The 41,766-nt window shown below is 33.6% G+C and carries 37 protein-coding genes and 1 pseudogene (1 of these 38 cut by a window edge); 36 read left to right on the forward strand and 2 right to left on the reverse strand.

From position 1 onward, the window contains the following. The 10 genes from priA to rpe all read left to right on the forward strand — a co-directional run. A protein-coding gene (gene priA / locus ACZM4J_RS03425; protein ID WP_022165804.1) for a replication restart helicase PriA crosses the window boundary here: on the forward strand, positions 1-1,601 show its 3' portion. 628 nt of this gene lie to the left of the window's left edge; the window shows 1,601 of its 2,229 coding nt (coding positions 629-2,229); its start codon lies off the left edge, out of view; the stop codon is at positions 1,599-1,601. Between the two features lie 14 nt (positions 1,602-1,615). Then, positions 1,616-2,107 carry a peptide deformylase gene (gene def / locus ACZM4J_RS03430; protein WP_302689211.1) on the forward strand — a complete coding sequence of 164 codons (492 nt, stop codon included), beginning with the start codon at positions 1,616-1,618 and terminating at the stop codon, positions 2,105-2,107. 92 nt (positions 2,108-2,199) lie between these two features. Further along, positions 2,200-3,120: a methionyl-tRNA formyltransferase gene (fmt, locus tag ACZM4J_RS03435; RefSeq protein WP_489485618.1), complete on the forward strand. Its 921-nt coding sequence runs from the start codon at positions 2,200-2,202 to the stop codon at positions 3,118-3,120. 32 nt (positions 3,121-3,152) lie between these two features. Further along, a complete protein-coding gene (locus ACZM4J_RS03440; protein ID WP_022165807.1) occupies positions 3,153-3,860 on the forward strand; it encodes a zinc metallopeptidase in 708 nt (235 codons plus the stop codon). After that, positions 3,850-5,202: a 16S rRNA (cytosine(967)-C(5))-methyltransferase RsmB gene (gene rsmB, locus ACZM4J_RS03445; protein WP_022165808.1), complete on the forward strand. Its 1,353-nt coding sequence runs from the start codon at positions 3,850-3,852 to the stop codon at positions 5,200-5,202. The genes ACZM4J_RS03440 and rsmB overlap by 11 nt, the downstream gene beginning before the upstream one ends. A gap of 1 nt (position 5,203) precedes the next feature. Then, positions 5,204-6,262 (forward strand): dual-specificity RNA methyltransferase RlmN, encoded by a 1,059-nt coding sequence (gene rlmN / locus ACZM4J_RS03450; protein WP_118436862.1) that lies wholly within the window; start codon positions 5,204-5,206, stop codon positions 6,260-6,262. Next, a complete protein-coding gene (locus ACZM4J_RS03455; protein ID WP_022165810.1) occupies positions 6,255-7,010 on the forward strand; it encodes a Stp1/IreP family PP2C-type Ser/Thr phosphatase in 756 nt (251 codons plus the stop codon). The genes rlmN and ACZM4J_RS03455 overlap by 8 nt, the downstream gene beginning before the upstream one ends. 4 nt (positions 7,011-7,014) lie before the next feature. Then, positions 7,015-9,036, forward strand: a complete 2,022-nt coding sequence (gene pknB / locus ACZM4J_RS03460; protein WP_302689209.1) for a Stk1 family PASTA domain-containing Ser/Thr kinase — start codon at positions 7,015-7,017, stop codon at positions 9,034-9,036. A 198-nt stretch (positions 9,037-9,234) separates the two neighbouring features. Continuing rightward, positions 9,235-10,101 carry a ribosome small subunit-dependent GTPase A gene (gene rsgA, locus ACZM4J_RS03465; RefSeq protein WP_428245269.1) on the forward strand — a complete coding sequence of 289 codons (867 nt, stop codon included), beginning with the start codon at positions 9,235-9,237 and terminating at the stop codon, positions 10,099-10,101. Positions 10,102-10,127: 26 nt separating this feature from the next. After that, positions 10,128-10,787, forward strand: a complete 660-nt coding sequence (rpe, locus tag ACZM4J_RS03470) for a ribulose-phosphate 3-epimerase (protein WP_022166259.1) — start codon at positions 10,128-10,130, stop codon at positions 10,785-10,787. A gap of 248 nt (positions 10,788-11,035) precedes the next feature. On the opposite strand, the gene ychF is transcribed toward rpe, so the two are convergent. Beyond that, positions 11,036-12,133 (reverse strand): redox-regulated ATPase YchF, encoded by a 1,098-nt coding sequence (gene ychF, locus ACZM4J_RS03475; protein WP_022166258.1) that lies wholly within the window; start codon positions 12,131-12,133, stop codon positions 11,036-11,038. A gap of 279 nt (positions 12,134-12,412) precedes the next feature. Here ychF and lgt point away from each other — a divergent pair, with 279 nt between their 5' ends. From lgt to ACZM4J_RS03565, 18 genes are all read left to right on the forward strand, one after another. Then, positions 12,413-13,294, forward strand: coding sequence for a prolipoprotein diacylglyceryl transferase (lgt, locus tag ACZM4J_RS03480; protein WP_117999108.1), 882 nt, complete (start codon positions 12,413-12,415; stop codon positions 13,292-13,294). A 470-nt stretch (positions 13,295-13,764) separates the two neighbouring features. Then, a complete protein-coding gene (gene mraZ / locus ACZM4J_RS03485; RefSeq protein WP_117999107.1) occupies positions 13,765-14,214 on the forward strand; it encodes a division/cell wall cluster transcriptional repressor MraZ in 450 nt (149 codons plus the stop codon). 27 nt (positions 14,215-14,241) lie between these two features. Beyond that, on the forward strand, positions 14,242-15,177 hold the full coding sequence (rsmH, locus tag ACZM4J_RS03490) for a 16S rRNA (cytosine(1402)-N(4))-methyltransferase RsmH (RefSeq protein WP_302689205.1): 936 nt from the start codon (positions 14,242-14,244) through the stop codon (positions 15,175-15,177). Between the two features lie 2 nt (positions 15,178-15,179). Beyond that, on the forward strand, positions 15,180-15,641 hold the full coding sequence (locus ACZM4J_RS03495) for a hypothetical protein (protein ID WP_302689204.1): 462 nt from the start codon (positions 15,180-15,182) through the stop codon (positions 15,639-15,641). A gap of 2 nt (positions 15,642-15,643) precedes the next feature. Further along, positions 15,644-17,512, forward strand: a complete 1,869-nt coding sequence (locus ACZM4J_RS03500) for a peptidoglycan D,D-transpeptidase FtsI family protein (protein WP_022166252.1) — start codon at positions 15,644-15,646, stop codon at positions 17,510-17,512. Between the two features lie 30 nt (positions 17,513-17,542). After that, positions 17,543-19,276 (forward strand): peptidoglycan D,D-transpeptidase FtsI family protein, encoded by a 1,734-nt coding sequence (locus tag ACZM4J_RS03505; RefSeq protein WP_428244605.1) that lies wholly within the window; start codon positions 17,543-17,545, stop codon positions 19,274-19,276. Between the two features lies 1 nt (position 19,277). After that, a complete protein-coding gene (mraY, locus tag ACZM4J_RS03510; protein ID WP_022166249.1) occupies positions 19,278-20,264 on the forward strand; it encodes a phospho-N-acetylmuramoyl-pentapeptide-transferase in 987 nt (328 codons plus the stop codon). A gap of 48 nt (positions 20,265-20,312) precedes the next feature. Further along, the gene (gene murD, locus ACZM4J_RS03515) at positions 20,313-21,671 is read left to right on the forward strand and encodes a UDP-N-acetylmuramoyl-L-alanine--D-glutamate ligase (RefSeq protein WP_489485624.1); all 1,359 of its coding nucleotides are present in this window, start codon (positions 20,313-20,315) and stop codon (positions 21,669-21,671) included. Positions 21,672-21,688: 17 nt separating this feature from the next. Further along, positions 21,689-22,861 carry an FtsW/RodA/SpoVE family cell cycle protein gene (locus tag ACZM4J_RS03520; RefSeq protein WP_022166247.1) on the forward strand — a complete coding sequence of 391 codons (1,173 nt, stop codon included), beginning with the start codon at positions 21,689-21,691 and terminating at the stop codon, positions 22,859-22,861. A 15-nt stretch (positions 22,862-22,876) separates the two neighbouring features. Next, positions 22,877-23,644: a cell division protein FtsQ/DivIB gene (locus tag ACZM4J_RS03525; protein ID WP_022166246.1), complete on the forward strand. Its 768-nt coding sequence runs from the start codon at positions 22,877-22,879 to the stop codon at positions 23,642-23,644. Positions 23,645-23,756: 112 nt separating this feature from the next. Then, complete coding sequence (gene ftsZ / locus ACZM4J_RS03530; RefSeq protein WP_022166245.1) at positions 23,757-24,878, forward strand: cell division protein FtsZ; 1,122 nt, start codon at positions 23,757-23,759, stop codon at positions 24,876-24,878. Positions 24,879-24,989: 111 nt separating this feature from the next. After that, positions 24,990-26,585: a peptide chain release factor 3 gene (locus ACZM4J_RS03535; protein ID WP_022166244.1), complete on the forward strand. Its 1,596-nt coding sequence runs from the start codon at positions 24,990-24,992 to the stop codon at positions 26,583-26,585. A 169-nt stretch (positions 26,586-26,754) separates the two neighbouring features. After that, positions 26,755-27,522: a sigma-E processing peptidase SpoIIGA gene (locus ACZM4J_RS03540; RefSeq protein ID WP_412621939.1), complete on the forward strand. Its 768-nt coding sequence runs from the start codon at positions 26,755-26,757 to the stop codon at positions 27,520-27,522. 44 nt (positions 27,523-27,566) lie between these two features. After that, the gene (gene sigE / locus ACZM4J_RS03545) at positions 27,567-28,271 is read left to right on the forward strand and encodes an RNA polymerase sporulation sigma factor SigE (RefSeq protein WP_117999216.1); all 705 of its coding nucleotides are present in this window, start codon (positions 27,567-27,569) and stop codon (positions 28,269-28,271) included. Positions 28,272-28,403: 132 nt separating this feature from the next. Then, positions 28,404-29,180, forward strand: coding sequence for an RNA polymerase sporulation sigma factor SigG (sigG, locus tag ACZM4J_RS03550; protein ID WP_022166241.1), 777 nt, complete (start codon positions 28,404-28,406; stop codon positions 29,178-29,180). 63 nt (positions 29,181-29,243) lie between these two features. After that, a complete protein-coding gene (locus ACZM4J_RS03555) occupies positions 29,244-29,507 on the forward strand; it encodes a PRC-barrel domain-containing protein (RefSeq protein ID WP_022166240.1) in 264 nt (87 codons plus the stop codon). Positions 29,508-29,654: 147 nt separating this feature from the next. Next, positions 29,655-30,104, forward strand: coding sequence for a transcriptional regulator NrdR (nrdR, locus tag ACZM4J_RS03560; RefSeq protein WP_022166239.1), 450 nt, complete (start codon positions 29,655-29,657; stop codon positions 30,102-30,104). 60 nt (positions 30,105-30,164) lie between these two features. After that, positions 30,165-30,671, forward strand: a complete 507-nt coding sequence (locus tag ACZM4J_RS03565) for a YqeG family HAD IIIA-type phosphatase (RefSeq protein WP_022166238.1) — start codon at positions 30,165-30,167, stop codon at positions 30,669-30,671. A 209-nt stretch (positions 30,672-30,880) separates the two neighbouring features. Here ACZM4J_RS03565 and ACZM4J_RS03570 read toward each other — a convergent pair whose 3' ends face one another. Then, entirely contained in the window at positions 30,881-31,756 is an 876-nt protein-coding gene (locus ACZM4J_RS03570; RefSeq protein ID WP_022166237.1) for a shikimate dehydrogenase, read from the reverse strand. A 129-nt stretch (positions 31,757-31,885) separates the two neighbouring features. On the opposite strand from ACZM4J_RS03570, the gene aroD reads away from it, so the two are divergent. From aroD to ACZM4J_RS03610, 8 genes and pseudogenes are all read left to right on the forward strand, one after another. Further along, positions 31,886-33,133: a type I 3-dehydroquinate dehydratase gene (aroD, locus tag ACZM4J_RS03575; RefSeq protein ID WP_412621943.1), complete on the forward strand. Its 1,248-nt coding sequence runs from the start codon at positions 31,886-31,888 to the stop codon at positions 33,131-33,133. An 82-nt stretch (positions 33,134-33,215) separates the two neighbouring features. Next, positions 33,216-33,773, forward strand: coding sequence for an elongation factor P (gene efp / locus ACZM4J_RS03580; protein ID WP_022166236.1), 558 nt, complete (start codon positions 33,216-33,218; stop codon positions 33,771-33,773). Positions 33,774-34,016: 243 nt separating this feature from the next. Beyond that, positions 34,017-34,976: an NAD(P)-dependent oxidoreductase gene (locus ACZM4J_RS03585; protein ID WP_302689196.1), complete on the forward strand. Its 960-nt coding sequence runs from the start codon at positions 34,017-34,019 to the stop codon at positions 34,974-34,976. A gap of 110 nt (positions 34,977-35,086) precedes the next feature. Continuing rightward, entirely contained in the window at positions 35,087-35,959 is an 873-nt protein-coding gene (locus tag ACZM4J_RS03590) for a hypothetical protein (RefSeq protein WP_022166234.1), read from the forward strand. A gap of 306 nt (positions 35,960-36,265) precedes the next feature. Further along, a complete protein-coding gene (locus ACZM4J_RS03595; protein WP_022166233.1) occupies positions 36,266-36,895 on the forward strand; it encodes a single-stranded DNA-binding protein in 630 nt (209 codons plus the stop codon). A gap of 226 nt (positions 36,896-37,121) precedes the next feature. Then, on the forward strand, positions 37,122-38,807 hold the full coding sequence (locus ACZM4J_RS03600) for a glycosyl hydrolase (protein WP_412335076.1): 1,686 nt from the start codon (positions 37,122-37,124) through the stop codon (positions 38,805-38,807). Positions 38,808-39,163: 356 nt separating this feature from the next. Beyond that, positions 39,164-40,300: a PT domain-containing protein gene (locus ACZM4J_RS03605; RefSeq protein ID WP_489485630.1), complete on the forward strand. Its 1,137-nt coding sequence runs from the start codon at positions 39,164-39,166 to the stop codon at positions 40,298-40,300. 103 nt (positions 40,301-40,403) lie between these two features. Then, a pseudogene (locus ACZM4J_RS03610) lies at positions 40,404-41,766 on the forward strand (hypothetical protein); the annotation flags it as partial.

Here is a 41,766-nt window from a genome sequence, read left to right on the forward strand (position 1 = left end):
GACAGGTTTCAGAAAACATAAAAAAAACTATGGATTTCAGAAATGACAGTAAGCCTAATATTCATTTAATCCATGGAATTACAGGAAGTGGAAAAACAGAAGTATATATAGATTTAATTGACTATACAATCAGTAAAGGAAAAGCGGTAATAGTTTTAATACCGGAGATTGCATTAACATACCAAACTGTAATGAGATTTACAAGAAGGTTTGGTGACAGAGTTTCAATTATTAATTCAAGATTGTCAAAAGGTGAGAGATACGATCAGTTTGAAAGAGCAAAAAACGGTGATGTTGACATAATGATAGGTCCAAGATCAGCTTTGTTTACACCTTTTAAGAATTTAGGTTTAATAATAATTGACGAGGAACATGAAAGCGCCTATAAAAGTGAATCAGTGCCTAAGTATCATGCAACGGAAGTGGCAATAAAAAGAGCAAAAGACGTGGGAGCAACGTTAGTATTAGGATCAGCCACACCTTCTGTAGAATCTTACTATAGGGCAAAAAATGGCGCGTATAAGCTACATGTATTAAACAAAAGAGAGAAAGGTAATTTACCGGAAGTACATGTAGTTGATTTAAGAGAAGAATTAAAGAATGAAAATAAATCTATTTTTAGTATTGAATTACAGAATTTGATAAAAGACAGATTAGAAAAAAAACAACAGACAATGTTGTTTATAAATAGAAGGGGCTATGCAGGATTTGTGTCCTGTAGAGATTGTGGTGAAGCAATAAAGTGTCCCCATTGTGACGTAACGTTAAAACTTCATAGAAACAGAAAGTTAGTTTGCCATTATTGTGGTCATACAGAAAATATGCCTACACTTTGTCCAAAATGTGGTTCTAAATATTTGGGCGGCTTTGGAATAGGAACCCAGCAAATTGAAACTGCCGTAAAGAAAATGTTTCCTCACGCAAGAGTTTTGCGAATGGATGCAGACACAACTTCAAAAAAAGGTGGGCACGACGAAATTTTATCAGCCTTTGCTAACAGAGAAGCTGATATTTTAGTTGGTACACAAATGATTGTAAAAGGTCATGACTTTCCAGGAGTTACCTTAGTAGGTGTAATTGCAGCTGACATGTCATTGTATTCATCAGACTATTGTGCAAATGAAAGAACATTTCAACTTATTTGCCAGGCAGCAGGTAGAGCCGGTAGAGGTGAATTGCCGGGCATTGCCATTGTCCAGACCTATTCACCTGACAATTACAGCATCGAAACAGCAGGCAGACAAAATTATGAAGAATTCTATGAAGAAGAAATTGCTTACAGAAAACTTATGAAGTATCCGCCGGTATCGAACATGGTTTCCATTTTACTTCAGGGAAGAGAACAGAAGCAATTAATAGAAGTTACTAATTATTTAGTGGAAATAATAAAGAATTACAAAGATAAATATTTTAAGGAACTGTTTGTTATTGGACCGGCAGATCCACCTGTAGGAAAAATAAATGACATATACCGAAAAATAATTTACTTAAAAAGTGACAGCAGACAGGGAATTATCCAATTAAAAAATTATTTAGAAGATGTTATAAACAGTTCACAGAAATTCAAAAAAATTAATATACAATTTGATTTTAAAGCGTAGTAAAGGAGATAAAAATGGCTATAAGAAATATTAGAGAATTAGGAGAAGAATGTTTAAGAAAGGTATGCAAGCCTGTAAAAGATGTTAATCTTAGAACAAAGATTTTAATAGGCGACATGTTTGACACAATGTATGAAGCAAATGGTGTTGGACTTGCAGCACCACAGGTTGGAATTCTTAAAAGAATTTTTGTAATTGACTGTGGCGATGAAGAAGGAAACAGTGTGCCATATGTATTCATTAATCCTGAAATTTTAGATAGAGACGGTAGTCAGACAGATTATGAAGGTTGTCTTAGTGTACCGGGAAAATCAGGTAAGGTAACAAGAGCCAACTGGGTAAAAGTCAGAGCTTACAATGAAAAAATGGAAGAATTTGAAATGGAAGCTGAAGGCTTACTTGCAAGATGTATTCTTCATGAAAATGACCATTTAGATGGTGTAATCTATGTAGATAAAGTAGAAGGTCGTTTATACAATAACGAAGAGTTACAAGGTGAAGAATAAGTAATTGCAGAGACAGTTACTTATAACTACAGAGAGAAAAACAGATAATAGTAAGGTACAGTATATAATTGTGCTTATTAATGGAGGAGTATATGAGAGTAGTATTTATGGGAACACCGGATTTTTCAGTTCCGGCTTTAGAAAAAATTGCAGACAAACATGAGGTTGTGGCAGTTGTAACACAGCAGGACAGACCAAAGGGACGTGGACATAAAATGCAGTTTACTCCTGTAAAAGAAAAGGCGGTAGAACTAAATATACCTGTTTATCAGCCTGAAAAAGTCAAGAATCCTGAATTTGTTCAAGTATTAAAAGAATTAAAGCCTGATGTGATTGTAGTAATTGCATTTGGACAGATTCTCTCAAAAGAAATTTTGGATTTACCAAAATACGGTTGCATAAATGTTCATGCATCATTGCTTCCTGAATATAGAGGAGCAGCGCCAATTCAATGGGCTGTAATTGATGGCAAAAAGGAAAGTGGTGTTACAACAATGTACATGGCAGAAGGACTTGATACAGGTGACATAATAGACAAGAAGATTGTGGAATTAGATAAAAAAGAAACAGGTGGCAGTCTTTTTGATAAATTAGCAATTACAGGTGGTAGTCTTATTTTAGAAACATTAGAGAAGTTGGAAAATAATACTGCATTAACTACTCCACAGGATGATGATAAGTCAACTTATGCAGGTAAAATCACAAAAGAATTAGGTCATATAGATTTTACAAAGTCAGCAGAAGAAATCGAGCGACTAATCAGAGGACTTAATCCATGGCCAAGTGCATTTACATATCTTGATGAAAAGGTATTAAAAATATGGGATGCAGATGTTATAGATGAAGAAGTAGCAGAAGAGCCGGGAACAATTATTAGTACAAATAAAACATTAAAAGTTGCCACAGCATATGGCTATTTGGACATTAAGGAATTACAGTTACAGGGGAAGAAAAGAATGGACGTTGTATCCTTTTTAAATGGATATAAAATAAATTCTACGAAATTAGGTTAAACTATATGAAGTTTTAAACAGGAGGTAGTTGTATGCTTTACGGTTTTTATTTTGATCCAACATATATTTTGATTATTATTGGCATGGCTTTATGTCTGGCAGCATCGGCTCATGTTAATTCAACATTTAATAAATATTCAAGAGTGAGAAGCAATTCGGGAATGACAGGTGCTCAGGCAGCACAGAGAATTTTGGAATCACAGGGGATATATGATGTGTCAATCAGACATATTTCAGGTAATCTTACAGATAACTATAACCCATCAACAAAGGTATTAAGTTTGTCAGATGCAACTTACGGAAGCACAAGTGTAGCGGCAATTGGTGTGGCGGCTCATGAGTGTGGTCATGCAATGCAGCACAACAAAGGCTATGCACCAATATCCGTTAGAAATGCGCTAGTACCATTTGCTAACTGGGGTTCAAGATTATCATGGGTTTTAATTATTATAGGTATTATCTTTTATGGACAGGGAACAGGTCAGACAATGATTAATATTGGTATATTTGCCTTTTCTTTAGCCGTTTTATTTCAAATTGTCACATTGCCTGTAGAGTTTAATGCGTCAAACAGAGCCATTAGAGTTTTGGAATCCACAGGTATTTTTGGAACATCAGAATTAAAATGTACCAAAAAGGTACTAGGGGCAGCAGCTTTAACATACGTTGCGGCAGCAGCATCATCGATTTTACAGTTATTAAGATTAATCCTATTGTTTGGAGGACGAGATGACGACTAATGGTAATCCACAGGTCAATTTAAGAAATAGTGTTTTAACTATGCTTTGTAAAGTAGAGGACGGAGCAAAAAGTCATATTGTTTTAAAAGAAACATTAGACAGTTACGATTATTTAGATAAACAGAAAAGAGCATTTGTAACTGTTTTGTTTAAAGGCACAATTGAAAGACAAATAGAGCTTGATTATATTATTAATCAATTTTCAAAAACAAAAGTTTCAAAAATGAAGCAGGTAATTAGAAATATAATCAGACTTTCTGTATATCAGCTTAAATACATGAACAATGTACCTGACTCGGCAGCCTGCAATGAGGCAGTGAAGCTTGTTAATAAAAGAAAAATGTCAGGGCTAAAAGGTTTTGTTAATGGTGTTTTAAGAAACATATCAAGAAGTCTTGATAAAATAGAATATCCAAAAGATAAAAAAGAATATTTGTCTGTGTGTTATTCAATTCCTATGTGGATAATAGAAATGTGGTCCCAGCAGTATGGAATTGAGAGAACAGAACAGATTTTAAATAGTTTGTATGAAACAAATGAATACACAACCATACGAGTAGATTCTAATAAGATGTCACCTAAGCAGGTTATTGTTGAGTTTGAAAAGGAAAATATTTCCGTAAAACAATCAGAACTTTATGGAAATGCTTTGTATATTAAAGGTTACGATTCTCTTGAAAAATTAAAGTTGTTTGAAGATGGCATAATAACTGTACAGGACGAAAGTTCCATATTAGTAGGTCTTGCAAGTGGAGTTAAAGAAAATGATTATGTTATGGATGTTTGTGCGGCTCCAGGCGGGAAGAGTATTCACATAAGCCAGCTTATGAATGGAACAGGAACGGTTCAGGCAAGAGACTTAACAGAGAATAAAGAAAGATTAATTAAAGAAAATATTTCCCGAATGAAAATTAAAAATATAGAAACAAAGGTTTGGGATGGAACAAAAGAGGACAAAGAGGCTATTGGAAAAGCAGATGTTGTTATTGCAGATGTTCCATGCTCAGGACTTGGAATTATTGGAAATAAAAGTGACATAAAGCACAATGTTTCTAAGAAACAGATTTTTCAGTTAGTGGAAATTCAAAGAAAGATATTAGAGCAGGCATGTAAGTATGTTAAAATAGGTGGTAGATTAGTCTACAGTACATGTACTGTAAACAAATACGAAAATAATGAAAATGTAGAATGGATAGAGAAAAATTTACCATTGAGAAGAACTGATTTTGGAGAGCTTTTTCCAAAGAAGTTAGATAATGGGAATGGCATGATTCAAATATTCCCAGGAGATTACAACATGGACGGATTTTTCATATCAGTATTTGAAAAAATAAAGGATTAATATGGACGAAAAGAAGGATATAAAGTCTTTTAATTTGAAAGAATTAAAAGAAGAAATGGAAAAAATCGGTGAAAAGTCTTTTAGGGCGAAACAGATTTATCAGTGGTTGCATAAAGAAAAAGTTACAGATTTTGAAGAAATGACAAACATATCAAAGGCCTTAAGACAAAAATTAAATGACCAGTATGAAATTAGAAATGTAAAAAAGCATGAAGTTCTAATTTCGAAAATTGATGGTACAAGAAAATATCTTTTTGAAATAAAAGGCGGCTCCATAATAGAGAGTGTTCTTATGAGATATCATCATGGTAATTCAGTATGCATATCAACACAGTCAGGTTGCAGAATGGGCTGTAGATTTTGTGCTTCAACTTTAAATGGCTTAGAGCGCAATCTGACAACTTCTGAATTGTTAGGACAGATATATGAAATTGAGAAAGACATTAATGAAAAAGTTTCCAATGTAGTTCTTATGGGAAGCGGGGAACCTATGGACAACTTTGATAATGTAGTTAAATTCATTCAGATGATTTCAGATGAAAATGGAGCTAACATCAGTCAGAGAAACATAACACTTTCAACATGTGGAATTGTACCGAAGATTAATGAGTTGGCAGACATGCATTTTCAAATAACTTTAGCATTATCACTTCATGCATCAAACAACGAAACAAGAAAAAGCTTAATGCCTATTGCATATAAGTATTCTATTGATGAAGTAATAAATGCCTGCAAAAATTATTTTGCCAAAACAGGCAGAAGAATTACTTTTGAATATAGTCTTGTGGCCGGACAGAATGATACTGTGGAAGAAGCCGATGCTTTATGCAGATTAGTAAAAGGAATGAATTGCCATATTAATCTTATACCTGTAAATCCTATAAAAGAACGCGATTATGTTCAATCCGGTAAAAAAGCAGTAGAGCAGTTTAAAAACAGGGTTGAAAAAAATAAGATAAATGTTACTATAAGAAGGGAAATGGGCAGAGATATTAACGGTGCCTGTGGACAGCTTAGAAACGAGGCAATGAAAGGAAGAAAGGAGGAAAGCAATGTCTAGAGAAATAATAAATGCTTTTGGAAAAACAGACGTTGGATTAATGAGAACAATTAATCAGGACAGTATTTTCACATCTATTGAACCAATAGGTAAGCTCCCTAATCTTTTTATTGTTGCTGACGGTATGGGAGGACATAAGGCGGGTGACGTTGCATCCAGGGCTGCAATTGAGAAGTTCGTAAAGTATGCATGTACAACTCATATGTCAGATCCTGCAAATATTTTAGATTCAGGAATTATATCAATTAATAAAGAAATATATGACATGGCAATTTCAAACAAGGATTATAGTGGTATGGGAACTACTTTTGTAGCGTGCTCAATAGTGGATAATCATGTATATATTGCTAATGTTGGGGATAGCAGATTATATTTAATCGGTAGAGATATCAGACAGATTACAAGAGATCATTCTCTTGTTGAAGATATGGTAAGAATGGGAATGATTGACAAGGAGGAAGCAAAAACTCATTACAAAAAGAATGTAATAACAAAAGCTATAGGGGTGGCAGATGACAGAACTGCAACACCTGATATTTTTGAAATAGAAATATCAGACGGTGAGAAGCTTTTGCTATGCTCAGATGGTCTTACAAATATGGTTGAGGACTATGAAATTAAAAAGATAGTAACCAAAAACGAAAGAATCGAGGATGCAGTAAGAGCATTGATTGATCAGGCAAATGAGAATGGTGGAAAGGATAATATATCAGCAATTCTAATACAACCTGTATTGGGCAAGGAGTAAAACTATGTTGGAAAAAGGGAATTTTATAAATAACAGATATGAGATTATTAATCCTGTTGGAGCAGGTGGTATGTCTGATGTCTATAAAGCAAAAGATCATAAATTAAACAGAAATGTTGCTATAAAAGTATTAAAATCAGAATATAGCAAAGATAAGAATTTTGTATCAAAATTCAGAGTAGAGGCACAGTCAGCTGCAAGTCTTATTCACCCTAACATTGTAAATGTATATGATGTAGGTGAAGATGATGGACTATATTACATAGTTATGGAACTTATTGAAGGCATAACTTTAAAAAAATATATTGAGAAAAAGGGCAAGCTTTCTTTTAGAGAGACAATTAGCATAGCAATCCAGATTGCCAACGGAATTGAGTGTGCCCATAACAATCAAATTGTTCATAGGGATATTAAACCACAGAATATTTTAATATCCAGAGAAGGTAAGGTAAAAGTAACAGATTTCGGTATTGCAAGGGCAGCATCTGCCAATACAATTAACGGAAATGCAATGGGATCTGTGCATTATATATCTCCTGAACAGGCAGGCGGACAATATGTTGACGAGAAAAGTGACATATATTCCCTTGGTATTACAATGTTTGAAATGTACACAGGTCGCGTTCCTTTTGACGGAGAATCAACTGTGTCAATTGCTCTTAAGCATATTCAGAGCAATGTGCCAAGTGTACGTGAATATGTACCAACGGTGCCTGTAAGCATTGAGAAGATTATTCTTAAATGTACACAGAACAAAGCTGACAGGAGATATCCAAAGATATCATTACTTATATCAGATTTAAAAAGAGCTTTGGCAGAACCAAATGTTGATTTTGTACAGTTGGACACATCAAACATTGGTGGTTCAACAGTCATGATTACAGATGATGAAATTAACCAAATTAGAAAAGGCTCAAGTGATAATAGAAAAGATACAGTTGAAGATACTTTAGATGACGAAAACGATATTGATAAATTAAATCCTAAAATGGACAGAATTGTGTCTGTTGGTGGAATTATTATTGGAATTATCGCTTTATTAATTGCAACTGTAGTAGCAACATTATTTATTAGTGATAATAATTTTGATTTCGCAAAAAAAGCAGAAACAGTAGAGGTTTCAACTGTTCCATCAGATAAGACTATTGTACCTAATGTTTTAGGTCAGACTTTAGATGATGCAGAACAATTACTTCATAAAAACTACTTAGGATATAAATATGATTCAAATTATGTATATAGCGATATTTATCCTAAAGATACAATTGTTTCACAGTCTATTGATTCAGGAAAAATGGTTGATAGAAACGAAACAGTTACTTTGGTAGTAAGTAAGGGAGCAAAGAAAATTACAGTTCCATCAGGTATTGTAAATTCTTCATTGGAAACAGCCAAAGATACAATCAAAAAAGCAGGTCTTAAAACTGAGGTTGTATATGAATACAGTGACAGAAGTATTGATGTGGTTATTTCATGTTCACCATCAGAAAGAGCATCTGTTTCAAAGAACAGTATTGTTACTTTAAAAGTAAGTAGAGGAAGAACAGTAAGCAATAATCAGAGTGTATACACAGTGCCTAATTTAGTAGGAATGGAACAGGGAAAAGCTCAAGCTAAGATTTCATCATCAGGATTTAGCATTGGTGCTGTTAGAGAAGTTTACGATGAAAAAATTGAAAAAGGAATTGTTATCAGACAGACTCTTAAAGCCGGTACTTCAATCCCATCAGGGGCTACAATAGGTTTAGTAGTAAGTAAAGGACCGGAAAATCCGGAAGAGTACAAGGCAACATATACATTTGCTTTGGAAGATTTAGTTGACTCTGATGGAAATCCTATTACAGAAGGTGTTGTAAGTGTTGCTGTTGACGAAGTTTTACAGAAAGTAGACAAAAAATACTCAGATGTTTCTAAGTGGGATGGAGATTACACAATGGACTTAACCAGCGAAACAAAGGGGAAAGCTACTATTGAGTTGTTCGTAAATGGAAAGAGTGTAAAGAAAGATACAGTTAAATTTAAATAGAAAAGCCCACCCGTAAGGGTGGACTTATCTATGTGAAACTAAAATACACAAACATATAATTTGCTAAGGTGGATATTTATAATATGCACAAGTGATTTGTCAAGGCAGATTATTTATATTAAGTATAGGTGATTCGTCACAGTATATTATTTATTAAATACAAGTGAGGGTGATATTATTAAAAAGCAGGGCAAGATAATAAAAGGAATAGCGGGATTTTATTATGTAATAGCAGAGGAAAATATATACGAGTGTAAGGCAAAAGGCGTTTTCCGAAATAAAAAGATAAAACCGTTAGTAGGCGACAATGTTGAAATTGACATTATTGATGAGGAAAAGAAAAAAGGTAATATAACTTTAATAAAAGAAAGAGAAAATGAATTAATAAGACCGGCTGTTTCTAACATAGATCAGGCTATGATAGTTTTTGCAGTAAAACAACCGGATCCTAATTTGAATCTTCTAGACAGATTTCTTGTAATGATGGAGTATCAGAATATTGAAACTATTATATGCTTCAATAAAAAAGATATTGGCAATGAAGAATATATGGATTATCTGAAAAATATTTATAACCTTGCCGGATACAAAGTAATATTTGCCAGTGCCACAGAAGACGAAGGCGTGCATAAAGTAAAAGAACTCCTGAAGGGAAAGACAACTGTTTTTGCAGGTCCTTCAGGTGTTGGAAAATCTTCAATGCTCAACGCATTGACAAAAGATTACACAATGGAAACAGGAAGTGTAAGTGAAAAAATAGGAAGAGGCCGTCATACAACAAGACATTCTGAAATGTTTGAGATTGACAAGGATACATTTGTGTTTGACACGCCGGGATTTAGTTCACTGTTTGTTCCGGGAATGACAAAAGAAAAGTTAGAGGACTGTTTCCCAGAATTTGGAGAACATCTTAATAATTGTCGTTTTGTAGGTTGCGCTCACAATAACGAGCCAGACTGTGCTATAAAGGATGCTTTAGAGGAAAACAAAATTGCACAGTCAAGATATGATAATTATATTTTAATGTATAATGAATTAAAAGAAATGGAAAAACAGAGATATTAAAATAAGAAATAAATAAGGAGAGAATTATGATTAAATTATCACCATCAATTTTATCAGCAGATTTTGCAAATTTAGGACAGGACGTAAAAAGAATCGATGTAGGTGGCTGCGATTGGATTCATGTGGATGTTATGGATGGAATTTTCGTTCCAAATATTTCTTTTGGTATGCCTGTTATTAAGGCAATCAGAAGTTACACCTCAAAATTTTTTGACGTACACTTGATGATAAAGGAACCAATCAGATATATTAAAGAATTTAAAGCTGCAGGCGCAGATTTGCTTACAATACATGTGGAAGCCTGTGAGAACGTAAAAGAAACTATTGATGAAATCAAAAAACAGGGCATGAAAGTGGGCTTGGCGATAAATCCTGAAACAAAAGCAGAAGAAGTGTTCCCATACATTAATGATGTTGACATGGTTTTAGTAATGACAGTACATCCGGGATTCGGTGGTCAGTCATACATAGATGATTGTACAGACAAGGTAAAAGTAATTAGAGAAAAAGCAAATTTAGAAAATAAAGATTTACTTATACAGGTAGATGGTGGAATTACAACAGCTAATGTTGAAACACCAATTAAAGCAGGTGCCAATGTAATAGTTGCAGGTTCGGCAGTATACAAAGGTGATGTGGAAGGAAATATTAAAAACTTTAAAGAAATCTTTGAAAATGTAAAATAAATATTAGATAAGATAACATGAGTTAGTACAGCGTACTCTATTATAGATGTGCTTTATTGTAGTCTTTTAAGTGGAATAGAAGGTAGTGGCTCATAAAGTTTTTTAGATATGAAAAAGAAAAAATATTACATAAAAAGCGTAAGATTAGAAATGTTAATCTTACGCTTTTTATGTAATGGAGAGAATGTCGCAAACAACATCCTCTATTATATAATAGTAAATTTTCGGAAAATTCTACTACATAATAATTAAACATTAAATCTAAATGTAATAACGTCGCCGTCTTTTACAACATAGTCTTTACCCTGAAGACCAACTAAACCGGCTTCTTTTGCATCTTTCATAGAACCACATTTAATTAAGTCATCGTAGGCAACAACTTCTGCACAAATAAAGCCTCTTTCAAAATCAGTATGGATTTTGCCGGCAGCCTGTGGAGCTTTAGTTCCTTTCTTGATTGTCCAGGCTCTTGTTTCATCTTCGCCTGAAGTAAGGTAACTGATAAGTCCAAGAAGAGAGTAGCTTGCCTGAATTAATTTATCTAATCCTGACTGCTTAATGCCTAAGTCTTCTAAGAACATTTGCTTTTCATCGTCGTCAAGTTCTGCAATTTCCTGTTCGATTTCTGCACTAATAACAAAAACTTCGCAGTTATTGTCTGCTGCAAATTTTCTAACAGCGGCAACATGGTTATTTGAGTTGCCATCATCAGCTAAATCATCTTCTGAAACGTTAGCTGCAAAAATAACAGGCTTAGCTGTTAATAAGTTATATTCCTGAAGCCATGCAAGTTCATCTTCGTCTTCAGTTTCAAATTTAATAGCAAGATTTCCATCTTCAAGGAATTTCTTCATTCTTTGCTGGAAATCAAGTTCTTTTGCAAGTACCTTGTCATTTCTTGCGCCTCTTGTTGTCTTTGCAATTCTTCTTTCTAATATTTCAACATCAGAGAAAATTAATTCAAGATTAATTGTTTCAATATCTCTAATAGGATCAACGCTTCCGTCTACATGGATAACGTTTGTGTCTTCAAAACATCTTACAACATGTACGATAGCATCAACTTCACGAATGTTAGCAAGGAACTGGTTTCCTAAACCTTCACCTTTTGAAGCTCCTTTTACAAGTCCTGCAATATCAACGAATTCGATTACGGCAGGAATAGTTTTTGCTGAGTTGTACATTGCTGTTAATTTATCTAATCTCTCATCCGGAACAGAAACAACACCTACATTTGGATCAATAGTACAAAAAGGGTAGTTTGCTGATTCAGCACCGGCTTTTGTTAAAGAATTAAATAAAGTACTTTTACCTACATTTGGTAAACCAACTATACCTAATTTCATTTTTTGTTCCTCCATTCTTTGGTAATACCAAAGGTAAGTTTATCATATTTTTACAAGTGGGGCAATGCACAATAATAGATATTAATAGTTATGGTAGGGTGGGCAATAATATTTGCTTGGGGTTGAATATATTTCCTGTAACTGATAAGATAAAAAACAGAAAAAGGTGATCTTGCAATACGAAGTTTCTGTTCCCGTATAAGGATTAGTTATTTACCATAAATATGAATCTTATATATGTTGTAATGTGAGATAATTAGCAAAAATAAGGAGAGACACATGGACATTCAATTTCCAAATTTACACATTAATATAGAAAATTTACCTAAGAGTTTTAATTTCTTTGGGGTGGATATCGCTTTTTACGGGTGCATAATTGCCCTGGGTATGATTTTAGGCATTGCACTTGTTTGTTATATAGCAAAGACTTCAGGTCAGGACTATAACGAATACATTGATTTTGCATTATATGCCATTATTTTTAGTGTAATCGGAGCAAGATTATATTATGTAATTTTCAGTTGGGATTATTATGGAAAACATCCAAACGAAATATTAAATATAAGAGAAGGTGGACTTGCAATTTACGGTGGTGTAATAGCAGGGGTACTTGTATGTTTAATATATACAAGGGTGAAAAAAATTTCGTTTAAAAAAATTGCAGACACTGCAGTATACGGTTTAATACTTGGACAGATTATAGGAAGATGGGGCAACTTCTTTAATAGAGAAGCTTTCGGTGGGGTAGCAAAAGACTCCAGCCCATTAATGATGAAAATATTCTTCGGTGATAAATACAGCATATCTCAGGTGCCTGATGCAGTAAGACAGGGGATGGAAACATTGAAAGGCAAAACATTAAGTGAAATAGGATATATACAGGTACAACCAACATTTTTATACGAATCCCTTTGGAACCTGTGTGTTCTAATATTAATGCTTACTTTCAGAAAAAAGAAAAAATTTGATGGCGAGATTTTATTATGGTATTTACTTGGCTATGGAACAGGCAGAGCCATTATAGAAGGCATGAGAACAGACCAGTTAATAATGCCTGTAACGGGGTGGCCGGTATCTCAGGCATTGTCAATAGTAGTTGCGGCGGTAGCACTGACTATAATAATTGTTAAACGTGTGCAGATAAAAAGAGCACAACAGTAATAAAAATATGAAAAAAATAATAAATGATATAAAGTAGATTATAAACTGAATTAAAAATTAAATAAGAAATTAAATAAGAAATAACTGAAAAGAGAAACTGTTATGTTGATAACACCTAGTGTGTAAGTCGACCTGACAGTTTTTCTTTTTTTGCTATTTGTCAAGCTTAGGGGAAAACTATATTTTTTATTTTTGCACAGAAATGGTTAAAAAATATTTTTCCCCACAAAAATATGAAAAAATAGGAAAATTTCCCCACCAGGCGTAAATTATCATGTGAAAAATAGAAAAACAGCCCTATTTGTGGGAGAAAATACCACAAAATTAATTTCATAAAAAATAAAAAAATGGTTGCAATAGTGATGGAAATGGTATAGAATTTACCTATGAGTGGTGAATTTTACCCATAAAGTGGTAAAAAGTGGTGAAAATATTAAGAATTAAGCAGAAGACAAGAGTAGGTGAGTTATATGTTTACAGGTGAACAAACTCAAAAAATGGATACTAAAGGCAGAACAGTTATCCCTTCAAAGATAAGAGATAATCTTGCCGAAAGACTTGTTGTTACAAGAGGTATTGACAAGTGTCTTTTTGCATACCCTGAAACCACATGGAAAGCTTTACAGGAAAAGCTTAGTAGTTTACCATTTACCGACAAAAAGGTAAGAAGTTTCAATCGATTTTTCCTCGGTGGTGCGGAAGCCCTTGATGCGGACAAGCAGGGACGTGTGCTTGTACCTTCAACATTAAGGGACTACGCATCTTTAACAAGCCAGGTTGTCTGGGTTGGCGTAGGTGATCACATTGAAATTTGGGATATAGATAAGTGGAATGAACAGATGGATGAATATCTGTTAAGTGAAGACGCAGAAGAGAAGATTGAAGATTTGGCAGATTACATGGCAGGTCTTGGAGTATAAAAATTAAGTAATGGAAAGAAGGTCAATATGGATTTCAAACACATATCAGTTCTTTTGGATGAAACCATTGATGGCTTAGATATAAAACCTGACGGAATATATGTTGATGGAACATTAGGTGGTGGTGGTCATTCATACGAAATATTAAAGAGACTGTCACCGAAGGGAAGACTGATTGGTATAGATCAGGATGGAGAGGCTTTAAAAGCAGCAGGAGAGCGTTTAAAAGAATTTGAAAATCAAATTACATTAGTAAGAAGTAATTATTGTGAAATTGATAAGGTACTAAAAGAATTAAATGTAGAAAAAGTAGACGGCATACTTTTAGATATAGGAGTTTCCTCATATCAGTTAGATAATTTAGAAAGAGGTTTTTCTTATAAATCAGATGCACCTCTTGATATGAGAATGGACACAAGACAGGAACTTACAGCAGCAGATGTTGTAAATACTTACAGCGAAAATGAATTATTTAAAATAATAAAAGACTACGGAGAAGATAAATTTGCAAAGAACATTGCAAAACATATTGTTTTAGCCAGAAAGGAAAAGCCTTTAGAAACTACAAAGGAATTAAGTGAAGTGATTAAAAGAGCTATTCCAATGAAGGTTCAGGCAAAGGGTGGACATCCTGCCAAGAAAACATTTCAGGCTATTAGAATTGAAGTTAATCAGGAATTAACAGTATTAAAAGAATCTATTGATAAGATGATTGATTTGTTAAAACCAAATGGAAGAATTTGTATTATAACTTTTCATTCACTAGAGGACAGAATTGTTAAGACAAAGTTCAGGGAAAATGAAAATCCATGTACTTGTCCACCAAATTTCCCAGTGTGCGTTTGTGGGAAAAAGTCAAAAGGAAAAGTTATAACAAGAAAACCAATTATTCCATCAGAAGATGAGATAGAAGAAAATAAGCGGGCAAAAAGCTCAAAGCTAAGGATATTTGAAAGGTGTTAAATATGAACGGGGTAAGAAGCAGTTATACAAGTGAATTTGTTTATGGTAATATAGCAACTCAGTCTGTACCAAGTAGAGAACAGATTGAGGTACAGAGAAAACACAAAAGACATACAGTTGAACAGGAAGAAATTAAAGGACTAGCAATGAGTGCACCTTTAGTTGTTTTTTTTGCAATTGTAACAATGGTGTGTTTGGTTATGAGTGTAAGTTATTTACACATGCAGTCAAACATTACAGCAACAAGAGACAGTATCTCACAGTTAAAAAGTCAGATTAGCACAGTGCAGTCACAGAATAATGCGTTAAATTATTCAATTAACAGCTATGTTAATGTTGACCATGTTTACAAAGTGGCAACAACTAAGTTAGGTATGAAACAGGCAACTGACAAACAGATATCTACTTACAAGGCAAGTGACAGTGGATATACATTACAGTATGGAGATATACCAAGAAAGTAATTATGAGTGAGAGAAGACAAGTAAGAAGGAAAAAACCAAGATTAAGATTTAATAAGAGAATGGGTAGAAATCTGGGAATTATTTATGTAATAATTGTCGGATTTTTACTTGTATTATGCGGAAAAATTGCATATATAAATGTGGCAAAAGGTAATACTTATTCAATTCAGGTGTTACAACAGCAGAGCTTTACCAGCAGGGTTATACCCTTTAAACGTGGTGATATAAAAGACAGAAACGGTAATGTGCTTGCAACAAGCGTTATGGTTTATAATCTTGTAATTGACTCAAAATTAATCATGAATAGTGAAGACAATAAATATTTAGAGCCAACAGTGGAAGCTTTAACTAAATATTTTGATTTTAATAAGGAAGACTTGATAACAAGTATTAAGGAGCGAAAAAACAGCAGTTATTGGGTGGCAAAAAAAGAATTAAAATATGAGGAAATAGAAGAGTTTCAGGATTATGTTGCAGGAAAACTTGCTAAAACAAAAGAAGAAAAGGAAACAGCAAGTAATGTGAAAGGTGTCTGGTTCGAAAAGAACTACAAGCGTATGTATCCGTATAATACATTAGCATGTAGTGTTCTTGGATATTCCAACCTGAATAATGAGGCATCAATGGGAATTGAAAGCAGTTACGGAGAACAGCTTAACGGAACTGCAGGGCGTGAATATGGCTATATGGATGCTGAAAATAATATGGAAACAGTAGTTAAAGACGCTACTAATGGAAACAACGTTATTTCTTCTATAGATATGAACATACAAAGAATTGTTCAAAATGCCATGAAAAAATATATGAAGAAATACAATCCTAAAAGACTGGCAGTTGTTATTGCAGATCCAAATACAGGTGAAATATTGGCAATGGGTGATGACACTACTTTTAATTTGAATAATCCTACGAAAAGGCCTGCAGGTTATACAAAGGCACAGTGGGACAAGTTTTCAAGAAAGAAAAAGTCAGAAGCCTTAAATGAAATTTGGAATAACTTCTGTATTACAGATTCATTTGAACCAGGTTCTACAGCTAAACCATTTACAGTGGCTGCGGGAATTGAGGAAAATTCAATTAATCAGAAAACAAAATTCACATGTGATGGTCATGAAAAAGTAGACATATACACAATTGACTGTCACGATAAAAGTGGTCATGGATTAATTGATGTTAAGACAGCGGTAGCACAGTCATGTAACGATTACATGATGTTTATTGGTAGAAAGTTAGGCACATCATTATTCCAGCAGTATCAGGAAAGATTTGGTTTTGGCATGAAAACCGGAATTGATTTACCAGGTGAAACAAGAGGTATTGTTTATGATAAGAAAAGTGGCATGAATGCTGTGGACCTTGCAACAAACTCATTTGGTCAGAACTTTACAGTAAACATGATACAGATGGTGTCAGGATTTTCTTCATTAATTAATGGAGGTTATTATTATGAACCACATGTGGTAAAACAGGTGGTAACAGAAAATGGTGATTTAGTTAAAAACTATTCAAAAACATTAATAAAAGAAACTGTAACAAGAGATACTTCTGAATTTATAAAGAAATGTTTAAGAGAAGTAGTATTAACAGGTACAGGTAAAACAGCAGCCATACCGGGATATACTGTTGGTGGAAAAACAGGTACAGCCGAGAAAGTATACACATCAGGTAAGGTAAAAGGAAGAATTAAAAATCAGTATATTCTTTCATTTATAGGTTGTGTTCCTTGTGAAAATCCACAGGTTGTATGTTATACAATTATGGATAGCCCAAAGGATAATACAGAAGCAACAGCGTACAACACAGAATTTTGGACATACATTATGAAACAGGTATTGCCATATATGGGAATAGAAAAAACAGAAAAAGAATAGAATTATAAAAAACATTCTGGAAGCGGTAATTTGAATAAAGTTAAAACAATTAACCGAAAATTATTACTGATTTATGTTTGGGGAATAATTTTATTTTTAGTTTTGGTAACAGGAAAATTAGTATATTTAATGGTCTTTAAATCCCAATATTATACGAAAAGAGCCGTTGAGGTTCAGGAAAGAGAAAGAAGAATAAAGGCTCCACGAGGGGAAATTTTAGATAGAAACGGTAAGGTCATTGCAAGTAATAAGACAGTGTGTACCGTTTCTGTTATATATAACCAAATTAAAGAACCTGAAAAAATCATAGAAATACTAACAAAAGAATTAGAGCTTTCCAAAAGCGAAGTCTCTAAAAAAGTAAACAAAATAAGTGTAAGAGAAAAAATAAAATCTAATGTACCTAAAAGGGTAGGTGATAAAATCAGAAAATATAATTTGTCAGGGGTAAAGGTTGACGAAGATTATAAAAGGTATTATCCTTATGGAGGTTTAGGTTCAAAAGTTTTAGGGTTTACAGGTTCTGATAATCAGGGGATTATTGGCTTGGAGATTCAATATGAAAAGTATCTGAAAGGAAAAGATGGGACTATTTTAACACCAACAGATTCAAGAGGCATTGAAATGAAAAATGCTCTTGAACAAAGAAGGGAACCTGTAACAGGTAATAGTCTGGTAACATCCATTGACTTGAATATCCAGCAGTATGCTGAACAGATTGCCTACAAAACCTTAGAAGTGAAAAAAGCAAATTATGTTTCAATTATTGCAATGAATCCGAACAACGGTGAAATATTGGCTATGGTCAATGCACCTGAGTTTGATTTAAATAAACCATACAACTTAAATTATACAACTAATGAAAAATTTTCTTCTAAAGAAAAACAGGATTTACTTAATAGAATGTGGCGAAATCAATGTATTAATGATACTTATGAACCGGGTTCTACATTTAAAGTAATAACTTCCACAGCAGCTTTGGAAAATAATCAGGTGACAATGGACACAAGATTTAGCTGTCCGGGCTTTAGGATTGTGGACGATAGAAGAATAAGGTGTCATAAAACAACAGGTCATGGAAGTGAAAATTTCCTACAGGGAGTTATGAATTCCTGCAATCCGGTTTTTATAGACGTAGGATTAAAGGTAGGCAAGGAAAAGTTTTATGAGCAAATGAGAAAATTAGGGCTAATGAACAAAACGGGAATTGACTTGCCGGGGGAAGCCTCAACAATTATTCATAAGCTGAAAAATGTTGGTAACGTTGAACTGGCAACAATGTCTTTTGGACAGTCGTTTCAGATTACACCTATGCAGTATCTTGTTGCAGCAAGTGCAGTGGTTAATGGTGGAAAAATTGTCACACCTCATTTTGGTGTTAAAGCCATAAACAGCAATGGAAAAGTTGTAAAACAATTTAAGTACAAAAATAAGAACAACGTTGTATCTAAAAAAACATCAGATACAATGAAATTTATCCTAGAAAAAGTAGTTTCAGAAGGAACCGGAAGCAAAGGAAAAGTGGAAGGATACAAGGTTGGAGGGAAAACTGCAACTTCGCAGAAACTGCCAAGAGGTTCAGGAAAATACATAGCATCTTTTATGGGTTTTGCTCCGGCAGATAATCCACAAATAATAGCAATGGCAATTATTGATGAACCAAAGGGGATATATTATGGTGGGCAGGTTGCTGCTCCGGTAATAAGTGAGTTATACAAAAATATTCTTCCATATTGGTTGGAAGAAAAGAAACAAGGAGAGTAAAATGAGTACAAGTACAACTATCATCGCAGCAATTATTATTTCTTTTGCAGTAAGTGTTATTTTATGTCCTATAGTAATACCCATGCTTAAAAAATTAAAATTTGGACAGTACATAAGAGAGGAAGGACCAAAATCACATCAAAGTAAGTCAGGTACACCAACTATGGGTGGCATGATTATTCTTGCAAGTGTTATTGTCACATCTCTTATTTTTATGTTCGTTTGCAAGAACACAAGAATAGTACCGGTTTTGTTTATGGTTATAGGTTTCGGTATTATAGGCTTTTTAGATGATTATATAAAAGTTGTAAAAAAACGTAATTTAGGTTTAACAGAAATTCAGAAACTAGTTGCACAGATTGTTGTAACAGCAATTTTCTGTTTCTATATAGTTAAATATTCAGGTCTTGGAACAGCTACAATTATTCCTTTTACAAACGGAATGGAAGTGACAATGCCAATGTGGTTATTTATTCCATTTTTATTTATAGCTGTTTTAGGAACTGTAAATGGAGCAAACTTAACAGATGGTCTTGATGGTTTAGCAACAAGTGTTACTGTTATAATTGCAGTGTTCTTTACAGCAGTAGCTGCAGGAACAAAATCAGGTTTAGAGCCAATTTCAGCAGCTTTTGTTGGAGCGTTACTTGGATTTTTCTTATACAACGTATATCCTGCAAGAGTATTTATGGGTGATACAGGTTCACTTGCTTTAGGTGGTTTTGTTTCATCTATGGCATTTATGCTTAAAATGCCAATTTTTATAGTAATTGTGGCATGTATATATTTACTTGAATCATTGTCAGACATAATTCAGGTAAGCTGGTTTAAGTACACAAAGAAAAAATATGGTGAAGGAAGAAGAGTGTTTAAAATGGCACCGATTCATCATCATTTTCAGGAAAGCGGTTATGCAGAAACTCAGGTTGTGGCAGCTTTTGCAATTGCTACAGCAATGTTATGTTTAATTGGATATTTAGCATTATAAAATAATAGAATATAAATGGTGATAATTTAGCAGATGAGGAGTAATGTTATGGAACTTAAGAACAAAAAAGTATTAGTTGCAGGTTCAGGAAAAAGCGGTATAGGTGCTGCAAACCTTTTAAAAAAGGTAGGCGCAGTTGTTACAATTTATGATGGAAATGTAAAACTAAACAAAGAAGATATTTTGGCAAAATTAGATAATAAAGAAAATGTTGATGTAATTCTTGGAGAATTAAAAGAAGATGTTATAAAGCAATTTGACCTTATGATATTAAGTCCGGGTATTGCTATTGATGCTCCTTTTGTAAATGATGTAAGAGATAATAATGTACCAATTTGGGGCGAAGTTGAACTTGCCTACGTTGTAGGAAAAGGAAGACTTGCAACGATTACAGGAACTAACGGAAAAACTACAACAACAGCTTTGGTTGGAGAAATTTTAGCAGCATATTATAAGGATGTAAATGTAGTTGGTAACATTGGAACACCGTATACATTAACAGCTTTTGATTCTACAGAAGATACAGTGACAGTTGCAGAAATAAGCAGTTTCCAGTTAGAGACAATACATACATTTAAACCGGATGTAAGTGCTGTATTAAATATTACTCCGGACCATTTGAACCGTCATTATACAATGGAATGTTATACAAATGTAAAAATGAGTATTGCAATGAATCAGGACGAAAATCAGCCGATTATTCTTAATTATGAAGATGAAATATTAAGAGAATATGCGCCAAAACTTAAAAATAAAATTGTTTGGTTTAGCAGCAAAAACAAATTAGAAGAAGGCGTTTATTTAGACGGAAAAAATATTATGTACGCTGAAAATGGAGAAAAACGTGTTATTACAACAACAGAGGACACAACACTTGTAGGTATTCATAATGTTGAAAATATTATGGCAGCAATTGGAATTTCAGTTAATATGGGAGTTCCTGATGCTGTGATTAAAGAAGCAATCAAAAAGTTTAAAGCAGTAGCTCACAGAATAGAATATGTAGATACAATTGATGATGTTATTTACTATAATGATTCTAAGGGAACAAATACAGATGCATCCATAAAAGCAATTCAGGCAATGACACGTCCAACTGTTTTAATAGCAGGCGGCTATGACAAGAAAGTTACTTTTGACGAATGGGCAAAAGAATTAGAAGGCAAAGTTAAATGCTTGGTTTTACTTGGTGAAACTTCTAACCAGATTGCTGACACAGCAAAAAAATATGGTTTTGAAAATATTATTTTTACAAAATCTTTAGAAGAAGCAATAGATGAATGTAAGAAAAATGCACAGCAGGGAGATGCAGTTTTATTGTCACCTGCATGTGCAAGCTGGGATATGTTTGACAGTTATGAGCAGCGTGGTGATATGTTCAAGGATTATGTTAAGAAATTAAAATAGAACTTGGGGTAAGTATATTGAATAAAGAAAATAATCAGGTTTCCAAATCAGATGAACAACAATTAAATAGAAAAAGAAGAAGTGGTTATTTCGACTATAGTTTGCTATTTGTATGGATTTTTATAATGCTTTTAGGCTACGTGCTTTTGTACAGTGCAAGTTCTTATACAGCATTAAATAAATATAATAGCTCAATATATTTTTTGAAAAATCAGCTAATTGCCACAGCTATGGGATTAGTTGTAATGATACCAATGATATTTTTTGACTATAGAATTTTAAAGAAGTTCAGCAAAATCATCTACGGGGCATCCATAGTAAGTGTTTTTCTCGTTTTAACACCAATGGGAATCGAGGCAAACGGTGCAAGAAGATGGGTGGACTTGAAAATTGTATCTTTTCAGCCTGCTGAGTTGGTTAAAATATCAGTTATTCTTTTAACGGCGTTTTTGCTATCTAAATGTGGTAGGGATGCTTTAAAACATGGTAAGATTTGTTGGCAGATTTACAGCATAAGTATTTTTGGGGCGGCAGTGTTGTTTGTTGTTACATCTAACTTAAGTTCCGCAATTATTGTTTTAGGAATAGGAGCTGTAATGCTAATTGTTGCAGGTGCCTGCAAATTTTTTACAGGGATAATCGCAGCCGGAATAGGTGTTGGTGTTGTATCGCTGTTTTTTCTCGGAGAATTCTCTGACTTAGGATTTAGATTTAGCAGAATTGCTGTTTGGAGAAATCCGGAAGCGTACATGGATAAAGGTGGTTATCAGGTAATGCAGGGGCTATATGCAATTGGTTCCGGTGGCTTATTTGGTAAAGGATTAGGAAACAGTGCTCAGAAATTAGGGTACGTTCCTGAAGCCTCTAACGATATGATTTTTTCCATTATATGTGAGGAACTTGGTATTTTTGGAGCTTTGTGTATTATTGCATTGTTTATTTTCTTAATTAGAAGGATGAGATATATTGCAAGTAATGCATCAGATTTGTTTGGCTCAATGGTGGTAGTTGGTGTGCTTGCACATATTTCAATACAGGTTGTTCTTAATATAGCCGTTGTTACTAACTTTATACCAAATACAGGTGTATCCTTACCATTTATAAGTTATGGTGGAACGTCGTTAATGTTTTTGATGATAGAAATGGCAATGGTTTTATCAGTTTCAAGAAGAATAAAGAGGATTCGTTAAATGTAAGGAGTCATTATGAGTCAGGAGAAAAGAAGAGGAAGAAAAAAACACAGACGCAGAAAATTAAAAAAATGGGTTAAAGTTTCTTTTTTGGTAATTGTAATTATTGTTGCCTTAATCTTAATTGGTATATTTGGATTTAAGTTGCAAAGCGTTACATGTACTTCTGATTTGGGCCAGTTTACAGATCAGGAAGTGAATGCTTACATGAGTGAACAAAAGATTGATAACACATTGGTCTTTTGGTTTAAAAGTTTAATTGGGGAAAATACACCCCTTGAGTTGTATGAGGAATATAAAGTAAAACTTTTATCGCCATCAAAAGTGAAAATAACAGGATATGAAAAGAAGTTACAGGGATACATCAAAAAGGATAAATTATATTATTACTTTGATGAGAATGGTACAATTCTTAAAATATCTGATGAAAAAATAAAAGATATTGTTCCGGTTAAGGGATTGGAAGCTACAGAATTAAAGCTTTTCAAAAAAATAAAAGTAAAAGATGAAAAGTCTTTAGAAACAATTTTGACAGTTACTTCATCAGTGGAAGCTTACAATTACAAAGTAAAACAGTATTCCATAAACAAAAACAATGAAGTGACAATGAACATAAAAAATGTGAAAGTTCAGCTTGGCAAAAAAACAAATCTGGACAAGAAATTAAAGGATTTTAATGACATGTACAAAAATGTTATAAAGTACAAAGGAACTTTAAACATGAAACATGCCAGTGAAGATGGAAGTTACACTTTGAAAAAAAGTGAAGAAAAAAAGAAATAAAGGTATTGCTATTTTTAGAAAAAAATTATATTATATAATGTATATGGCTAATATTATGTCTCTATTTTAAGAGGCAAACTAAATTTTAAGTGAGACAAAGGAGGATGTACTCTTGTTAGAAATTACTACAAACGAAAGCGAAGCAGTAGCAAAGATTATAGTTGTAGGCGTTGGTGGAGCAGGAAACAATGCCGTAAATAGAATGATAGATGAAAACATCGGAGGAGTTGAATTTATTGCAATTAATTCTGATGCACAGGTACTTAAAAGAAGTAAGGCACCAACAACTTTACAGATTGGTGAGAAGATAACAAAAGGTCTTGGAGCAGGAGCTAAGCCTGAAGTTGGTGAAGCAGCTGCAGAAGAGAACGTAGAAGAATTAGCACAGTTATTAAAGGGTGCCGATATGGTATTCGTAACATGTGGTATGGGTGGTGGAACAGGTACAGGAGCAGCACCTGTTGTAGCACGTGTAGCAAGAGAGCAGGGAGCTCTTACAGTAGGTGTAGTTACAAAGCCTTTCAGATTTGAATCAAAGGCACGTATGAACAATGCTTTAGCAGGTATTGAAAGATTAAAGCCAAACGTAGACACACTTATTGTAATTCCAAATGATAAATTATTAGAAATCGTAGATAAGAGAACAACAATGCCTGAAGCATTAAAGAAGGCTGATGAAGTATTACAGCAGTCAGTTCAGGGTATTACAGACTTAATTAATGTACCTGCATTAATTAACCTTGACTTTGCTGACGTTCAGACAGTTATGAGAGATGCAGGTATTGCTCATATTGGTATCGGTGAAGCAAGCGGTGATGAGAAGGCTTCAGATGCAGTTCAGCAGGCTGTTACATCTCCACTTCTTGAAACAAAAATCGATGGAGCAAAGAATGTTATTATCAACATTACTGGTGATGTTAGCTTATTTGAAGCTAATGAAGCTGCAAGCTATGTACAGGAACTTGCAGGTGATGATGCAAACATTATCTTCGGTGTAAGATATGATGATTCATACCCTGATGAATGTTCAATTACAGTAATGGCAACAGGTATTGGCGATTCAACACCAGCACCAAAGGCAACACCTTTTGGTATGGGAAGCACAGCTAAGAAGTTCTCATACAATGCAACACCTTCTGCTGCACCAAAGAGTGAAACAACTCCTGTTCAGCAGCCACATAGTAGCATTGAGGACAAGCCACTTAACATTCCTGATTTCTTAAGAAACAAATAATTAGGCTTAAGCCAAAGTTTACTTAATAAATAAAAAGACACGAACCTGAGTATATGCAGTTCGTGTCTTTTTGTTGCAAAAACATTATTCAAAAATAAAATGGAGAGAAGCATGGAAGATAACATAAAAAAAGAAATAGAAAACAGAAGAACATTTGCGATTATTTCTCATCCCGATGCAGGTAAGACAACTTTAACAGAAAAGTTTCTTTTGTACGGTGGAGCAATTAACACAGCAGGTTCTGTAAAAGGAAAAGCAAATTCAAAGTATGCTGTTTCTGACTGGATGGGTATAGAAAAAGAAAGAGGTATTTCTGTTACATCATCAGCATTACAGTTTCAATATGAAGGTTATTGCATTAACATTCTTGATACACCGGGCCATCAGGATTTCTCAGAGGATACTTACAGAACACTTATGGCTGCTGACTCGGCAGTGATGGTAATTGATGCTTCAAAGGGTGTAGAAGCACAGACAATTAAACTTTTCAAGGTATGTGTAATGCGTCATATACCGATTTTTACATTTATTAACAAAATGGATTTAGAGGCAAGAGATCCTTATGAATTACTAGAAGAAATTGAAAATGTATTAGGAATTAAAACATGTCCTATTAACTGGCCAATTGGTTCCGGTAAGAGATTTAAAGGCGTCTATGACAGAAATACAAAGAAAATTTCAATGTTTCAGGCTGTTTCAGTAGGTGGCGCAAAAAGTGCTGCTGAAAAAATATATGATTTAGACAACGAAGAGTTTAAAAATGAAATAGGTGATGAGTTATATGATCAGTTAGTAGATGATGCTGAATTGTTAGATGGAGCCAGTGAACCATTTGATCAGGAATTAGTTGATAAAGGTGAATTATCACCTGTATTTTTCGGTTCAGCGTTGACAACTTTTGGTGTGGAAACTTTCCTTGAACATTTCTTAAAAATGACAGAGTCACCGCTTCCAAGAATGTCTGATCAGGGATTGATTGATCCTATAACAGAACCATTTTCAGGATTTGTTTTTAAGATTCAGGCAAACATGAATAAGGCGCATCATGATAGGATTGCATTTATGAGAGTTTGCTCAGGAAAATTCGATGCAAGTAAGGAAGTTTACCATGTTCAGGGTGGAAAGAAAATGAAGCTTTCTCAGCCACAGCAGATTATGGCACAGGACAGAAAAGTTATAAATGAAGCTTATGCAGGCGACGTTATAGGTGTATTTGATCCGGGAATTTTTTCAATTGGCGATACAATTTGTACACCTGGAAAGAAGTTTGCATACGAAGGAATACCTACTTTTGCACCTGAACATTTTTGTAGATTAGTTGCCCTTGATTCAATGAAGCGTAAGCAGTTTATGAAGGGTGTTACACAGATTGCTCAGGAAGGGGCGATTCAGATATTCCAGGACTATAACCTTGAAATGTCAGAAATAATCGTAGGTGTAGTAGGTGTGCTACAGTTTGACGTTTTGAAATACAGAATGGAAAATGAATACGGTTGTGATGTTAGATTAGAGCCACTTCCATACAGACACATTAGATGGATTAAGGATCCTACAGTTAATCTAAATAACGTAAAATGTCCATCAGACGCTAAGAGAGTAAAGGATATGAAGGGCAATCCTTTAGTTATATTTACAAACGAATGGTCTGTAAAACTTTTACTTGAAAGAAATGAAGGTTTGGAATTGACAGAATTTAAGAATAATTAACAATAAAAGCAAATCGCGAATTTATAAAAAATGAAATAAGTTATAAATTACACATAATATGGAAGGTATATATTTTGACATATTAATAGAAATGTAATTTATAACTTATTTTTTTATGTGTCTCTTCGACAGACTTTTTTATGGGAAAAATTATAATAGTAGAAAAGGGGTGAGACATATATACATATTTATAGATGTTTACTTTGGGTACAATTTTCTAATAGATTTGTCAGTTATATTTGCAACCGGAGAGATTTTAAATAAAAAGAGTAAGTGGTACAGAATGATATTGGCAGCATTTGCAGGAGCCATATACAGCGTGTTGATTCTTTTTTTGAAGGAAAACATACCGGTTAAAATAATTTTAACTTATCTGATAGTAGCTGAAATAATGATAATTCTTGCTTTTGGAAAAATGGATTTTAGGGCAAATGTGAAGGCTTTTCTTGTTATGTATGGGGCTACTTTCCTACTAAATGGCATAATGAATCTGTTTAATAAAAACAACAGTATGCTTTTGAGTATTGTTATTGCAGTTACATGCAATAGCATTATCAGACTGTTAGCTAAGCTTATGCTAAAAGAGGCAGGAGCAAGTAAAAATCTGCTTAAAATAACCATAAAAGAAGGAAATTGCAAAGTAGATGTTACCGCACTAGTGGATACGGGGAATAACCTTTTTGAGCCTATGACCGGAAAGCCGGTTTCCATTATTGAAAAAACTGCTGCAGAAAAAATTATAAATGAAAATTCGAGGTTTACTTTTATAGCTTTTAAGTCGCTGGGCAAGGAAAATGGGCTGTTAAAAGGAGTTTTTTGTGAGTACATAGAAGTAAATGGAAATAGATACAATAATCAGATTATCGGTATATATAACGGTAAATTAAGTAATGATAATATGTATCATATGATTTTACATCCTAAATTATTAGAATAAAAGGGGGAGAGTTTGTGAAAACGTTAGATTTTGGAAAAAAATACATGGGAAAAATTGCCTTGTTAAAAGGGCTACTTTATTCAAAAGAAGGGGAAATATATTACATTGGTGGCAATGACATTTTGCCACCGCCTTTGGAAGCAGAAGAGGAAGCAACCTGCATAAAGAAAATAATTGAAGGTGAGGATAAGGAAAGTCGGTCGAAATTAATTGAACATAATTTAAGACTGGTGGTTTACATAGCCAAGAAATTCGATAACACAGGAGTAGGCGTTGAAGATTTGATTTCCATTGGCTCCATTGGATTGATTAAAGGAATAAATACTTTTAACCCTAATAAAAACATAAAACTGGCAACTTATGCATCCAGATGTATTGAAAATGAAATTCTTATGTATTTAAGAAAAAATAATAAAACAAAACTGGAAGTGTCAATTGATGAGCCACTTAATGTAGACTGGGATGGTAATGAACTGCTTTTGTCAGATATTTTAGGGACAGATGAGGATATTATATCAAAAGACATAGAAAATGAGGTAGAGAAAAAGCTTTTGTACAAGGCGATAAACAAGCTAAATAACAGAGAAAAAACAATAGTACAAATGCGTTATGGACTAAATAATATTGATGGCGAGGAAATGACGCAGAAAGAAGTGGCAGACTCTCTTGGAATCTCCCAGTCTTACATATCAAGACTTGAAAAAAAGATAATAAGAAGACTGAAAAGAGAAATTGTAAAGTATCAATAAAAAACATAATAAACCACAATTCGACAGTATATAAAGTTTATAGTTTCAAAAAGAAAATATTACGAATAAAGAGCCGGTATTTAGGAAAACATATTTATGTGAAAATACAAAAATATGAAAGTAGGAAATATTATGGCTCTTTTTAAAGTGGAAATATGTGGCGTAAATACAGCCAAACTACCATTATTAACAGAAGAGGAAAAAAGAGAACTTTTTAAGGAAATAAAAAAAGGAAACATGGAAGCAAGAGAAAAGTACATTAGAGGCAATTTGAGATTAGTATTAAGTATTTTGCAGAGGTTTTCTAACACAGGAGAAAATGTTGACGACTTATTTCAAATAGGATGCATTGGCTTAATAAAAGCGGTAGATAATTTTGATGACACACTAAATGTAAAGTTTTCAACTTATGCGGTACCTATGATTTCAGGAGAACTGAAAAGATTTTTGAGAGATAACACGGCAATTAGAGTTAGCCGCTCCATCAAGGATACAGCCTATAAGGCAATTTATTGCAGGGAAAACATAATTAAGTCAACTAACAAAGAACCTACAATCGGTGAAATTGCAGAGCATATTGGGGCAACGGAAGAGCAGGTGACTTATGCGTTAGATGCCATTCAAAGTCCGGTTTCCTTATATGATCCTGTATATGATCAGGGAGGGGACACCCTTTATGTAATGGACCAGATTAGCGATAAAAAGAATAAAGAAGAAAACTGGGTTGAAGACATTGTGCTAAGGGAGGCCTTAGACGGGCTAAACGAAAGAGAAAGAAAAATTATAGACATGAGGTTTTTTTATGGAAAAACTCAAATGGAAATAGCTGATGAAATAGGAATTTCCCAGGCACAGGTTAGCAGACTGGAAAAAAATGCAATTAAAAACATGAAAAATTATATTAAATAAAAAGACGATTTTAAGAGAACAAAAACAAAAATAAAGAATACTATATATAAAAAAAGGTCTTTTATGAGAATAGAAGAATTAAAACGAAAACAAGTTATAAATTGTTGTGACTGCAAAATTCTTGGCAATGTTTGTGACTTGGAATTTGATATATGTACCGGCTGTATAAAATCTATTGTTGTTATGGGACCAAGTAAATGGTGCGGGCTTGTTTGCAGTGATTTTGAATATATAATACCTTTTGGTTGTATTACTCAGATTGGGCCTGATATTATTTTGGTTCGTGTGGAGGAGAAGGAGGTCAAACATAAAATTAAAATATCTTGACCTCTCTAAACACTTTATTTATAATGGCTTTGTGTAAAATTAACTAAAATAAACAGCAAACTTAGAAGAAAAATGAATTAAGTTCATTTTTATAATAGTTACAACTAAATGCTGATGACCAGATGGAGTATACTAGGAGGAAGAAACATGAAGTGCCCATATTGCGGTGAAGAAAATACAAAAGTAATAGACTCAAGACCTGCGGAAGAAAACAACGCCATAAGAAGAAGACGTCAGTGTCTTAAGTGCAAAAAAAGATTTACAACTTACGAGAAAGTAGAAAACATTCCTCTTATTGTTATAAAAAAAGATGATATAAGAGAGCCTTATGACAGAGGAAAAATTGAAGCAGGAATAGTAAGATCATGTCACAAACGACCTGTTTCTTATGAACAGATAGTAAGTGCTGTGGAAGATGTAGAAAATAAAATATTCAATATGGAAAAAAAGGAAATATCCAGCAGAGTAATAGGTGAGATTGTAATGGAAAGATTAAAAGAATTAGACCAGGTTGCCTATGTAAGATTTGCTTCAGTTTACAGAGAATTCAAAGATGTTAATACATTTATGGATGAGTTAAAGAAATTGTTAAAATAAAAGTATGTATTTTTAGAAGTGTTAAGAAACTTACAAAATACAAAATACCGGGAGAAAAGAATGTTAGAAAGTTTATATCCAGATAAATATTTGAAATCTGTAGATGAAATAGATTTTGAAGAATACTATAAGCAGGGTATCAGAGGTATTATATCTGATATTGATAATACTCTTGTTCCACATGGAGCACCGGCAGATGAACATATAATTAATGTGTTTGAAAAAATACATCAATTAGGAATAGAAACCTGCCTTATATCAAATAACAAGGAACCAAGAGTAAAGCCATTTGCAGATGCGGTGAATTCAAAATACATATTTGATGCTCATAAACCAAGTAAAAAAAACTACATTAAAGCAATGGAAATAATGGGAACCAACGAAGAAACAACATTGTTCTTAGGAGACCAGATTTTTACTGATGTGTGGGGGGCAAACAGAGTTGGTATTAAATCAATTATGGTTGAAAAAATTAATCCAAAAGAAGAGATACAAATTGTTTTAAAAAGAATTCCTGAAAAATTCATATTATGTAATTGGAAAAGAAAAAACAAAAAGTCAAAATAATTTTCTGTGAAATAGTAGAAAATACATGCTAAAATAGCGCAACAGAAAAAGCTGTTTGTAATTAAACGAAAAATTACAAACAGCTTCTTTATGTAAGAAATTTATTCGGAATTTCATATTATATAAAAACGTTACTCTAGGGATGAATCCTTGTGCGAAAAGAATCTGCAAAAAGAAATTCCACCCAAATTTCTTTTTCATAAAATATTTTAAACTGTAAAATAAAGTTCTTTAATATGTTCTACAGGCATATCTTTTCCTGTCCAGATTTTGAAAGCTTCAGCTCCCTGGTATAAAAGCATATACAAACCGTTAAAAGTCTGGCAGCCCTGTTCCTTAGCCATTCTAAGAAGTTTTGTTTCCATTGGATTATAAATAACATCAGAAACTATTAAATCTTCTCTTAACATTTTCTTGTCAGGAATAATGCAACCGTCCACATTTGGTGCCATGCCAACAGAAGTAGCGTTAGTTAAAATCTGACTTTTTTCAATTGACTCGCCTAAAACATCATCATTGCCAAGTTCAATTAATTTAGCATTGCAATCTGTTTTGCTATTAACAGCGTCAACCATCTTTTCGGCTTTTTCCCAGAAACGGTCTTTTATACTAAAAACATTAATGTTCTTAACGCCATCAAGAGCTGCCTGAACAAAAATAGAAGAAGCGGCCCCACCGGCACCAAGTAAAGTCATTGTATCGCCGATTATGTCAAAACCTGCGTCCTTAACAGACTGCATATAGCCGATTCCGTCAGTGTTATGGCCGATGAATTTGCCATCTTTATTTACAACTGTATTTACGGCACCAATCATTGATGCGGCAGGTGACAATTCATCTAACAATTCGCAAATAAGTGTTTTGTCAGGCATTGTACAGTTAAAACCGGCAACGTTTAATTTCTTTAAACCTTCGTAGGCAACTTTTAAATTATTTTCAGGAACATCAAAGCACAAATAAACGTAGTTAAGTCCTAATTCCTTAAATGCTTCGTTGTGCATTAAAGGTGACTTGCTGTGTGCAACAGGGCTTCCAAGAAGACCTGTAAGCTTTGTATGTCCGTTGATTTCATTTATACATCCCATAATAATCCTCCAAAGTAAAGTAGTTTAGCTTATTAAAGTATAAGAGTTTTTATAAAAAAAGTAAACCTTCGCATTGACTTAAAATAACAGCTAAACTATACTTTAATTATTGCAAAAGTGGAGGCACTAATGAAAACAAAAATTTGTATTCCTATTATGGGACAGGACGAAAAAGAAGTGTTAAATCAGGCTGAGAAGGTTTTACAAATGCAACCTGACTTGATTGAATGGAGAGCAGATTATATTGAAAAATTAGATACGGATGTAATTGAAAACATAACTGCGAAGTTAAAAAATATTATTGGAAATGTCAAACTTGTTTTTACATTTAGAACTGCTGATGAAGGTGGTAAGCAGAGTATAAGTGATGAGAAGTATTTAGAGATTTGCTGTAAGGCAGCAGAAAATTGCGATTATGTAGATGTGGAAATAATGGGACACATGAAAATCGCTAAAAACTTAATTGCAGGAATTAAGAAAAATGGTGCAAAAGTTATTGGGTCAAATCATCATTTTGATAACACACCTTCTAATGGTGAAATAATAGACATAATGAAAAAAATGGAAGAACAGGGAGCAGACATTTGCAAAATTGCAGTTATGCCTGAAGCAAAAGAAGACGTAGAAAGATTTATGGATGTATCTTCGCAGCTTAAAGATATATTAAATGTTCCTATAATAACAATGTCTATGGGAGAACTTGGGGCAGTTTCAAGAATATGCACAAATATTACAGCTTCAAGTGTATCGTTTGCAGCAGGTGTTGATGCATCAGCACCTGGGCAGGTTAAGGCAGATATTTTAAGAAAATTACTAAAAGTAAATGAAGGTTGTAGTTTAAAAGGAAATATTTCTTTAATCGGTTTTATGGGAACAGGAAAGACAACTGTATCAAAGGCATTGTCAAAAATTACATCTTTTAAGGAAATTGATGTAGATGCCTACATAGTTGAAAATGAAGGAAAAGCCATAAGGGACATATTTAAGGATAGGGGAGAAGCATATTTCAGAACACTTGAAACAAATGCGTTACAGACAATTTCAAGTAAGCAGGGACAGATTATTTCCTGTGGCGGTGGTGCTGTATTAAAAGATGAGAACGTAGACATACTAAAGAAAAACGGAGTTATTGTTTTGTTAACAGCTACTCCTGAAACAATATTTGATAGAGTAAAAGACCACACTCACAGACCAATATTAAATAACGACATGAGTTTAAGACATGTAAAAGAGTTAATGGAACAAAGAGAACCAAGATACCAGTCAGTAGCCAATGTTAAGGTAAATGTGGACTCTAATGACAGAATTCTTACATGCTATAATATAATTAACTATTTAGAAAAAGAAGGCTATATTGAAATTGAAATTAATAATTAGATAAAGGTTGAAAATATTTATAGAATCTTTTATAATGGTAGAAGCGTGATTTATCACAGATGAACTTTTAGGAGGAAAGATTATGGTAACAGCAGGCGATTTCAAAAATGGTATTACTATTGAATATGATGGAAAGATTTGTCAGATCATCGAATTCCAGCATGTAAAACCAGGAAAAGGCGCAGCGTTCGTTAGAACAAAATTAAAAGATATCAAGAGTGGTGGTGTTGTAGAAACAACATTCAGACCAACAGAGAAATTTGAAAATGCTCATATCGACAGAAAGGATATGCAGTATTTATACAATGATGGAGATCTTTACTACTTCATGGATGGTGAAACTTATGACCAGATTGCTGTAGGTGCAGACAAGGTTGGAGATTCACTTAAGTTTGTTAAGGAAAATGAAACAGTTAAGATTTGTTCATGTAAGGGTGATGTCTTTGCAATTGAACCACCTATCACAGTTGAACTTCAGATTACAGAAACAGAACCTGGATTCAAAGGAAACACAGCTACAAATGCTACAAAGCCAGCTACTGTTGAAACAGGAGCTACAGTATATGTTCCTTTATTCGTTGAACAGGGCGAAACAATTGTAATTGATACAAGAACAGGTGAATATTCAAAGAGAGTATAATTTTGAATTATATAAATTAGGACTGCGGAAATATTTTCTGTGGTCCTTTTTTATGTAATAAGAAATTCCAGCGGAATTTCTATTACATACATAAAAGATGTTCCACTATAGATGCACCCTGGTGTGAAAGGAAAATGTTCCACTATGGATACAACCTAGTGCAAAAAGAAAACAGTTGCGCAACAACACGCACCCGGTGTGTAAAATGTGGCAAGCAACATTTTTATTAATAGGAGATAGTTTATGAAAATAGTAATTTTAGATGCTGCGACACTTACAATAAATAACGATATTGATTTTTCTATATTTGACAGGTTTGGTGAAGTAAAAATTTATGATTTTACAAAAGATGAAGAAATACCTGAACGAATTAAAGATGCAGATGTTATTTTATGTAATAAATCTTCAATGTCTGAGAAGAATTTATCCGGAGCAAAGAACCTTAAATATGTAGGTTTGTTTGCTACAGGATATAACAACGTTGATTTGGAATATACAAGAAAAAAAGGGATTACAGTTTGTAATGCCGGAAGCTATTCAACAGAGGCAGTGGCTCAGCATGTTTTTGCATTTATACTTCATTATTACAACACAATCTCAAGGTATGATGAATTTGTAAAGAACAAGGGATGGATAAACACTAACAAATTTTCCCCTTTTATGGAAATGAAAGAACTTTTCGGCAAAACTATAGGTATTATAGGCTATGGTTCCATTGGACAAAAAGTAGCAGTAATTGCAAATGCTTTTGGGATGAATGTTCTGGCATACAGTAGAAGTGCATTAAAAGAAAACAGACAGTCTGATAAAGTGACTTATGCTACAGTTGATGAAATCTTGGAAAAGTCAGATATTGTAACAATTCATTGTCCGTTAAATAATGATTCGGAAAAAATGTGCAATAAAGAATTCTTTACTAAGATGAAAAAAGATAGTCTTTTTATAAACACATCACGTGGAGGAGTTGTAAATCAGGAAGATTTAATGTGGGCGTTAAACAATAATGTTATACAATATGCGGCATTAGATGTTATTGAAAAAGAACCAATGCCAGAAGATTGTAAGCTTATTGAAACAAAAAATCTTGTGATTACACCTCATGCAGCATGGGCTCCTTTAGAGACTAGAGAGCGCCTTATTAAAATCGTTTCGAAAAATTTGCAAAAATGGGTTGCAGGAACCCCTATAAATGTTATAGAATAGAGCACAAGAGGGGTGTTAGGTTTAAACACATATCTAGTACAATAATATGCGGGCGCGGAATTAGCTCGTAATTGTATGAACAATTTAATTATATTTAAGGAGGAACAATCATGAGAAGATTGGCAAAGAAAGTTGCAGCAACAGCTATGGCTCTTACAATGACAGCAGCTATGGCAACAACATGTTTCGCTGCAAACTGGGGAAGTTACTTTGGAGCTAGCGCAGATTGGTATGAAGGAGCAGAAGGAAAATTAACAGCAAACACAGCAGCAGGATTTACAGCATCAATTGATTCTGTAGGCTGGGGCGGAGTTTGGGGAGCACAGGTATATATCGATGGCTCTAGGAATGACAATGCAAAGAATGTTAAGGTTACAAAAGGAAAATCTTACACACTTTCATTTGACATAAGCGCTTCAAACCTTACAAAGTTTGCTTATGTTAAGGTTTCAACTGGTGAAAAATTAGCTTACTCAACATGGGTTAAGATGCCAGCTAACAAGACTGTTAAGGTTAAGAAGACTTTCAAGGCAGCAGGAAATGCTAATTCAGTTTACTTTGGATTAGGCGGAGATGTCGGTGATAGAAGAGATGTATCAACTGATGCGGATGCTGTAACAAGATACAATGTATTCAAGAAAAACTTCAAGCAGGCAGCAGAAATAGGATTACAGAACGATGCTAACGGTGACTACACAGCAGCTACAAACATCAAGGTTTCTAAGTTTACTTTAATTGAAACACCAAAGATTAAGTCAGCTAAGTCATCAAAGAAGGGCAAAGTTACAGTTAAGTTTGCAAAGATTAACGGAGCAAAATCTTACAAAGTTAAGGTTGGAAGCAAAGTTACAAAAACAAAGAAGACATCTGTAACAGTTAAGGCTAAATCAAAGAAGAAAGTAACTGTACAGGTAGCAGCAGTAGCTAAGACATCAGGAGTAACTGGTGCATACAGCGCTAAGAAGAAAGTAAAGGTTAAATAATTTTTAACTGAATAATACATATTAAGCAGATGTCAGATTTGATTCTGACATCTGTTTTAAATTTAATGACATAAGTCATAATGTTAACAACTCATATAAATATTAAATGGGATTTATTGTGCACAACCACATAAAAGTTTTTATTGCGCATAACGGCAAATAAACGTTATTAAATGGCATATGGAATCAGTAGTGTGTAAATGGTCGATAGAAGTCGAACGATTTTTTACATATTTAGGAAAAAATAGCATATAATTATATTGATAAAAATTTAATAAACCAAAGTATGGTGAAGGGGGAAATACAATGATTGACAAAGTAATTGAAAACAACAGAGTGAGTATTATAGGAGAGATTGTTTCTGATTTCAGATTTAGTCACGAAGTTTTTGGAGAAGGATTCTACATAGTAGATGTATCGGTTGACAGATTAAGCGAATTAACTGATATTATTCCACTTATGGTATCTGAAAGGTTAGTTGATGTAAACGAAGACTACAAAGGAAGATTAGTTGAGGTGTCAGGACAGTTTAGATCTTATAATCGTCACGAAGGAACTAAGAATAAGTTAGTGTTATCAATTTTTGTTAGAGAATGGGAAGAGGTCGAAGAAAACCTGGAAGCTGGAAAAACTAATCAAATATTTTTAGATGGTTATATCTGTAAAGAACCAATTTACAGAAAAACACCACTTGGAAGAGAAATTGCAGATTTATTAATTGCAGTTAATCGGCCATACGGAAAATCAGATTATATTCCATGTATTGCCTGGGGGAGAAATGCAAGATATGCTTCTACATTTGAAGTGGGCGGTCACATTCAAATATGGGGACGGGTTCAAAGTAGAGAGTACGTTAAGAAAATTAACGAAGAGGAAAGTGAAAAGCATATTGCGTACGAAGTTTCTGTTAGTAAACTAGAATATATTGACCAGTAATAAAAAGCTGTTCTTAGATTTGATTCTGAGAACAGCTTTTTGCGTGATAGGAAAATTGTATAAAACGAAATGCCGTATAGTATACTGGTGAAAAAATAGAATAGTTGTTAAATATAGATACATTGATTTTGTGCATTTTGTGAATAATAGATAAAAACGTTTTGACTTTTATACATGCATGAAGTAAAATTGTATAAAAAGATTTTAATTCAAATAAGGAGGAATTATGAAAAAGAGAATTAGAAACATAATTTCATTAGTTCTTGTAATAGCGTTGGCGATTAGTGGTATTACATATACTACAGAAACAAAAGCTGATGAAAAAGAAGATTCTTGGAAAACTAATGCAGTTAAAGTACCAAGTGAGGGACAACTTGTAGGAGCCGGTTACATTGATGTAGAATTTGATAATTCAATGGAAGGCTATACATACACTGTGTATCTTGATGGAAATCCTGTTTACTGGAACGGTAACAATATTGTGAGAGAAGAACTAGGCGAACAGAAAACAGATTCTTCTGTAACTAAAACTTTTACATCAAGTGATGAAGGAAAGACAGAAGTTTATACAACAACAGTAAGCAAACATGAAATTACTGTTAAGGCAAAAAAAGACGATGTTGAATTAACATCAGTGAGAACATTTTATGTTTCAAAAAAAGGTCTCGCATTAGGTGGCGATATGAGTGACAAGATTAAGCTAAGTAAACTTAACTGCTCATGGTATTACAATTGGTCAACTGATGCTTTTAATACATCATTAGATGAGGGCGTTCAGCACATTCCTATGATGTGGGGAAGCGGTGATGATAACAAAGAAGCAATGAAGAAGTTAAATACAACATCAAATTATATTTTAGGATTTAATGAACCTGATATTGGAAGTCAGGCAAACATGGAATTCTTTGAAGCTTCAAGTGTTTGGAATGATTATATTAAACCGCTTAATATGAGAAATGTTTCACCGGCACCTGCAGCTCCGGGGGGAGATTCTGTATGGCTTAGAAGATTTATGAATGGTGATTACATTTGCAAAAATCCTTGGGACGGAAGTTGGGGATTATATTACGATTATGAAGATGACGCTACAAAAACCTGGGTAGGTGGAGAAGCTGACAGTGTTGATGCGGTAGTTTTACATTATTATAGAAACACAATTAATTTGCAGGGACTAATTGATGCAGTGGAAACACTTTGGAATTCATACCATAAACCTATTTGGATAACTGAGATGTCTTTGTTTGGAATGAAGGGAACGGATTATGACTTTAGTTATGAGCTTCCTGAAAAAAGGGCAGAAATACAGAAATATCTTGAAGATGCAATGGATGCTTTAGATAATAATCCACATGTGGAAAGATACTGTTGGTTCCCATATGATATCGATAGTACAAATGATATAGATGCGTTTAATGGATCAGGTGGAACAGCTATGTTTGATTATGAATCCGGTGCTTATACAGAACTTGGTAGAATGTATTCTTCAAAGGGAAATCCTGAAGGTTATAATGCACAAACAATATCAGATGATGAGATGTTTGTATATGTACCTGAAACAACAACTGAAGAAACAACAACTGTTAAACCTACAACACAGAAGCCTACAACACAGAAAACTACAACAACAAAAAAAGTCACACCACAGCAGGTTAAAATCAAAGCAGCCAAAAATGTTAAGAAAAAATCTGTCAAGTTGACTTGGAAAAAAGTTTCAAAGGCAAAATCATATCAGGTTCAATATGCAATGAATAGTAAGTTTACTAAAAAAGTAAAAATTAAAAATACCAAGAAATTAACATACACTGTTAAAAAATTAAAGAAGAAGAAAAAATATTACTTTAGAGTAAGAGCATGTGCCGGTAAAGTATATGGTAAATGGTCAAAGGCGAAGAAAGTTGTTATAAAAAAATAAAGTTAGGAAAGAGCTGATCTTAGAAATGAGATTGGCTCTTTTTGATGATAATGTTATATGAATTCGATATAAATAAGCAGAATATATAAATAATATTTTCTAATTGGTTAAAAATACTTTGATAAAAATTAAAAATAAGATAAAATTATCCAAAAAAATGATAAAAAACGTTTCAGCTCCAAAAGCGTTATGCAATATTACATATTATTTAATAGATAAAAACAGTTTTATTCGTTAAATTTAACATTAAGTGTTGAGAAATAAAAACGTTTATGATATAATGACGTTAATTGAAATGAGGTTGAAAAATTTCAAGCGAAAATTTAAATTAAAATTTATTAAAGGAGGAATTGGAAATGAGAAAAGTTTTCAATAAGGTAGTAGCAGGTGCAACATCTGTAGCTTTAATCGCAACACTTGCATTGGGAGTTAACTTTGCAAGTTCAGTAAAGGCAGATAATGCAACAACATTAGACACAAAGTGGTCATTTACTCAGGGAGGACAGTATAACCCAGCAGAACCAGATAACACAGGTTATATCGAGTCAGTTAAGGTAGGAGATGAAGAATTTTCTAACTGGGAAAGAAACAAGAATAACAAGCAGATTCAGTCAGCAAGCAAAGCAACAACTGGTTTCACAATGAATATTAAAAATACTGGTTGGGACGCAGGATGGGGTAATAATCCTGTTGATATTAATCCATGGGCTGTAGAAGCATCAAACACTATTGAAGCTAAAGCTGGTCATATTTACACAGTATCTTTCAAAGCAAAAGCTTCAAAGAAGAAATATGCATATGTAGCATTTAATACAGAAACAGAAGGTTTATTACCATATGATAAGGCACCAGTTGAAATGTCAGACGATGCAACAAACCAGATTATAACATTAGGAGCAACAGATAAGACATATACATTTACATTTACAAACTGGGTATCAGCAAAAGAAATTACAACAGCTATTATGTTAGGTTCTTTCAATGCTCAGTATGATTATGCAGGAAATGATGTTAAAGATATCATCACAGAAAAAGAAGTTAACTGGAATGGTACAGTTGAAGTAAGTGATTTTACAATTACAGATAAGGGCGTAAATCCAGAGTTCACAGAACCTGAAACAAAGCCAACACAGCCATCAGTTAATCCAACACAGCCATCAGTTAACCCAACACAGCCAACAGCTAAACCAACACAGAAGCCAACAGTTAAACCAACAGCAAAGGTTACTGTTAAGAAACTTGCTAAGGTTAAAGGTATTAAGGCTGTTAACAAGAAGAAAGGCACATTAAAGATTACTTGGAAGAAAGTAACTGGTGCTACATCATACAAGGTAAAAGTTGGAAAGAAAACATACACAGCAAAGAAAACATCTTTAACAGTTAAGAAGCTTAAAAAAGGAAAGAAAGTAACAATTAAGATTTCAGCTCAGGGACCAAAGGCTAAGTACAAAGCTTCAGCTTGGGCTTCAAAGAAAGTTAAAATTAAAAAATAATTGTTACAATTAAATTAGATGTATAATACAGTACCCAATGCTAAGGCATTGGGTAACTGTCTAATTATAACTAGACTTAATAGAAAGGTCGGGAGGACTAGACGTGAGAAGAAATATTTTTAAGAAGATTTCTGCAGCAGTACTTTCATTAACTATGATAGTTGGGATGACTGGTGTAGTACCGGCAGCTGGACATGCTGCAAATGGAGCAAACATTGCTTCAAATATTAGTTGGGATTATTTTTCAGTAATTAGTTATGATGCTAATGGCAACTTAGATTCACATAGTGGACATGTAGCAGGAGAAGATGGTTCAAGAAAGCATCCATATTGCTGGTATCATGCATTAACACATATTAATACTGATAAATATCCAAATGGACAGGTCGCAGGAACAGACTTTGCAACTGAAGGCTGGGTAGCTGAAAGCACACCATCATCAGCAAGATTTTATGCAAAGAATACAGGCTGGGATGGTCAGTACAATGGACGTGATGGCTCATTAGTTGGAGATAACCAGTGGGGACTTAGAATGTTTACATCAGCAATGAATGTAGAAAAAGGACGTTCATATACTTTATCATTTAAATACACAAGCACTTTAAAGGGAAAGAAGACTATCTACGAAACAGATGCAAATGGTAAATATGTATTAGATTCTAACGGAGATAAGATTCCTAAAAAAGATGAAAAGGGAAACGAGATTCAGGAGAATAATTATAAAAAACATATTAATGTTAGTGTAATTAATCCGGCTAACAATAATGGATTAGAATTTTCAACAACAAGTGGCTGTACATCAGCAGGTTTCTTTGTTGCAGATTCACAAGTAACAGATCCACAGACTGTAACAGTTAAATTCACTGTTCCTTCAAATTATGCAGGTTCACAGGTTAAAGTTCAGTTCGCTTTAGGTTCATATGTTGTTTCATATCCTGATGAATTAGCTATGACAGGAAACTTCTCTGTATCTGACTTTAAGATTGCTGCAGGAACACAGTATTCTGTTAAATATACATATGGTTCAAAATCATATACAAAATATGTTAATGCAGGAGCAAAGACATCTTCATATGTATTCCCTGTAAAGGGCAAGACATTTTCAAAATTCACAAAGAACGGAAGCACATTTAGTCTTTCAACACCTATTACAGGAAACACTGTATTAAACTGTGTATATGTAAATACTCCAAAGCCAGCAAAGGCAAAGGTTAAATTTACAGCACAGAAGAAGAAGGTTAAATTAGCTTTAACAAAGATTAAGAATTGTGTAGGATACGAAATTAAGTATGCTAACAATAAGAAGATGAAGAAAGCTAAGACAAAGACTACAACTGCTAAGACATATACAATTAAGAAGTTAAAGTCAAAGAAGAAAGTATACATTCAGGTTAAGGGTTATAACTATGACTCAGCTGGACAGAAGGTATACAGCAGTAGAGTTCTTAAGAAAACTGTAAAGGTCA

Source organism: Eubacterium sp. (assembly GCF_057858645.1).

What these genes read in the sequence shown, in the direction of transcription:
- def (WP_302689211.1), top strand. Translation starts at nt 1,616, where the DNA reads ATGGCTATAAGAAATATTAGAGAATTAGGAGAAGAATGTTTAAGAAAG.
- fmt (WP_489485618.1), top strand. Translation starts at nt 2,200, where the DNA reads ATGAGAGTAGTATTTATGGGAACACCGGATTTTTCAGTTCCGGCTTTA.
- ACZM4J_RS03440 (WP_022165807.1), top strand. Translation starts at nt 3,153, where the DNA reads ATGCTTTACGGTTTTTATTTTGATCCAACATATATTTTGATTATTATT.
- rsmB (WP_022165808.1), top strand. Translation starts at nt 3,850, where the DNA reads ATGACGACTAATGGTAATCCACAGGTCAATTTAAGAAATAGTGTTTTA.
- rlmN (WP_118436862.1), top strand. Translation starts at nt 5,204, where the DNA reads ATGGACGAAAAGAAGGATATAAAGTCTTTTAATTTGAAAGAATTAAAA.
- ACZM4J_RS03455 (WP_022165810.1), top strand. Translation starts at nt 6,255, where the DNA reads ATGTCTAGAGAAATAATAAATGCTTTTGGAAAAACAGACGTTGGATTA.
- pknB (WP_302689209.1), top strand. Translation starts at nt 7,015, where the DNA reads ATGTTGGAAAAAGGGAATTTTATAAATAACAGATATGAGATTATTAAT.
- rpe (WP_022166259.1), top strand. Translation starts at nt 10,128, where the DNA reads ATGATTAAATTATCACCATCAATTTTATCAGCAGATTTTGCAAATTTA.
- ychF (WP_022166258.1), bottom strand. Translation starts at nt 12,133, where the DNA reads ATGAAATTAGGTATAGTTGGTTTACCAAATGTAGGTAAAAGTACTTTA.
- lgt (WP_117999108.1), top strand. Translation starts at nt 12,413, where the DNA reads ATGGACATTCAATTTCCAAATTTACACATTAATATAGAAAATTTACCT.
- mraZ (WP_117999107.1), top strand. Translation starts at nt 13,765, where the DNA reads ATGTTTACAGGTGAACAAACTCAAAAAATGGATACTAAAGGCAGAACA.
- rsmH (WP_302689205.1), top strand. Translation starts at nt 14,242, where the DNA reads ATGGATTTCAAACACATATCAGTTCTTTTGGATGAAACCATTGATGGC.
- ACZM4J_RS03495 (WP_302689204.1), top strand. Translation starts at nt 15,180, where the DNA reads ATGAACGGGGTAAGAAGCAGTTATACAAGTGAATTTGTTTATGGTAAT.
- ACZM4J_RS03500 (WP_022166252.1), top strand. Translation starts at nt 15,644, where the DNA reads ATGAGTGAGAGAAGACAAGTAAGAAGGAAAAAACCAAGATTAAGATTT.
- mraY (WP_022166249.1), top strand. Translation starts at nt 19,278, where the DNA reads ATGAGTACAAGTACAACTATCATCGCAGCAATTATTATTTCTTTTGCA.
- murD (WP_489485624.1), top strand. Translation starts at nt 20,313, where the DNA reads ATGGAACTTAAGAACAAAAAAGTATTAGTTGCAGGTTCAGGAAAAAGC.
- ACZM4J_RS03525 (WP_022166246.1), top strand. Translation starts at nt 22,877, where the DNA reads ATGAGTCAGGAGAAAAGAAGAGGAAGAAAAAAACACAGACGCAGAAAA.
- ACZM4J_RS03535 (WP_022166244.1), top strand. Translation starts at nt 24,990, where the DNA reads ATGGAAGATAACATAAAAAAAGAAATAGAAAACAGAAGAACATTTGCG.
- sigE (WP_117999216.1), top strand. Translation starts at nt 27,567, where the DNA reads ATGGGAAAAATTGCCTTGTTAAAAGGGCTACTTTATTCAAAAGAAGGG.
- sigG (WP_022166241.1), top strand. Translation starts at nt 28,404, where the DNA reads ATGGCTCTTTTTAAAGTGGAAATATGTGGCGTAAATACAGCCAAACTA.
- ACZM4J_RS03555 (WP_022166240.1), top strand. Translation starts at nt 29,244, where the DNA reads ATGAGAATAGAAGAATTAAAACGAAAACAAGTTATAAATTGTTGTGAC.
- nrdR (WP_022166239.1), top strand. Translation starts at nt 29,655, where the DNA reads ATGAAGTGCCCATATTGCGGTGAAGAAAATACAAAAGTAATAGACTCA.
- ACZM4J_RS03565 (WP_022166238.1), top strand. Translation starts at nt 30,165, where the DNA reads ATGTTAGAAAGTTTATATCCAGATAAATATTTGAAATCTGTAGATGAA.
- ACZM4J_RS03570 (WP_022166237.1), bottom strand. Translation starts at nt 31,756, where the DNA reads ATGGGATGTATAAATGAAATCAACGGACATACAAAGCTTACAGGTCTT.
- aroD (WP_412621943.1), top strand. Translation starts at nt 31,886, where the DNA reads ATGAAAACAAAAATTTGTATTCCTATTATGGGACAGGACGAAAAAGAA.
- efp (WP_022166236.1), top strand. Translation starts at nt 33,216, where the DNA reads ATGGTAACAGCAGGCGATTTCAAAAATGGTATTACTATTGAATATGAT.
- ACZM4J_RS03585 (WP_302689196.1), top strand. Translation starts at nt 34,017, where the DNA reads ATGAAAATAGTAATTTTAGATGCTGCGACACTTACAATAAATAACGAT.
- ACZM4J_RS03590 (WP_022166234.1), top strand. Translation starts at nt 35,087, where the DNA reads ATGAGAAGATTGGCAAAGAAAGTTGCAGCAACAGCTATGGCTCTTACA.
- ACZM4J_RS03595 (WP_022166233.1), top strand. Translation starts at nt 36,266, where the DNA reads ATGATTGACAAAGTAATTGAAAACAACAGAGTGAGTATTATAGGAGAG.
- ACZM4J_RS03600 (WP_412335076.1), top strand. Translation starts at nt 37,122, where the DNA reads ATGAAAAAGAGAATTAGAAACATAATTTCATTAGTTCTTGTAATAGCG.
- ACZM4J_RS03605 (WP_489485630.1), top strand. Translation starts at nt 39,164, where the DNA reads ATGAGAAAAGTTTTCAATAAGGTAGTAGCAGGTGCAACATCTGTAGCT.